Source organism: Bradyrhizobium oligotrophicum S58, from assembly GCF_000344805.1.
Classification (GTDB): Bacteria; Pseudomonadota; Alphaproteobacteria; order Rhizobiales; family Xanthobacteraceae; genus Bradyrhizobium; species Bradyrhizobium oligotrophicum.
Map to the genome: position 1 here is coordinate 2,003,102 of NC_020453.1, position 56,113 is coordinate 2,059,214.

A 56,113-nucleotide genomic window follows, 5' to 3' on the forward strand; every position below is an offset into this window, starting at 1 on the left:
CAGAGCAGCCGCCTCAAGCAGGAAGTCGCACGCTTCCTGGATTCGGTGCGCGCGGCCTGAGTCGTAACCTTTTCAGTGCGTAGGGCGGATTATCTGATCCGCCCTACCCGAACACAGCCCGATTGCCTACCGTCCCAGGTCGTCTCGGCCGCGATCGTGTGGGCCCAAGGTCCCGCCAAGCCCCCAACTGTCATTCCCCGCGAAGGCGGGGAATCCAGTACGCCGGGGCCTCTCGGTTAAACAACGACCGTCCCGGAGTACTGGATCGTCCGCTTTCGCGGACGATGACAGCAGAGTGCGACGCTCCCTGCTCGCCCCAATCTCCGTCATTGCGAGCGCGGTGCCGTGTCCGACGATGGCGGATTGCGCTTACGCTAATCCGCCCTACGCGGGCACGACCATCGGCGGATCGCAGGAACGCTATTCTGCGTGCGATGCCGGCACTCAACTTGTCGCGCGATAGGCGTCCGGGATCACGAACACCTCGTCGGCGCGGCCGTAGCCGCCGTCGGGCACCTCCTCGATCAGCACCATCGCGTGAGGCCGCGCGGCCTCGCTGAAATAGTCGACGAACATCGCGGTCACGCGATGCACGATTTCTTCCTTCTGGGCCGTGGTCAGTGCGGCCTGCGGCACCTTGATGTTGGCGAACGGCATGGGAGCTCCTTGTGGGTGCGCCGGCTCTTGGCCGGCTGGTGGAAACAGCGCGGCGTCAGACGACGCCGCCATTGACGCGCAGGACCTGGCCGTTGACCCAGCCGGCCGCCGGGCTGGCGAGGAACGCGACCACGTCGGCAATCTCTTGCGGTTGTCCGAAGCGGCCGAACGGGTTCGCCGCGGCCATCGCGCGCAGCTGCTCGTCGCTCTTGCCGCCCAGGAACATCTCGGTCTCGGTCGGCCCTGGCGCCACCGCGTTGACGGTGATGCCGCGTGGCGCCAGCTCCTTGGCGAGTACATGCGTCATCGCTTCCACCGCGGCCTTGGTGGCGGCGTAGGCGCCGTAGCGCGGCTGATAGAGCCCGACCACGCTGGAGGAGAAATTGACGATGCGGCCGCCATGGCGGAGCCTGCGCGCAGCCTCGCGCAGGGTTCGAAATGGGCCTGCGACATTCACCTCGAACTGGCGTGCGACGTCAGCGTCGCTCAACTCCGCGAACGCGCCGAGTGCCATGGTCCCGGCATTGTTGACCAGGATGTCCACGCCGCCGAACGCCTGCTCGGCGGCATCGAACAGCACCATGGCGCTGGCGGGATCGGCGACGTCGGCCTGCACGGCGAGCGCGCGGCCGCCGGCCGCTTCGATCCGGTGCACCACTTGCGCTGCGGCCTGCTCGGCCCGTGCATAGTTGACGACGACCACGACGCCATCAGTGGCCAAGCGTTCGGCGATCGCCGCGCCGATCCCGCGCGAGCCTCCGGTGATGATCGCGATCGGTGACGGAGTGTTGGGCATGATCAGTCTCCCTCGTTTCAACGCGAGAGGACATAGCTGATCGCCCTGACCGTATAATCTGCCGTGACTTGACATCAGATGTCGGGCTGGGCGAACAATCTGGCATGGACCGGTTCGATGCCATGCGTCTGTTCGTCCGCGTCGTCGAGCGGCGGAGTTTTACGGCCGCGGCCGCCGATCTCGGCCTGCCGCGCTCGACCGCGAGCGAGGTGCTGAAGGAGCTCGAGGCGCGGCTCGGAATCCGCCTGATCGAGCGGACCACGCGCCACGTCACGCCGACCTTGGACGGTGAGGAGTACTACCGGCGTTGCGTCGGCATCCTCGCCGACATCGAGGAGGCGGAAACCGCGCTGCGTGATGCGAGCCCGCGCGGCCTGTTGCGGATCGACGCGCATCCGCTGCTGACGCGGACCTTCCTGCTGCCGCATCTGCCGGCGTTTCTCGCCGCTCATCCGCAGCTCGATCTGCGCATCGGCCAGGGCGATCGCCTGGTCGATCTCGTCCGTGAGGGCGTCGATTGCGTGATCCGCTCCGGCGCGCCCGAGGCCAGCGGCATGATCCAGCGCCGGCTCGGCAGCATCGAGGAGATCACCGTCGCCAGCCCGGCCTATCTGCGCGAGCACGGGACGCCGCGGCAGCCGGACGAACTCGACGGCCATCGCATGGTCGGCTTCATCTCGTCGCGCACCGGCGAGGTGCTGCCGCTCGAATTCAGCTGCGATGGCGTGCTGCGCCAAGTGGTGCTGCCGAGCCGGGTGATGGTCAACAATTCCGACACCATGGTCGATCTCGCCCGGCTCGGCCTCGGGCTGGTGCAGGCGCCGCGCTACCGCTTCGCCCCGGATCTCGCCGACGGCAGCCTGATCGAGGTGTTGTCCGACACCCCACCGTCACCCACGCCGCTGCACGCGCTCTATCCGCAGAACCGGCAGCTGACATTGCGCCTGCGGGTGTTCCTGGACTGGATCGCGGGCATTCTCGGCCGGGCGAAATTGTAGAGCGACGCCGCTCAGGTGCGCTTCGCATCCACTTCGTTAATGGCGACGTCATTCCGGGGCGATGCGCGAAGCGCGGCGAGCCCGGAATCCATAACCACGGGACGTCGTTGCCAGGAGGGAATAGTCGTGGCCTGCATCTCGTGCTTTCACAAACGGTCGTGGCTCTGGATTCCGGGCTCGCGCTGTCGCGCGCCCCGGAATGACGGCGGAGAGGGCTGCTAGCCTACGCAAAGCGCGCGCAGCGGCTGTTACTTGCTCTTCTCGATCTTCGTCACCGTGTAGCCCGAGGAGTCCTCGGCGGCTTCGAACTTCACCTTGTCGCCGACGTTGACGGTGCCGAGCAAAGCGGGGTCCTTGACCCGATAGACCATCGTCATCGGTTCGGTCATGCCGAGGCTCTTGGCCGGGCCGTGCTTCAACGTGACCTTGCCGGCGGCCGTGTCGATCTTCTTGACCTCGCCATCGATCGTGTCGGCGGCGAAGGCGGGGGCAACGAGCGCAACGGCGAGAGCGGCGGCGGTCGTGAGTTGAGCGAGTGTCTTCATGTATCGTTCCTTCTGCTTCAATCGACTCGATGCGTAGGGCGGATCAGCGAAGCGTGATCCGCCGTGTTTCTGTGGGGCCGTCGATGGCGGAATACGCTGGCGCCAATCCGCCCTACGACCGAACGACGAACTATGCGTCACTTGACGGTAACGTGGCCGGTCATGCCGTAGGCGCGGTGGTCGGGGATCAGGCAGGAATATTCGAACGTGCCCGGCCTGGTGAATCGCCACACCAGTTCGGCCGTCTTGTTCGGCGCGAGCCGCGCGCCATTCGGCTCGTCGTGCTCCATGTGCGGATGCTTCTTCATCACGGCGGCGTGCTTCAGATTTTCCTTGGTCGTGGCGAGCAGGAATTCGTGATCCTCCTTGCCGACGTTGCGCAGCACGAAGCGGATCTGCTCGCCGCGCTTGACCTCGATGCGCGCCGGGGTGAATTCCATCTCGTCCAGCAGCACCTCGATGGTGCGCGACGGCTGTTTGGCGTCGCCCGGCTCGCCGGCGGAATAGCCTTGCCCATGCTGCTCATGGCCAAGTGCCGGTGCGGTGACGATCACGGCGGCGGCCAGCGCCGCGCCGATCGCGATCAAAGTCTTCATCGGAGTCTCCATATCCTTGTCTGTCCGGTGCTCATGCCGTCGGGTGCGAGCTTGCCGCGCGCGCTGGGATTGCCGGCGACGACATCGCGCACGCGCACCGCTCCGACCGGCAGGTCGGCGGCCGCCTTGGGTTGCGACGCCATGAGGTGTCGTTCTGTCGATAAGCCGCGCGCTGGATGCGCGCGGTCCCGCGTCGTTCGCTCAGACCAGGACGATGGGGGGACGATCGAGCCGCGGCGGCGTGCGCCCGGGCAGGGTGGTTTCGCGCACGGCTTCGCTTGCGGTGGCGAGCGGCGAGGGCAGGGTCACCGCCGGCAACGTGGCGGCGAGGCCCACGGCGCACATCATGGCGCAGCAGGCGCCGGGCATCCTGCTGTGATCGTGGTGTGACGGAGCGGGGGCAGGTGCGTGCTGCGCCTGCATGCCGGCGTCCGCGGTCCGGTGATCATGATGATGCGCATGCGCCGCATGCATCTGCGCGTCGGCGGCCATCTCATGATGAGAGACCGCCACGGCGGCTCCGTCGAGACAGGGCGCTGGCCCACAACCGAATGCCATCGCCAGGCCGGGGCTGAGCACACAGATCAGGTAAGCGAGGACGACCAGCCGTCCCGCCACCATCAGCATCTTCCGTGTCAGTCCCAAGGCCATGCGCGCGTGAATCTCTCCGATGCGGACTCTAGCGCAGGAGGTGCTGCGCCGCAAAGAGGGGGGCTTGGCGACAATGAGAATGGCAGCCGGGCTTGCGCGGTGCCGACCTCGCGCCATCCGGATGATGAGCGTCCATAATACCTTTGTTGCACTGCTTCTGCATGGCCAATGCTGCAGCAATGTGGCTTGACCTGATGCGATGCGGCAACGAAGTTGCGGCCATCGTGCTCGCACCCAATACAAGATTCGAGGAAGCGCCTCACTTCACGCCGGATTCGCGCCAGGCCTGGGCGCGGCTGCTGCTTGCGCTCGTCATCGGTTCCATCGGCGGCGCCGGGATGTGGACGGTGGTCGTGGTGCTGCCGGTCGTGCAGGCCGAATTCGCCGCCAGCCGTGGCGCGGTCTCGCTGGCCTACACGCTGACGATGTTCGGCTTCGGCCTCGGCGGCGTCATCGTCGGCCGCATCACCGACCGGTTCGGCATCGTCACCGCGATGGCGCTGAGCATCGCCTGCACCGCCGCGGCCTATCTGCTTGCCGGCGCCTCGGTGACGCTGTGGCAGTTCCAGGCGGTGTATTTCCTGATCGGGCTCGGCTCCTCCGTGACCTTCGCGCCGCTGATGGCGGAGGCTTCGCACTGGTTCGCGCGCTATCGCGGGCTCGCCGTCACCATCGTCGCCTCGGGCAACTATGTTGCCGGCACGGTGTGGCCGCCGCTGGTGAACTGGGGCGTGCAGCAGATCGGCTGGCGCGCGACCCACGTCACGCTCGGCGTGTTCTGCGCGGTGACGATGAGCGCGCTGCTGCTGGTGCTGCGCGCCCATATGGACGGTGCCGGCGCGCAGGACCATGCGCATGCGGCGCCGCCACCGCTCGAATTGCCGATCTCCACCAATGCGCTGACCGTGCTGCTCAGTGTTGCCGCGATCGCCTGCTGCGTCGCGATGGCGATGCCGCAGGTGCATATCGTCGCCTATTGCGGCGATCTCGGCTATGGCGTCGCGGTCGGCGCGCAGATGCTGTCCCTGATGATGGCGCTCGGCATCGTCAGCCGCGTCGGTTCGGGGTTTCTCGCCGATCGGATCGGCGGCGTCAGGACCTTGCTGATCGGCTCGCTGGCCCAGGGCTTTGCGCTGCTGTTCTACCTGTTCTTCGACGGCCTGACCTCGCTGTATCTGATCTCGGGCATGTTCGGCCTGTTCCAGGGCGGCATCGTGCCGAGCTATGCCATCATCGTGCGCGAGGCGATGCCGGCGCGCGAGGCCGCCACCCGGGTCGGCATCATCATCTTCGCCTCGGTGTTCGGGATGTCGTTCGGCGGCTGGGTCTCGGGTGTGATCTTCGACGCCACGGGCTCCTACGCGGCCGCCTTTGCCAATGGCATTGCCTGGAATGCGCTCAACCTCGCCATCGTGGTGACGCTGCTGATCCTGGCGCGACGGCAACACCGGGTGACCGCCTGAGCGCAACTGTTGCGCGGCCGCTACACTGGCTGCGGATCGCTTCCACGCGATCCATTATATGCACCCTGTCATACAAAATCCCGGCCGCCGCCGCAAATCCATCGAATCCCATCAACCAACTATGAAGCCGATCGAGGCCGAACAGGGCCCATCGGGCCGTTAGGCTCGCATCGCGAGGGGAAATTGTCGCGAGGCCTCAGCCGAGGCCGCGGACGACCGTCGCTTGCCTGAAGCGCAAGGAGGGGTCGAGGTGAAAGCTCCGGACCGGTCGAGATCGCTGCGGCGGCATCGCGTTGTCGGAGGACATCGCCTGTGCGCGATTGCAGCACATTGTGTTGCCAGACTGCTCCTGACGGGCGTTGCCACGGCCCTGCTTGCCGCCACGGCCTCGGCGCAGTTGTTGTCGCCGCCACAGTCACAGCCACAGCGTCCGGCGGCGACCCGCTCGATCATCGTGCCGGTGGCGCCCGCGCCGGTCCGGGCGAACGCCGCGGCCGTGATCCCCGCGCCGCCGCGTCCGGCCGGACTGCCGGCGTCGTTGATGCCGGCCCCCGGTAGCGGGCCGGACGTTTGGCGGCTGCCGAACCCGAACGACGTCAACGAAGGCACCGTCACGATCATCACCGCGCCCGCCGGCGGCGCGACCTCGGTGTTCGGCTCCGACATGGCGCGCGTGCTGGACGACCAGTCGAACATCCGCGTGCTGCCCGTGCTCGGCAAGGGACCGGTGCGCAACGTCTCCGACATCCTGTTCCTGAAGACCATCGACATGGGCGCGGTCGCCGCCGACGTGCCCGAATTCTACCGCCTGCAATACGGCATCCCGGACATCACCTCGCAGCTGCGCTATATCGCGCGGCTCTATCACAACGAGATCCACGTCATCGCGCGATCCTCGATCCGCACGATCTCCGACCTCAACGGCAAGCGCATCATCGCTCCGACCGACGTCGGCCTCTATTCGGCGCGCGTGATCTTCAACCGGCTGAATCTGTCTGCCTCGTTCGACTACGCGACGGACGACGCCAAATCGATCCAGAAGCTGGTCGACGGCGAGGCCGACGCCTACATCGTCTCCACGGGCAAGATCTTCCAGCTCGCCCGCAACATCAGGAACGACAACCGCGCCCTGCATCTGGTGACGATCCCCTACGATCGTCGGCTGCAGGATCTCTATCTGCCGACGACGCTGTCATCGGAGGAATATCCGAACCTGCTCAATCCCGGCGAGACGATCGAGACGGTGGCGATCAGCATGCTGCTCGTCAGCTACAACTGGCCGGAGAATACCGAGCGCTATCGCAAGGTCGCGCGCTTCGTCGACGCGTTCTTCGCGAACTACGACGAGTTCATGAAGCCGCCGCGCCATCCGAAATGGCGGGAGTCGAGCATCGTCGCCGCCATTCCCGGCTGGAAGCGCTTCAGGGCCGCAGAGGACTGGCTGGTCGCGCGCAACATGGTGCCGCGGCCGCAGGTCGCCGACGTGCAGCAGACGCAGTTCGAGACCTTCGTCCGGCAGACCGGAGGTCAACTGTCCAACGATCCGGCCGAGCGCAGCGCGCTATTCCGCCAGTTCCTGCAATGGCGGCAGCAGCATGGTGGCCCGCCGACGCCGACACCGGCGCGCTGAGTTTGCCGGGCGAATTCCGTCCGGTACGTTCAAACCGACTGGCCCGCCTTCAGCAGCGAGCAGCCGGTGATCTTGAGGCTGCCGTCGGGCAGCGTCCGCAGCGTGTAGAGCGCCTCCCACGCTTCACCCTCGGCATCGACGATGTGCACGCGCTGCGCGATGGTGCCGTCCGCGGCCTGTGACGGACCGAACTCGAAGCTGCGGTGCCGGTAGATCGGCGGGTAGCCGCTCCTGACCATCGCCATGAAGACGTCCACCGTCGGAAACAGCGCCTGGATCTCGGGCGCCGCCTGGGCATAGGCGGTCGGGCCGTCGTCACGGGCCAGGGCCTGCTCCTGCGCCCGAATGACGCTTTGCGCGGCGCTGCCGTCGTCGGACGCGCGAGCCGGATTGGTCAGCAGCGACATCAGCACGACGAGCGGCATCAGGATGCGCATCTTGCTCCTCCATCGGCGGATCGTGGACCTTATCATGCGCTGCGCCGCGCGCGTGACAAGTCCTGCGTCGCGCGGCAATGTCGCGGGCTGACGGCGATCTTCCGTCCGGACTGTGTCGCAGCCTCACAGCCTCGCGACACCGGAGCCATGCAGCGGGCGCGGTGCCGGCCGCGGTGCTGCCAGGTTGATCTGGTCGGACCCGGCGCGAATCATGCATGCAAGGCCGCGAACGAACAGGGGCAGTATGACGGATTTTTCCAAAACCCGGGCGCTCTTCACGATACCTGAAGGGGTCATCTATCTCGATGGCAACTCGCTCGGTGCGCTGCCGTCGGCGGTCCCTGCGCGCGTCGCCCACATGATCGAGGCGGAGTGGGGCGGTGAGCTCATTCGCGGCTGGAATAGCGCCGGCTGGATGGTGCAGCCGCGCCGCGTCGGCGATCGCATCGCCCGGCTGATCGGGGCTGCGCCCGGCACGGTGGTGATGGGCGACACGCTCTCGATCAAGGTGTATCAGGCGCTCGCCGCGGCGTTGTCGCTCAATCCAGGACGTCGCGTGATCCTGTCGGACAGCGGCAACTTCCCCTCCGACCTCTACATGGCGCAGGGCCTGGTGCGCATGCTCGGCGACCGCGCTACGCTGGAGGTGGTCGAGCCCGAGCAGGTCGAGGCTGCCATCGACGACAGCGTCGCCGTGCTGATGCTGACCGAGGTGGACTATCGCACCGGCCGCATGCACGACATGAAGGCGTTGACGCAGAAGGCGCACAGCGCCGGCGCGCTCGTGGTGTGGGACCTCGCGCATTCCGCGGGCGCCGTGCCGGTCGATCTCGCCGGCGCGGATGCCGATTTCGCGGTCGGCTGCACCTACAAATATCTCAATGGCGGACCCGGCGCGCCGGCATTCATCTATGTCGCGCCCCGCTATGCCGATATCGCGCCGCCGGCGCTGTCGGGCTGGATGGGGCACGAGGCGCCGTTTGCCTTCGATCTCGATTATCGGCCCGGCGGCGGCATCGAGCGTATGCGCATCGGCACGCCGCCGATCATCGCGCTCGCAGCGCTCGATGCCGCGCTCGACGCCTGGGAGGGCGTGTCGATGCAGGACGTGCGCAAGGCCTCGATTGCTCTGTCGGAATTGTTTATCGCCGAGGTCGAGAAGCGCTGTCGCTCGCTGATGCTGGCTTCGCCGCGTGATCCCCAGCGGCGCGGCAGCCAGGTGTCGTTCCGTCATGCGGATGGCTATGCGATCATGCGCGCGCTGATCGCGCGCGGCGTCATCGGCGACTTCCGTGCGCCCGACGCGCTGCGCTTCGGCTTCACGCCGCTGTACATCGGCGATGCCGAGGTGCGCGGCGCGGTCGACATCCTCGCCGATGTGCTCGACAACAGGCTGTGGGACAGGCCCGACTATCGCCAGAAGGAGCTCGTGACGTGAGCAACGCTCCCTACGATCCCGCCACCGAAGGCGCGCGGATGAACTTCAAGGAACGGATGTCCTATGGCGACTATCTGATGCTGGACCGCCTGCTCGATGCGCAGGCGCCGCTGTCATCGGCGCATGACGAGCTCTTGTTCATCATCCAGCACCAGACCTCCGAATTGTGGATGAAGCTCGCGATCCACGAGATCAAGGCCGCGATGGCGGCGATCGCCAGAGACGACGTGCAGCCGGCGTTCAAGATGCTGGCGCGGGTGTCTCGTATCTTCGAGCAGCTCAACGGCGCCTGGGACGTGCTGCGCACGATGACCCCCAGCGAGTACACGCTGTTTCGCGACAAGCTCGGCGAGTCCTCCGGCTTCCAGTCGTTCCAGTACCGCTCGATCGAATTCCTGCTCGGCAACCGCAACGTCGCGATGTTGCGCCCGCATGCGCATCATCCGGAGCTGACCGCCGAGTTGGAAGCGATCCTGGTCAAGCCGAGCCTCTACGACGAAGCGCTGCGGCTGCTGGCGCGGCGCGGCTTCTTCATCGGTGCGGACGGGCAGCGGACGGACTGGCGCGGCACGCGAGCTGAGAGCGCGGAAGTGGTGGCGGCCTGGACCAGCGTCTATCGCGATCCGCAGCGGCATTGGGAGCTGTATGAGCTCGCCGAGAAGCTGGTCGATTTCGAGGATTATTTCCGCCGCTGGCGCTTCAACCACGTCACCACGGTGGAGCGCATCATCGGCTTCAAGACCGGCACCGGCGGCACGTCAGGCGTCAACTATCTGCGCAAGATGCTGGAGATCGTGCTGTTCCCCGAACTCTGGAAGCTGCGCACCGGGCTGTGAGCCCGCGCGCGGATCATTCGATCAGGAGATCTTCATGCTGTACGCCGTCAAGGACTGGGACAACGCCTACGCCAACGGCCCGAACATCGCCGGGGGCGAGCGTTGGCCCGGCCTGTGGGTCGCGCCGGCGGAAGCCTACCGCAAAAAGCTCACGGGGCAGGGCCGTGCCAAGCTCGACATCGCCTATGGTGCGCATGAGCGCCAGCGCCTCGATCTGTTTCTGCCGGAGGGCGCGCCGAAGGGACTCGTCGTGTTCGTGCATGGTGGCTACTGGATGCGACTCGACAAGAGCTTCTGGTCGCATCTCGCGCAAGGACCGATCGCACGCGGCCATGCCGTGGCGATGCCGTCGTATCGGCTGTGTCCCGAGGTCGGCCTGGCCGATATCAGCGCTGATGTCGCCCAGGCGATCGCACGTGCAATGGACGAGGTCGGCGGCCCGGTGGCGCTGACCGGCCATTCCGCCGGCGGTCATCTCGTCAGCCGCATGATCTGCCGCGGCGCGCCGCTGTCACCTGAGCGGCAGGCGCGCATCACGAGCGTGGTCTCGATCTCCGGCTTGCACGATCTGCGCCCGCTGCAGCGTACCGCGATGAACGACACGCTGCATATCGACGACGCCACGGCTGCGCGCGAAGGCCCGGCGCTGCTGGTGCCGGTCGATGGCATCAAGGTCACTGCCTGGGTGGGCGGCGCCGAGCGCAACGAATTTCGGCGCCAGGCGCAGCTGCTCGCCAACATCTGGAGCGGTCTCGGTGCATCCACGGCCTATGTAGAGGCGCCGGACCGGCACCATTTCGATGTGATCGATGAGCTGGCGGATGCGGACAGTGAGTTGGTGAAGGCGCTGATTGGCTAGCGCCAACAGATAGTGCGCGAAGATCTCGCAGCTTGCTCAGTGCACCTCGCCCCGCTTGCGGGGAGAGGTCGGATTGCATCGACAGATGCAATCCGGGTGAGGGGGTACAGGTCTCACCACATACACTTCTCGTGCGGCTGCCCCTCACCCCGACCCTCTCCCCGTAAGAACGGGGCGAGGGAGCGTACTGTGCCCGCAGCGAAGGCTCGTATCTCTCTCTGCCCTCTGAGATGTACGCCCAGGGCTGCAACTTTGGGTCGGTTCGATCATCACGCCCGCCGATCGCTAGAGCACCTCGCCGAGCAGCCGTCGCGCCGCCTTCAATCCCGGCTCGTCGCGCTTGTAGAAGGTCCAGCCCTTGGCCCGCTTGGCCTTGACGAGGCCGGCCGCCGTCAGCACGCGCATGTGCTCGCTCAGCGTCGGCGCGGAGACGCCAAGCTTGTCGGCAATGAACAGTCCGCAGACGCCGTCCTTGACGAGGTCGCCATCGGTCTGCGGCGGGAAATGGCGTGTCGGATCGCGCAGCCACTCCAGGATCTGGAGCCGCTTGTCATTGGCCAGTGCACGGAATACGCGGTCGGGAGCCATTTTGGTACTTTGCCAATTGACTAATTTATGTCAAGACATGTCGATCGTAGCGAGGTGCGGCATGTCAGAGATATCAACAGCGGTGACCCGGCAGCGGATCGCGGCCACCTACGAGCTCATCGAACCCCACGTCCGGCACACGCCGCTGATCACGGTCGAGGGCGGCGAATTCAGCCTGCCGTGCTCGCCGCTGCGGCTGAAGCTCGAATTCATGCAGCATGGCGGCTCGTTCAAGGCGCGCGGGGCATTTGCCAATCTCCTGACCCGCGATGTGCCCGACGCCGGCGTGGTCGCGGCGTCCGGCGGCAACCACGGTGTTGCGGTGGCGCTGGCGGCGCAGCGTCTTGGCCTGAGAGCGGCGATCTTCGTGCCGAGCATCGCCTCGCCGTCGAAGATCGACCTCATCAAGCGCTTTGGCGCGGAGATTCACGTCGGAGGGGATCGCTATGCCGATGCGCTGGCGGCGAGCGAGCGGCATGTCGCGGACAGCGGCGCCATGCCGATTCATGCGTTCGATCAGCCCGAGACCATGCTGGGGCAGGGCTCGGTGGGGCTGGAGATCGAGCGCGACGCCGATGATATCGACACGCTGCTGGTGGCGGTCGGCGGCGGCGGGCTGATCGGCGGCATTGCCGCGTGGTATGAGGGACGTGTCAAGGTCGTGGCGGTGGAGTCGGATGGCGCGCCGACGCTGCGCGATGCGCTGGCGGCCGGGCGTCCCGTCGACGCGCCTGCGGGCGGCATCGCCGCCGACAGCCTCGCACCACGCCAGATCGGCGCGCGCGTGTTTCCGATCGTGCAGCGGTTTGCGGCACCGGAGGTTGTCATCGTCAGCGACGACGACATACGGGCGGCGCAGCACGCGTTGTGGGCGGCGTTGCGCGTTGTGACCGAGCCGGGCGGCGCCGCGGCCTTCGCTGCGCTGCTATCGGGCGCCTATCATCCCTCTCCCTCCGAGCGCGTTGCGGTTCTCATCTGCGGCGCCAACACCACGGCCGTGGATTTCGAGAGTTGATGGATAGGCGGGACGCGAAATTCTGAGCTTGCTTTTCGAGACGGGACCACAGCTCTAGCGGCTCGCTCGGTGCACCTCGCCCCGCTTGCGGGGAGAGGTCGGATCGCATCGTCAGATGCGATCCGGGTGAGGGGGGTACAGGTCTCACCACACACACTTCCCGTGCGTCTGCCCCTCACCCCGACCCTCTCAGCGCGAGCGAAGCTCGTCGCGGCCCCGTGAAGAACGGGGCGAGGGAGCGCGCCGCGGATGTGGAGAGAGCTCGAGTTCAACTGGCCTGTCTCAGTTCTCCGCCACCGCATCGCCCCAGGCGTGGAAGATCTCGGTTGCGCCGCTGTTCACAGCACCGTCGCGGATGACGATGCTCGGGCAGGCGAATTTCATCGGCATGGTTTGCACCGGGGCGGGCACGGTCTCGAATTTTGCCGTGAGCGCGTCCATCACTTCTTCTGGCAGGCGCGTATCGGCGCCGACCACGTTACCTTCGCTGGCGTCGATGCGTGGCTGGTGGATGGCCGTGTCGAGGTCCATGCCATAGTCCATCACGAACGACAGCATCTGCGCCACCGCCGGGAGAATGCGGCGGCCGCCGGAGGCGCCGAGTGCGAGGCGGCGGCCGTCGGCAGCCTGCGCCAGCACCGGCGTGTAGTTGGTGAGGCAGCGCTTGCCGGGCGCGAGCGAGTTGGTCGTGCCGGGCGTCGGGTCGAACCACATGATGCCGTTGTTCATCATAATGCCGCTCTGCGGCGCCTGGAATTTCGAGCCGAAGCCGGACAGCAGGGTCTGCGTGACCGCGGCCATGTTGCCGTCGCGGTCGACGACCGAATAGTGCGTGGTGCAGGCCGGCGCGAGATATTCGGCGCCGAGCGCGCGTTTTCCTGCAGCATCGCCCATGTCGTTGAGCCGCTCGCGATAGGCCGACTGAACTGCCTCGGCATAGGCGATGAAGGCGCTCGCATCAGGCGTCTTGCCCGATGCCGTCACGCTCGCCTGCATCAGCCGCAATGCGTGAGCCAGCGTTGGGCCGGCGGTCAGCTCCGGCGTCGCGAACACGGTGCCGCCGCGATAGGGAATGCGCAGGGGCTCGCGGACATGCGCCTCGAACGCGGTGAGATCCTCGACCGAGAGCGCACCACCGGCGGCCTGGATGTCGCGGGTCAGCGAGCGGGCGATGTCGCCCTGGTAGAAGTCGCGCGCCCCGGCCTGCGCGAGATGGGCCAAGGTCGCCTTCAGCTGCTCCTGCGGCAGCCGCGTCACGGCCTTGGCGCCCCATTGCGGATTCGGCGGCAGGCCGTCCTTCAGATAGGCCGCGGCGCTGCCGGGATAGCGACGCAGGTCGGCGGCGCAGCTCGAGATCATCACGGTGGTCCACCAGTCGACCAGCAGGCCTTCGGCGGCGAGCTTCACGCTTGGCGTGACGAGCTCCTGCCACGGCAGCCGCGCGTAGCGGCGATGCGCGGCCTCCAGGCCGGCGACGACGCCGGGCACCGCGATCGATCCGGGCCCGTGCAGATTGCGGTCGTCCTTGACGCGGGGCCACGGGAAGATGTCGGCTGCGACGCTGCCGTCGTTGGCCAGCGGATAGTCGGCGACATCGAGGCTGTCGGGCGCGCGCATGCCGTAGTCGATCACCTCGACGCGATTCTCCTTGGCGCGGTACAGCACCATGGCGCCGCCGCCGCCGAGGCCGCTCATCCACGGTTCGAGCACGCCGAGCGCAAAGCCGGTCGCGACCACGGCGTCGATGCAGTCGCCGCCGGAGGCCAGCACCTCGGCGCCCACTTCGGCCGCGCGCCGCGACTGTGCCGCGACGATGCCGCCCTTGCTGGTCACCGCCGGCTTGCGGATCTCTTGACGATTGGAAAACTGGTACGACATGGCATTCCCCGGAGTCACACTGGTGAGGTGAATTGACACCGGCTGTCGGCGCGACACAATCGGCAACGGCGTGGGGCTCCCCAGCCTGGACCGAATGACGGATGCCTGCGTTGAGAAGATGTTTACCAATGGGTACTATGGTCTTCGGCAGACCAGATCGATCTCGATCAGCGCGTCATAGGCCAGACCAGTGACGCCGACGCAAGTGCGGGCCGGCAGCCGGTCCGGCGGGAAGAATGAACGGTAGGTTTCATTCATTGCCGCATAATCCCGCTTGAACTCGGTCAAGTAAATCCGAGACATCACAATGTGTTCGAGGTCGAGATTGAGACCTTGGATGATGTACTTCAAGTTCTGCATCACCGCCTTCGTCTGATCGACGATGCCTTCGGGCAGCACGCCCGGTGCCGCCGGTGAGTCCGGCATCTGACCGGTGACGAACACGAAGCCGTCGCTCTCCACCGCGTGACTGAACGGCGCCACCGGCCTGGTCGCGCCGGAGATCATGTGGAACTGCATGGTGGGGGTCCTCTTGTGTGGGGCACGCTGGAAAACACGACAAAGGTCGTCATTGCGAGGAGCGAAGCGACGAAGCAATTCAGAGTCGTGTGCTCGGCTCTGGATTGCTTCGCTTCGCTCGCAATGACGGAGGTCTGAGAGACAGCGCAGTCAAATCAGCCCGCATCCGCGAACAGCCGTTTGCTCAGGATCGCGTGCACGCCCCAATTGCCGTCGACGACTTGCGTCACGCCGAAATCGACGGCGGCTGACATCAGCGCGATCGCCTCGTCCTCGCTCAGGCCTTTGATGTGCATCAGGAAGCGGCGCATCTTGCGGAACGCGTCCTTCATCGCGAGGTCGAGCGAGGAGGTCGCGTAGACCTCGCTCTGGCCCTGCGCGCCGAACTCGGCGAGATAGTTCGGATGGCTGAAGCCGGTCAGCACCCAGTCGGTGGCGGTCTCGATCAGGGGATAGGAGAGATCGGCAAAGGGTTTTCCCGCGAGCTGCGACTTCTTGTGAAGGATGACCTGGAACGTGCCGGTCATCGAGCATTCGATCGCGGTGCCGCCGAGTTCGCCGTCGCCTTGCGTCGCGTGGGGGTCGCCGACCGACAACAGCGCGCCAGGGACGGCGACGGGGAGATACACCGTCGCGTCCTTGCCGAGCCGCCAATTGTCGAGATTGCCGCCGAAATAGGACGGCGGAATCGAATCGACGAAATCGGCCTCGCGCGGTGCCACGGCGATGACGCCGAAATGCGGCCGCAAGGGAATCCGGATGTTGTCGAGCACACCGTGGCGGCGCTTGATGCTGTCGGGCGCCACCGGGACGCCGGGATAGTCGTAGGTCGCGTGCACGATTCCGGCGGGATCGGTCTGCGGCTCCCAGCGATAGGAATAGAGCGCGCGCGCATGCGGCTCGGGCTCGTCGGCGAAGATCTCGTAGATCGTCACCGCCTCGCGCGGCGCCGGAGAGGCGATCAGCTCGTTGTAGTGATAGCCCCACCACGCGGCGACGCTGGAGCCGAACACGCGGCCCTGGTGTCTGGGACTGCGGCTCGGCCGCGGCACGATGTCGACAATGCGCACCTCGAGCACGTCGCCGGGCTGCGCGTCCTTGATCGCCACAGGACCGGTGCAGATATGGACTCCAAAGCCTTCGCCGGCGCCGCGGCCGAACACGCTGGCATCCATCGGGCCTGCGCCACGGCGGTCGACGTTCTTCTTCGCTTTGGTCCAGCCGAACACGCTCTGTGCGCCAGCGTCGCCCGCGATCATCAACTCCGGATCATCGGAGGCATGCTGGGTCAGCGTCTCCACCGTGATGGTGTCGCCGGAGGCGATTTCGATCTGCGGCGGCAGCGAGCGGCTGAAATAGCCCCAATGCACGCGCTCGGCTGACACAGCGAGATGGTGATGATTGCGCTGCTGCGCGTCCTGATCGTTGGCCGGAGCGGGCAGAGCGCTATCGGTCTTGGCGACTGCCGAAGTCTGGCACGCGCGCTGCTGCGCCAGCGCATCCTGCGGCCAGCCGCGCTGCCCGCGCGGCGTCGCCGAGGTCACCGCCTGCTCGGCCTTCTGCTGCCGGAACTCGCGCGGCGACAGGCCGAAGCGGGCGCGGAAGCTGCGGCTGAAATGCGCGGAGTCGGCGAAGCCATAGCGATACGCGATCTCCGAGATCGAATGATTGGCTTCGGCCGGATTGGAAAGGTCGGTCCAGGCCCGCTGCAGCCGGCGTTCCCTCACATAGTGGCTGAAATTATCGCCGGCGCTCTCGAACAGCTTTTGCAGATAACGTTCGGAAATGCCCTCGCCCTGGGCGACGCTGGCCGGCGTCAGATCGGCGTCCTCGAGTCTTCGCTCGATGCTCTGGCAGATCCGGTGCAGGATGGCGGCCTGGGTGGCGCTGCTGCCGGTATCGGACACAGGCGCGGCCTGCTGATGGGCGAGCGTCAGCAGCAGGTCGACGAGGCTCTGCGCCACCGTGCTCCATTCGGCATCGCTCAGCGTCTCCAGTGCGCGCGCTGTGGATTCGATGGTGCGGCACACCACGTCGGCAAGGCCGCTAGGCGCGACCACCTGAGGCTTGGCGAATTTGAGCTTGCCGCTGATGCGGCCATGCAGGGCTTCGATCGTGACGGACAGCACGATCGCGCGCAGATCGCGCTGGAAGGCGAGGCTCCAGTCGCCGGTGCGCGGCAGCAGTATCAAATGCCCTGATGGCACGATGCGATGGCTGTCGCCGCTGCGGAGCACGGCGCCGTCCTCGATTGCAAGCAAGGCAATCGGCAGGTCCTCGCCGGCCTGCGGCATCGCAGCGATGATTTGCGACCCCGCCGACAGCCGCGACAGCGCGATGCCCGGCGCATGGCGATGCGAGGCGGTGGCGTGGCCGTCATGGAAGGATGTTTTCGCAGCCGGCTGCAGCCCGACCGCATTCAGCACGTCGCGCCACGCGTCAGGGCGCTCGCCCCTCGCATAGGATTCGCTTGTGAACGGACGGAAACTCATGGCACGCCCCGGGTCCGGGAATTCGAAGCAACCCCCGTGCCAGATGAGTTTGACTGTTTGTCGCTTGTGCATTGGCGTATCGGCGCGGGTCAGTCGTCTGCTCCCAAGGTCATTGTCATCAGCGCCATCGCCCCACGAACAGTCTGTTCTCCTCCCCCTTGTGGGGAGGGGCTAGGGGAGGGGGCCCACAACGGCGGTCTCGCTCGGGGCACCCCCCACCCCAGCCCTTCCCCACAAGGGGGGAGGGAGCGCACCGTCCGCGAGGCGAGAGCTCGCGTTACGCTTCGAAATCAATCACACCGGAACACGTTCTTCCGGATCGTGCCGTGCACGCCCCAATTGGCGTCGACCACCTGGGTGACGCCGAAATCAGCACCGACCGACAGCAGCGAGATCGCCTCGTCCTCGCTGAGATGATGCACCGTCATCAGGAACCGGCGCAGCTTGCGGAAGGCGTCGCGCATGGCGCGGTCGAGGCTGGAGTGGTTGGCGATCTCGGTCTGCGCATTGGTGCCGAGCTCGGCGAGGTAGTTCGGATAGGTGAAGCCGTAGACCGACCATGCCTGCTCGGTTTCCAGCAGCGGGTGGGTGAGGCCTTCGAGCGGCGTACCGCCGAGATCGTTCTTCTTGTGGAGGATGAACTCGAAGTCGCCGGTGAGTGACGTCTCGATCGCGGTGCCGCCGAGCTCGCTATCGCCTTGCGCGGCATGGGGATCGCCGACCGAGAAATAGGCGCCGGGCACGGCGACCGGATAATACATCCGCGCGCCCTTGCCGATGCGCCAATCGTCGATGTTGCCGCCGGTATAGCTCGGCGGAATCGAGGAGACGTAGTCGGCCTCGGACGGCGCCAGCCCCATGGTGCCGAAATGAAGCCGTGCCGGCACCTTCACATTGGGCAATATGTTCTCGCGCTTCTTGATCGTGGTGTGATCGACCGGCACGCCGGGATAGTCGATGGTCGGATGCACGATGCCGTCGGGGTCGGTCTGCGGCGTCCAGACGTAGTTGTAGACCGCCTTGGCGAACGGCTCGCCGGAGGTGTCCAGCTCGAAGATGGTGATGACCTCGCGCGGCTTCGGCTCCTCGATCAGATCATGATAGTGGAAGCCCCAATTGGCGGCTGCGTTGGAGCCGAAGCATTTGCCGGCATGGCAGCCGCACTGGCTCGGCCGCGGCTTGATGTCGAGGATGCGCACCTCCAGCACGTCGCCGGGCTCGGCGCCCTCGATCGCGACCGGCCCTGTCAGCAGATGCACGCCGATGCCTTCGCCGGAGCCGCGGATGAACGGCCCTTCGGTCGGGCCCGCGCCGCGCCGCGCGACGGCTTTGTGCTCCCTGGTCCATTTGAACACGCTCTCGGCGCCGGGATCGTCCTTGATCATGCGCTCGTAATCGTCATTGGCGTGATGCGTCAGCGTCTCGATCGTGGCGCGGTCGCCGGAGCGCAAGGTGAGCGCGGGTGTCACCACCTTGGAGAAATAGCCCCAATGGATGGTCTTCGGGGACACCGGCAGCAGATGGTGTTTCATGCGAGGGCCTCATCGTTCGGACGCGAGATCGTTGACGTTGATGTGAAGGATGAACTCATGCCACTGCGTCCTTCGGCCGCTCGGCATCCATCACCGAGAGGAAGCGCGCGGTCAGCGGATGGCGCGGGCTCGACAGCACCTCGTGCGCCGGTCCCTCTTCGAGGATGACGCCGCCATTGAGGAAGGCGACGCGGTCGGCGACCTCGTCGGCGAAGCGGACCTGATGCGTCGAGATGATCATGGTCAGGCCGTCGTCGATGGCGAGGCGCCGGATCACCTCCAGCACCTCGTTGACCAGCTCCGGATCGAGCGCCGACGTCGGCTCGTCCAGCAGCAGCACGCTCGGGTTCGGCGCCAGCGCGCGGGCGATCGCAACACGCTGCTGCTGGCCGCCGGAAAGATGGCGCGGAAGCGCATCGGCGCGGTGCGACAGGCCGACACGGTCCAGCAGCTCAGTGGCGCGGCGCTCCGCCTCGAAGCGGCCGAGGCCGTGCACCCAGCGCAGCGGGCCGGCGATGTTCTCCTTCGCGCTCAGATGGCCGAACAGGTTGAACTGCTGGAACACCATGCCGACGCCGACATTGGCGCGCTCATTGGCGATCGCGCGCGGCGTCAGCTTGCGCTCCTTCTCGTCGAAGCCGAGCTTGCGGCCGCCGACGCGGATCTCGCCGGAATCCCAGTTCTCCAGATGATTGATGCAGCGGAGCAAGGTGCTCTTGCCGGAGCCGGACGGGCCGAGCAGCGCGATCACCTCGCCGATGCGCACGGTGAGATCCAGGCCGTCGAGCACCCTGTTGCCGTCATAGGCCTTGCGCAGGTCCTTGACCTCGACCGCGATATTGTTGCGGGCGATGGTGGCGGCGCGCCGGGCGCGGTCTTCGAGCGACAACGCGAGTGGCGGCGTCTCCTTCAACTCCGTGGGTTCGGGCGGGGTGGCTTCGATGGCGGATGAGGTTCTGCCCGCAAGCTCCAGCTTCGTTGCGACATCGACGCGGCGCCAAGGGAGATAATCAGCAAGCCTGCGCTGCTTCGTCGTGCGGTCGAGATCGAGCAGCCATTCCAGCGCGAGCTGGATGACGCTGATTGCGCCGGTCAGCACCAGATAGATCAGGCCGGAGGCGAAGAAGATCGAGAAGAAGTCGAAGGTCGAGGAGGCCAGCTGCGTCGAGCGCAAGGTCAGCTCCTGCACGGCGATGACCGAGGCCAGCGAGGAGTTCTTCAGCGCGCTCACCGCCTCGTTGCCGAAGGCGGGGATCATGGTCCGGATCGCCTGCGGCGCGATGATCCGGCGCATCAGCACCCCCGGCGTCATGCCGAGCGCCTGGCCGGCCAGCAACTGGCCGCGCTCGACGCCGAGCACGCCCGAGCGCAGCATCTCGGCGATGAACGGCGCCTCGTTGCAGGCCAGCGCGAGGCCCGCGGCCAGCACCGCCGGCAGCTTGATGCCGATGTGCGGCAGCGCGTCGTAGGCGAACACCATCTGCAGGATCAGTGGCGTGCCGCGGAAGATCACGGTGTAGCCGCGCGCGATCGCCGCCAGCAGCCAGAACCGGCTGAGCTGCATCGCTGCGAGGACCAGGCCAAGAACGAGGCCGCCCACCAGGCCGAGCGCGGTGACCTGCAGGGTCAGCTCGATGCCCTGCAGCAGATACGGCATGCTCAGATAATGCAGGAAGAGGGACATGTGGTCGACCCGGGAGGTGCGGAGCCTGGGCAAAGGCGTGGAGCGCCGTGCCCACCGCGGTGGTGCGGAAGAAAGACGGTGGGCACGCTGCGCTTTGCCCACCCTACGAGTTTGGTCCGGTGGTTGGGGCGCACACGCGTTGCCGAGCAATTGCTGCGCTCCCTCCCCCCTTGTGGGGGAGGGCTGGGGAGGGGGGTACCAAGGAAAGACTGCCGCTGTGGACCCCCACCCCCGACCCCTCCCCGCAAGGGGGAGGGGAGCGCACCGTCGCTGCGGCAGCAGCTTCGCTTTCGAAACCGCGCGCCTATTAGTCCGCCGTCAGGATGTCCGGCTCCTTGAAGTTCGCCGGATCGAGCTGCCACTTCTTCAAGAGCTCCTGATGGATGCCTTCCTTCTGCACCTCGATCAGCGCGGCCATCACGGCATCGCGGAACTTGGGCTTGTCCTTCGGCACGGCGATGCCGACCGAATAGGGGATCGTCACGGCGATCGCCTTCTCCAGCTTGTCCGGATAGGCCTTGACCGCCTGGTCGACCGTGTTGACGTCGTTGACATAGGTGTCGGCGCGGCCGGCGAGGATGGCCTGGATGCAGTTCGCGTTGTTGTCGTAGAGCTGCAGGGTCGGCTCGGGCTTGCCCGCTTCCTTGCACTTCGGGCCGAGATCCTGGATCAGCGGCACCTCGACATAGCCGGTGTTCTCGGCCGCGGCCGCGCCGCACATCGAGACGTTGATGCCGGTGATGCCCTTCGGATTGCCCTTGGCGACCAGCACGCCGTCGAACACCTTGGAATAGGTGATGAAGTCCGCGGCCTTGGCGCGCTCCTTGGTGGCGTAGATATCGGAGATCACGATGTCGGCCTGGCCGCTCGCCAGCGTGGTCAGCAGTGCTGCGAACGTCACCGGCTTGTAGGTCAGCTTGAAGCCGAGGCAGTCGCCGATGGCCTCGCCGAGATCGATGTCGAAGCCGACATATTTGCTCGGATCCTTCGGGTCGATCGCTTCATAGCCCGGCGTGTGCGGATTGATGGCGTTGACGAGCGTCTTGTCCTTCCAGTCCGGATATTTCTCCTTCAATGCCGCGCAGCCCGCGGGCGTCGCCGCGTGCGCATCGATGGGAGCGAGAAGTCCTGCCGCGATGACGGCGCCGAGCGCGGCAAGCCACGCGCGCCGCGCCCCAGTGAATAGCCTCGTCTGCATGTTGCCAGCTCCTTCGAACAATGATGTCGCGCTGGTCCGGCGGTGCATGGGTGCCGTCGCCCCGGTCCAAGCTCGAAGGCAGCTTAGGGTCGCGCCCGCGCGGATGACTTGTCCGTGGGCGCACAAAATATTGGATCGTGCCGGTGCAAGATTTGAGCAGGCATTGCCCAAAACCGCGCCGCTGCGTCGGAACGCCGCGTCCACCGGCGGCTTATGCATGTCGGTCCCGAAAATTCCGAATTCGGAATTTGTCACATCGTCAATGACCGGCGCGCTCGGTGCTAACCCTAAGATGGAAACGTCGACACGCCACGCGTTGGGATCGCGACGCGTCACAGCGCTCGGCCCATGCGTATGTGCATTGCGATAACTCACGTCGCGGGCTTGGCGGCGGCGGAGCTGCCGACTACGATGCCGGCGCTCGGACCACTGATAGCAGTGGTGATCTGTTTGTTGAGGTGTCTGCAATGCTGTTCCGTTTTACGGGACAACCGTCACTCGGCCAATTCGCAGTGCGGACACTGATCGTCGTCGCCTACGCCATCATCTTCGCACCCGTCGTCATGATCGTGGTGACGAGCTTCTTCGCCCAGGAGATCGTAAGCTTCCCGCCGCCGGCGTTGTCGCTGAAATGGTACGCAAACGCCCTGAGCAAACCCGAATTCCTGCGCGGCCTCGTGACGAGCTTCCAGGTCGCGCTGCTCGCGACCGCGATCGGCGTGCCGCTGGGCACCGCGGCCGCGCTCGCCATCGTGCGCGGCGAGTTCCGCGGCCGCCAGGTGCTGAGCTCGTTCCTGCTCGCGCCATTGGCGGTGCCCGGCGTCGTCGCCGGCTCCGGCCTCTACATGTTCTATGTGCTGGCCGAGGACCTGCTCGACCGCGACATCAAGGCGACGACGGAAGGCCTCGTCGCCGCGCACACGCTGCTCGCGATACCCTGGACGGTGCGTCTCGTGGTCGCCAGCCTGCAGGGGCTCGACCGCGCCGCCGAGGAGGCCGCCGCCAATCTCGGCGCGAGCCCGCTGACGGTGTTCCGCCGCATCACCTTGCCGATGATGCGCTCGGGGATCGTCGCAGCGGCGATGTTCTCCTTCATCCAGAGTTTCGAGAATCTCGATCTGTCGATGCTGCTGGTCGGGCCCGGACGGATCACGCTGCCGGTGGCGATGCTGAACTATCTCGAATTCCGCATCGATCCGACGCTCGCGGCCGTCGCCACCGTGCAGATCGTGCTGGTCGGCATCCTGATGGTGGTGACCGACCGCTTCGTCAAATTGTCGCGGGTGGTGTGATGGCGCAGCTCACCCTGGAGAAGCTGACCAAGCGCTTCGGCTCATCCATCGGCGTGGAAGGGCTTGATCTCGCCGTGAACGAGGGCGAACTGGTCGCGCTCCTCGGGCCCTCGGGCTGCGGCAAGACCACGACCTTGCGCATGGTCGCCGGCTTCCTGCCGCCGACGAGCGGCCGCGTGCTGTTCGATCGCGAGGACGTCACCCAGCTGCCGGCCTACAAGCGCGCCACCGGCATGGTGTTCCAGTCCTACGCGCTGTTTCCGCACATGAGCGCGGCGGAGAATGTCGGCTTCGGCCTGGAGATGCGCGGCCTCAATGCGGCCGCGCGCAAGACCAAGGTCGAGGACGCGCTCAAGCTGGTGCGGCTGTCGCATCTCGCCGACCGGCTGCCGCGGCAATTGTCCGGCGGACAGCAGCAGCGCGTCGCGCTGGCCCGCGCGTTGGTGATCAATCCGCGCATCTTCCTGCTCGACGAGCCCTTGTCGAATCTCGATGCCAAGCTGCGCGCCGAGGTGCGGCTCGAGATCCGCGCGCTGCAGCAGCGGCTCGGTCTGACGACGCTGATGGTGACGCATGACCGCGAGGAGGCGCTGACCATGGCCGACCGCCTGGTGGTGATGGAGGGCGGCCGCGTGCGCCAGATCGGCTCGCCGCAGCAGCTGTATGACTCGCCAATGGATGCGTTCGTCGCCGACTTCGTCGGCCGCTGCAACATCCTGACGGGCCGGCGCGAGAATGAGGGTGCGTTTCGCACCAGCGGCGGCCTGCTGTTGCCGGTCGATGTCGCCAGCGGCGAGCGCGATGACGCCGACGCTTTCGCGCTGCGCCCTGAGCGGATCGTGCTCGAGACCGGCGCAGCCGGTGATGTCCAGGGCCGCGTCCAGGCGATCACCTATATGGGCGCGCAGACCGAATATGTCGTGGCGATCGGCGACGAGACGCTGGTTGCCATCAGATCGACGCCGGATGCCGGCGAGCCGCTGGCGCTGCTCAAGCCCGACGATCCCGTGTCGCTGCAATGGGACCGCAAGGTTCCGCGCCTCGTTCCACAAACATCGTCCTGATCACCCCAAGCGAAAGGTTGTCCCATGATTTCGCGACGTCATTTTCTCTCCGCCACCGCTGGTGCCGCCGCGCTGGCCTCCGGTGCTCCCACCGCTCGCGCCGAGGGCGGACAGGTCGTGGTCGGCACCTGGGGCGGCGACTACGGCCAGCTGCTCGCCGATATCATCGACAAGCCGATCATGACGCCCAAGGGATTTGAGATCGTGCAGGACGTTGCCAACGCCGATCCGCGCAAAACCAAGCTGCTCGCCGAGCGACAGAGCCGGCGGGGCTCGATGGACGTGTCGTGCCTGTCCGACAACGACGCCTACATCGTGTCGCAGTCCGACGTGTTCGAGAAGGTCGATCCGGCCCAGGTCAAGCGGCTCGACAAGGTGTTCCCGGAGCTCAAGAGCGATATTGCGATCCCGCACATCTATTCGGCGCAGGTGATCCTCTACAACACCAACCTAGTGAAGGCACCGCCTCAATCCTTCGCCGATTTGTGGGATCCGAAGTGGCGCGGCCGTATCGGCCTTGCCGACATCCTTTACCCCAACAACACGCTGGCGGCCGCGCTGGCCGGTGGTGGCGGTGTCGGCAATCTCGATCCGGCCGAGAAGAAGCTGATGGAATGGCGCTCGCTGGACGTGAAGATCTATCCGTCGAACGAGGCGCTGGCGGCGGCGCTGAAGTCGGAAGAGGTCTGGATCACCACGATGTGGCTCGCCCGCGGCTTCATGTGGAAGAAGTCCGGCATTCCGCTCGCGCATGTGGTGCCGAAGGAAGGCACGCCGGCGATCGTGTTTCAGGCGTCGGTGCCGAAGAACGCCAAGAACAAGGCCGGCGGCTTCGCCTATCTCGACGCGATGCTGGACGCCAAGGCGCAAGGCGGCTTCGCCGACAAGATGGGCTATGTGCCGACGGTGACGGACGCCGTGCTGCCGGAGGACCTCGCCAAGCAGGTCAGCCTGACCGAGGCCGAGCGTGCGCGGCTGTTGAAGCCCGACTACGCCTACGCCGCGGGACGTTCGCAGCGCACGCTCGATTTCTGGAACAAGGAATTCAAGGCGTAAGGATCGATCGCGATGGCGCTGCTGGTCGTCCCTGCCTGTCTGCTGGTCCTGGCTTTGCTGATCGGGCCGATGATCCTGATGTTCCGGATCTCGCTCAACCGGTTCAGCCCGACCCAACTGATGGTGCAGGCGCTGTCGCCGGACAACTACATCAAGGCCGCGACCGATCCGTACTACCAGCAGATCATCGTGGCGACGCTGGGCATCGCGCTGCTGTGCACCCTGCTGACCCTGATCCTGGCGTTTCCGGCGGCGTACTGGCTCGGCCGCATGGAGAGCCGCTGGAAGAGCCTGGTCGTGATCGCGACCTTGTTCCCGCTGCTGGTCGGCAATGTCGTGCGCTCGGCCGGCTGGATGGCGCTGTTCGCGCGTGACGGCTTCGTCAACACGAGTCTGCTCAAGCTTGGCCTGGTCTCCGCGCCGCTCGAGATCATGTACACCACCAAGGCGGTCATCATCGGCATCATCGCCGTGGTACTGCCCTACATGATCCTGACGCTATCAGCTGTCATCGAGAGCATTCCGCGCGACCTGGAATATGCCGCCGCCAATCTCGGTGCCTCCGGCGCGCGGGTGTTCTGGCGGGTGATTCTGCCGCTGTCCGGTCCGGGCGTCGCCGCCGGCTCGATCCTGGTGTTCGTTTTGTGCATGAACACCTATGCAACGGCGGTGCTTCTCGGCGGCCCGCGATTCAAGATGATGGCGCCTGCCGTCTACGACCAGTTCGTGCGCGGCAACAACTGGCCGATGGGCGCCGCGCTCGCCTTCATGCTGCTGGCGGTGACCATGGCCTTCACGGTGTTCGGCAGCATCGCCTTCGCGCGGCGGTATAGGACGGAGTAGGGCATGGACGGTGGACGTCGTCATTGCGAGGAGCGCAGCGACGAAGCAATCCAGACTTACTTCCTGACTCTGGATGGCTTCGCTGCGCTCGCAATGACGAGGCCTTGAATTCGTAAGGTGGGCAAAGGCGCAAAGCGCCGTGCCCACCATATCGCAAGGGACAGACGGATGGTGGGCACGCTGCGCTTTGCCCACCCTACGACTCGGGAATGAGGAACGCGGTTATGACCGACCAAGCCACGACACTGCCGGGCGACGAGCTCGCCGTCATCAGGAACAAGGGCGAGGCGCCGATCGTGCCCAAAGCGACGTCGCGCGATCGCGGCATCGGGCCGTTCAAGCGGCTGGCGCTGCGCAGCGCCATTGTGATCGACGGCACCGGCGCGCCGCCCATCGGACCGGTCGACATCATCGTCGAGAACGGCCGCATCGTCAGCATCAAGAAGGTCGTCGGCTACGGTTACGGCGACAAGGCCGGCGAGCCGGCCGACCATGAGATCGACTGCCGCGGCAAATGGGTGACACCCGGCTTCGTCGACTGCCACGCCCATGCGGGCGTCGCCTATCACTCCGCCAACGGCTGGGTGCCGCCGGTCGACTACGTTTACAAGCTCTGGCTGGCGCATGGCGTCACCACGGTGCGCGAGATGGGCTCGATGAACGGCCTGTCCTGGATGCTCGACCAGAAGCAGCGCGCTGCAGACAACAGCATCGCCGCGCCGCGGCTGCTCGCCTACGCCTACTTCCCGGCCGTCAACGACATGGTCAAGACCATCTACACGCCGGAGCAGGGGCGGACGTGGCTGCGCCAAGTCAAGGAGCGCGGCGCCGACGGCATCAAGTTCTTCGGGGCGCCGCCTGCGATCATGGAAGCTGCGCTCGACGAGTGCAAGACAATCGGCCTGCGCACCGGCTGCCATCACGCCCAGATGGCGGTGTCGCGCATGAACGCGCTGACCACGGCGAAGTGGGGACTGACCAGCGCGGAGCATTATTACGGTCTGCCGGAGGCGCTGTTCGAGGACCGCGTGGTCCAGAACTTCCCGCTCGACTACAACTACACCGACGAATATTTCCGCTTCTCGGTCTCGGGCCAGATGTTCAAGCAGGGCGCCGAGCCCGGCTCCGCCAAATGGAACGAGGTGCTGGAGCAGTTCCTGGAGATCGGCTTCACCTTCGTGCCGACCTTCACGATCTACGACGCCAACCGCGACCTGATGCGGGCGCGTCAGGCCTATTGGCACAAGGAGTACACCTGGAAGTCGATGTGGGACTACTTCACGCCGCAGCGCGGCGGTCACGGCTCGTACTGGTATCGCTGGTCGACCCAGAACGAGATCGAGTGGAAGGAGAACTACCGGCTCTGGATGGCCTTCATCAACGAGTACAAGAACCGCGGCGGCCGGGTCTGCACCGGCTCGGATTCCGGCTTCATCTACCAGATCTTCGGCTTCGGCTATGTCCGTGAGCTCGAGCTGTTGCAGGAGGCCGGCTTCCATCCGCTGGAGGTGATCCGCTCGGCGACATCGCAGGGCGCGGCCCTGTGCGGCTTGCAGGACGAGATCGGCACCATTGACGTCGGCATGCGCGCCGACATGCTGGTGCACAACCATAATCCGCTGACCGATTTCAAGCTGCTCTACGGCACCGGCGCGATGCGCTTCAATGACGCGACCAATGCGGTCGAGTGGCATCGCGGCCTGAAATTCACGATCAAGGATGGCATCATCTACGACACCGAGGAGCTGCTCGCCGACGTCCGTGATCTGGTCAAGGCGAGCTGGGAGAGCGACGTGCCGGAGAAATACGCCAGCAAGGACGCTGCGGCGCCATGAGCGCCGTGATAATCGACTTCTTCGTCCTCACCGGCTTCCTCGGCTCGGGCAAGACGTCGCTGCTGCGTGATGTCCTGGGCGCGGAGACGGCATCCGACACGGCTGTGATCGTCAACGAGGCCGGCGAGGTCGGGCTCGACGGCGTGCTGCTGCGCGAGAGCGGCGACGATTTGCCGATGGCGATGCTGTCGAACGGCTGCGTCTGCTGCCAGGTCGGCAGCGATCTCGCTTTCACCATCGACCGCCTGATCATGACGCCGCGGCCCGCCGGCCTGCCGCCGCTGCGCCGGATCATCCTGGAGACCTCGGGCCTGTCGATGCCCGGCCCGGTGCTGCGCCAGCTCGCAACGCTCGCCGAGCACCGCATGCGCGTCGCAGTGATCGCGACCTATGATCTCACGCGCGGTCTTGCCGTCGCTGAATTCGAGGAGGCGGCGGCGCAGTGGGCGGCCGCGCATCGCATCGTCGCCACCAAGGCTGATCTTGTGCCCGACACTCTCATCGAGGCGCCGGTCTCGATCGCACAGCTCAATCCGGTGGCGGAGGCGATCGCGACTGTAGACCGAACGGCGGCGGTATCAGCGGCCTTCGCGCCGCTGGCTGCGTCTTTGCCATCGCGCGAGGTCGCGCTTGAGCGGAGAGCGGCGCATCCAAGGCTGGCGCTCTGTCTGGTCCGCCCACGAGGCGAGATCGCCTATGCCGATCTCGCCGGCTGGCTCGACAATGTCGCGGGTGCGCTCGGTGAGCGACTGCTGCGCATCAAGGGACTGGTCAGGGTTCACGAGGCGCCACGCCCGCTGCTGGTCGAAAGCGTCGGCACCATGTTCTCGCCGCCGCGCCAGCTGACGGCCGAGAAGCCGCCAGCACCGTTCCTCGTCGTGATCGCGCGCGACATCGATCGTGCCGAGCTCGAGCAGGTCGCGCCGACGGGCCTGTTCACGTTCTCCTGGCGAGCGTCCGAGAGCGGCGTAGCGCCGCGCGGCATCCGCGCCGAATGGGTGACGTGAACGGGGCGAGTGCGATGCGCGATGAACATCCGGAGTCTCACGCGTCGTGTCGGAGAACCCGGATGTCGTTCCGGCCTTCGCCCTGCGTGCGCAGGCCTGCACTCATCCGGGCTACGCAGTGATAACTGCTGCGCTATGCGGCGCGAGCGGGCGGCAACGGCGCCGCCGTAGCCCGGACGAGCGACAGCGTGCGCCCGGAGGGCACAGGCGATAGCGACATCCGGGGGCACACGCGGCAGTTCGTAGGACCCCAGATGTCGCATCCGCCGTCGCCCCCCAGCTGGGCCTCCGCTCATCAGGTCAACTTCCCCCGATCGTGCTCAAGCTCCGCGAGGGATAACGCAGCGCGACGTCGAACGGGTTGAGCTTGCCGGCCAATGCCTGTGCTTCGCCCTGCAGAATCTTCACCACGTGCGGAAGGCGGTCGGCATTGAGCCGCTCCGCCAGGGTGCCGACGCTGAGCGCCGCGACGGCGCGGCCCTTTGCGTCCAGCACCGGCACGCCGAGGCCGGCCATGCCGGGAATGAGCCCGGTGCTGGTGTTGACCCAGCCCTGCGCGCGCGCCTGCGCCAGCGCGCTGCGCAGCGACGCCTCGTCAAGGAAGCCGCGATCGAGCAGGCGCGGGATGTTGAAGCGGATCACCGCCTCCTGCTCGTCCTCGGGCAAATGAGCGAGGATGGCGAGGCTGCCCTGGCCGAGCCCGAGCGGCACTTTGCCGCCGATATCGCCGGTGAAGGAGCGGATCGGAAACGGACCCTCGACACGATCGAGGCAGACCGCGTCGAAGCCGTTGCGCACCAGCAGGAAGATCGTGTCGCTCAGCGTCGCGGACAATCGCAGCAGCGCCGGACGCGCGGCCTCGCGCAGGCCGCTGGCCTGGCCGGCGCGTGCGGCGAGCACATAGAAGTCGAGAGCGAGGCGATAGCGCTTGCCGGCGACCTGCTCGGCAAAACCTTCGGCAGCGAGATCCTGCAGTATGCGGTGGGCCGTCGGCTGGCCACATCCGGCCGCCTCGGCGATGTCCTTCAGCCGCAGCCCGGCCGGGTCGCCCTCGGCCAGAATGCGGAGCAGCCTGAGGGCGCGGCGGAGACTTGAAGCGGAGTCCTGTTCAGGCAACGTCATCTTCAGGCAACGTCATCATCTTCTTGAATGTTGGAGGTCGTCGGATGGCCTAAATTCTATATAGCTGAATTTTTCTGATTTAAATTCAGGATATCTGAATTCATCGTTGACCTGTCATATCGCGGCCCCGCATGAAAAGGTCCCAGGGCGGCAATCCCTGCTGATGACGCAGGACGTCTCCCGCGCGAGGACGCATGGGTTTCCTGACGCTGGAAGGTCTAACCAGGCTCTACGGGGATGTCGCTGCGGTCAGCGACGTCCATCTCAGCGTCGCCAAAGGTGAGTTCATTTCGCTGCTCGGTCCCTCCGGCTGCGGCAAGACCACGACCCTGCAGATGATCGCCGGCCTCGTCCAGCCGACGTCCGGGCGCATCACGCTCGACGGCCGCGACATCACCCAGGAGAAGCCGGACCGCGGCGGGCTCGGCATCGTGTTCCAGAGCTACGCGCTGTTTCCGCATATGACCGTGGCGCAAAACGTGTCGTTCGGGCTCGAAATGCGCAAGGTGATCAGGGCGGAGCGCGAGACGCGCGTTAAGCAAGCGCTCGCACTCGTGCAGCTCTCGGCGCTCGCCGACCGCTATCCGCGCCAGCTCTCCGGCGGCCAGCGGCAGCGCGTCGCAGTGGCACGCGCGCTCGTGATCGATCCGCCGGTGCTGCTGCTCGACGAGCCCTTGTCCAATCTCGATGCCAAGCTGCGCGAGGAAATGCAGTTCGAGCTGCGCGGCATCCAGCAGCGCGTCGGCACCACCACGATCATGGTGACGCACGACCAGAGCGAGGCGCTGTCGATGAGCGACCGCGTCGTGGTCATGGAGAAGGGGCGTATCATGCAGGTCGATGCGCCCTACCGGCTGTATGAAAATCCCGCCACGCCGTTCATCTCCTCCTTCGTCGGCAAGATGAACCGTCTGCCCGGCGTCTGGCGCCACGGCGGCGTCGAGATCAGCGGCCGCGTGCTGCCTTGTGAGGGCGCTGATCTCGCCGATGGCGCTGCTGCCGTGCTGGCGATCAGGCCGGAGAAGATCAGCCTCAGGCCGCGGGGCGCAGGTGTTCTCGACGGCCAGATCAAGGCTCGCTTCTTTCTCGGCGGCTCCTGGTACTTCACGGTCGAGACGCCGGCCGGGCTGATCGGCGTGTCCCTGCCCAATGCAGGCGAGGAGCCGGCGCGCGAGGCCGATCAGGTCGGCCTCGATTGGAGTAGTGCAAGTGCGCGTGCGTCGAAGCCGGACGGAGCGCATCCCACATGAGCGGCGCGCGCCCCAGCACGACGCCATGGCTGCTGGCGGCGCCCGGCGCGCTGCTGTTCATCGCGCTGGTCGTCGTTCCGCTCGCGCTCACCCTGATACTGTCGTTCCACGTCTATGATGCGGCGACCGGCGTCAAGGATGCCTATACGCTCGCGCATTACGCAGCGATCCTCTCCGACAGCTACTTCCTCAACATCTTCTGGCGCACCTTGCGTCTCGCGGCGCTGACGACCTTGATCTGTGCCGCGATCGGCGCGCCCGAGGCCTACATCCTGGCGCGCATGCGCGAGCCCTGGCGCTCCATCTTCCTGCTCGCGATCATCGGCCCGCTGCTGGTGTCGGTGGTGGTGCGCGCCTTCGGCTGGAGCATGCTGCTCGGCCTCACGGGACTGGTGAACGAGGCGTTCCGCACGCTCGGCTTGGGCACGATGAAGATCCTCTACACCGAGACCGCCATCGTCATCGCGCTGGTCCATGTGATGCTGCCGTTCATGGTCATTCCGGTCTGGACCTCGCTGCAGAAGCTCGATCCGATGGTGGAAGCCGCGGCATGGACGCTCGGCGCCTCGCGCTTCACGGCGCTTCGCCGCGTGGTCATGCCGCAGGTCACGATGGGCCTGCTGTCGGGCAGCCTGGTCGTGTTCGGACTGTCCGCATCCGCCTTCGCGATCCCCGCGCTGCTCGGCGGCCGCCGGCTGAAGATGGCGGCGACGCTGGTCTATGACGAATACATGCACGAGCTGAACTGGCCGCTAGGTGCGGCCATCGCGATCCTCGTGCTGGTCATCAATCTCGTCTTCATGCTGGCCTATCAGCGCGTCGTCGAGGCGCGCGCCAAGCGGACATTGGGGTGAGCGGCATGCGCCACAATGGTCCGATCGCGCTGATGTTCCACGCCCTGGTGGTCGGCTTCGTGCTGGCGCCGCTGGTCGTGATCTGCCTCGTCGCGTTCACGCCGGCCAACACGCTCACTCTGCCGACCGCGCAATTCTCGTTGCGCTGGTTCACCGCGGTGTTCGCGCATCCGGATTTCGTCGCCTCCTTTGTCAACAGCCTGTGGGTGGCGGCCATCGCCGCGACCATCGCGGTCGTGCTCGCGGTCGCCGCCGGCCTTGCGCTCGACCGCTACGATTTCCGCGGCCGCGCGGCGCTGAACGCGCTGTTCCTGTCGCCCTTGATGATCCCGCATCTCGTGCTCGGCGTCGCCTTGCTCAGGCTGTTCGCACTGCTCGGCGCCACCGGCAGCTTCCTCTGGCTGACCGCGGGCCACATCGTCGTGGTCACGCCCTATGTGTTGCGCCTGGTGCTGGCGGCGTTGTCTGGCCTCGATCGCAGCGCCGAGCAGGCTGCGGTGACGCTCGGTGCGTCCAGCTGGATCGTGTTCCGTCGCATCACCGTGCCGATGATCCTGCCCGGCATCAGCGGCGGCTGGCTGCTCGCCTTCATCAACTCCTTCGACGAGCTCACGATGTCGATCTTCATCACCTCGCCCGCCACCGTCACCCTGCCGGTGCGCATGTACATGTATGCGACCGAGTCGATCGATCCGATGATGGCCGCGGTGTCGGCGCTGATGATCGCGGTGACGGCGGTCGCGATGCTGCTGCTCGACCGCATCTTTGGTCTCGACAAGATCCTGATCGGGCAGGGGTGAGGGACGAGGACATGCCGCTGCTTCACCGTCTCGTCCGCAAGGAGAGTCCCGCGATCTCGTTCCTGATCGACGGCGAGCCGTGCGAGGGCCGCGCCGGCGACACCGTGCTGACGGCCGTGCTCTGCCAGGTCGAGCGGCTGCGCGACAGTGAATTCTCCGGCGCGCCGCGCGCCGGCTTCTGCCAGATGGGCGCCTGCCAGGATTGCTGGGTGCAGCTCGCCGGCGGCGACCGGCTGCGCGCCTGCACGACGCCTCTCGTCGAGGGCATGCATATCATCACGCGACCAGGGCGCGGCCATGGCTGAGCGCGCGCCTCCGCTGATCCTGGGCGCCGGCCCGGCCGGCATCCGCGCCGCGATGACATTGGTCGCGGCTGGCCTGCGGCCGATCGTGGTCGATGAGAGCCATGCCGGCGGCGGCCAGATCTATCGCCAGCCGCTGATTGCCGACGGCCGCGGCGCCAAGGCGCGCTACGACTCCGAAGCGGCGAAGGCCATGCGGCTGCATCGCGACTTCGCAGCACTCGGCACCGACATCGACTATCGGCCAAATACGCTGTTGTGGAATTTGCGCGATGGCGCGGCCGATATCATCAGCGACGGCGTCAGCCGGACGTATCAGCTATGACGGGCTGGTTCTCGCGACCGGCGCCACCGATCGTGTGCTGCCGATTCCCGGCTGGACCCTGCCGGGCGTGTTTACGCTCGGTGGCGCGCAGATTGCGCTGAAGGCGCAAGGCTGCGCGATCGGCAAGCGCGTGGTGTTCGCAGGCTCCGGCCCGCTGCTCTATCTCGTCGCGTGGCAATACATGAAGGCCGGCGTCGAGGTCGCGGCCGTGCTCGATGCCGCACCGCTTGCAGCGAAGCTCAATCTGCTGCGCGCGCTGCCGCTCGCGCCCGGCATCGTGCTGCGTGGCGTGCGGATGGCGGCCGAGTTGACGCTGCGCGGCACGCGCGTCGTGTTCGGCGCCGACCGCCTCTCAATCGAGGGGGAGGGCAGGGTCGCGCGTATCGTCTATCGCGACGGTGGTCGCGAACACGCGATCGCCTGCGACGGCGTCGGCTATGGCCTCAACCTGCGCTCGGAGACTCAAGCGGCCGATCTCGCCGGCTGCGCCTTCCGCTTCGATCCGCGCGACCGCGCGCATCTGCCGGTGCGCGATGCCAGTGGCCGCAGCAGCGTCGCGGGCGTCTATCTCGCGGGCGACGGCGCCCGCATCGCGGGAGCCGATGCCGCGGAGGCCGCAGGCGAACGCGCCGCGCTGGCATTGTTGCAGGATCGCGGTCTATCGCACGACAGCAGCCGGGCCGCCGTGCTCGAGCGCGCGCTCGTAAAGATCGACCGCCTGCGCGACGTGCTCGAAGCCGCCTTTCCCTATCCATCGCAATGGGCGCCTGAGATCGCCGACGACACGCTGTTGTGCCGTTGCGAGGAGATCACGACCGGCGAGGCGCTGCGCGCGATCCGCGACTTCACGTTGACCGAGATCAACCGGCTGAAGGCGGTGACGCGTATCGGCATGGGCCGCTGTCAGGGCCGCATGTGCGGTGCTGCCGCCGCAGAACTGCTGGCCGCGCAGACGCGCCGTGACATCGACGCGGTTGGCCGGCTGCGTGCGCAGGCACCGATCAAGCCGATCCCTTTGGCTGCAGGCCTGTCGATCGACGCGAGGCAGCATGACCCGGCGCATTGACTGCGATGTCGCGATCATCGGCGGCGGCCTGGTGGGCAGTTCGGCGGCGCTGGCGTTGCGCGGCATGGGTCTCTCGGTCACGCTGCTCGACAAGGGCTTTTGCGGCGCGCAGGCAAGCGGTGTGAACTACGGCGGCGTGCGCCGGCAGGGGCGCCCGCCCGAGCAACTGCCGCTGTCACAGCGCGCGCATGCGATCTGGCCGCAGCTCGCTCGGCTGATCGGCATCGACGGCGAGTTTCTGCGCTCGGGCCATCTCAAACTCGCCCGCAGCGCCGCTGACATGGCGAGCCTGGAGCGCTATGCCGCGGAGGTCGCCCCGTTCGCGCTCGATCTCGAATTGATCGGGCACAATCAGCTGCGCGAGCGCTTCGGCATCGCAGGCGGCGTGATCGGCGGCTCGTTCTGTCCTGGTGATGGTCATGCCAATCCGCGGCTGGTCGCGACTGCGTTCGCCGGGGCGGCGCGTCGCGCCGGCGCCGAGGTGCTGGAGAATACGAAGGTCACGGGCGTCACCAGGACATTCGAGGGCTTTGCGCTGGAGGCCGGCGATGTCGCCGTGAAGGCGCGCACCGTCATCAACAGCGCCGGGGCCTGGGCGGACAATTTTGCCCGCGCGTTCGGCGAGCCGGTGCCGCTGGAGCGCACCTATCCGTCGATGGTCGTGACCGAGCCGCTCGATCCGTTTCTCGGCGTCAACGTCGGTATCGAGGGGGGAGGCATCTATGCGCGGCAGGTGACGCGTGGCAATGTCGTTGTGGGCGGCGAGCGCGCCGCGCCGCTCGATGACCCCGACTATTCGCGCCCGCGCAGCGACGGTGTCCTCGCGATCATGCAGCGTGCCAGCGAGTTGTTCGGGCCACTGCGCCACGCGCAGGCGATCCGGTTCTGGAGCGGCACCGAGGCGACGATGCCCGACCGCAATCCGGTGATCGGGCCGAGCGCAACGACGCCGGGCCTCATCCATGCCTTCGGCTTCTCCGGCGCTGGCTTCCAGATCGCACCGGGGGTCGGCGAGGTCCTGGCCGAGCTCGTGCGCGACGGCCGGACCTCCACCCCCATCGACGCATTCGCGATCACCCGTTTTCCACCCGCATCGCAGCCGGACGATGCTCTCAGCAGCAGATGACAGGATCGAAGGAGACATCGTTATGATCGACGTCCGCGCCGCGCTCGGCTCAGCCCTCTTGTTCGTGCTCGGCACCGCCTCCGTGCACGCCGAGACCAGGACGCTCTATGTCGGCATGAACGGCGGCAATTTCGAGCGCACCTATACCCAGGCGGTATTTCCGGATTTCGAGAAGGCCAACGACGTCAAGATCGTCGTCGTGCCCGGCACGTCGTCGGAGATTCTCGCCAAGGCGCTCGCCGCCAAGGACAAGCCGCAGATGCACGTCATGTTTCTCGACGATGGCGTGATGATCCGCGCCGCTGGACTCGGCCTATGCGAGAAGCTGAAGCCGAGCGAGGGGCTCGCGCAGCTCGAGCCGTTCGCGCGGCTCAAGGACGACATCGCCGCCGGCATCGACATCGGCATGACCGGGCTCGCCTACAACAAGAAGCTGTTCGACGAGAAGGGGTGGCCCGCGCCGACCTCGTGGCTCGATCTCGCCGATCCCAAATACAAGGACAAGGTTGTGTTCCAGTCGGCCTCGGTCTCGACCTTCGGCCTGCACGCCTTCCTGATGTTCAATCGTATCAATGGTGGCAGCGAAGCCAATGTCGAGCCGGGCTTCAAGGCATTCTCCGACACGATCGGCAAGAACGTTCTCGAATACATTCCGAACTCAGCGAAGATCTCGGAGATGGTGCAGACCGGGGAGGCCGCGATCTTCCCGCTGACGCCGACGGCGGTGTCGAACTTGAAGGAGAAGGGCATCCCGGCGGAGTATGCGCAGCCCAGGGAAGGCTCCGTCGTGCTGATGGTCGCCGAGTGCGTGATTGCGAACAATCCGGACGCCGAGCTGGCGCAGAAGCTGGCGGCTTATCTGCTCTCGCCGGAGGCGCAGGCGAAGGCACTGGCGGCTGGCAACATCGTGCCGTCCAATACGACGGCTAAGGCCACCACGCCCGCCGCCGAGCAGAAGCTCGCCACCTTCCACACTTATATGAAGAGCGCGATCACGCTCGACTGGGACGTGATCAACGCCAAGCGGCCGGAATGGAATACGCGCTGGAACAGGATGATCGAGCGGTGAGGGGGCCTAGCTCCAGTGTCATTGCGAGCGCGGCGAAGCAATCCAGGGTGGCGCAAGAACTCTGGATTGCTTCGTCGCTTTGCTCCTCGCAATGACGCCAGGCGTAGTCGCCAGCAGTTATCCCGCGGGATAGCTCATCGCATAGGACTCCGTCAGCGCCTCGTCGAGTAGGCGTCCGGCGCTGAAGCCGGACAGCGTCGCTGGACGTGCGAGGCCAGGCATTAGCCGCCCGCACGGCTCCGCTGCGCCCAGCACGGAGCGCACGGGTATGCGCTCGGCATAAACAGGCAACGCGTAGTCTTCTTCGTCGTCGATGACGCCGGCAGCGCGGATCTTGGCCGAAGCCTTCTCGATCTCCATCGTGACGACAGCAGTCGCCTTGAGCTCCTGATCCGTCGTCGGTCGCAAGCCGGCGGTGCGGCCGGGAAACAAGCGGTCGACCATCATCACGAGCGCGCGTGCCTTCTCGGCCTGATCCTCGATCAGCCTGGCATGGCCGAACGCCATCACCGAGCGATAGTCGGCGGAGTGGTGGAAGGCGCTGCGCGCCAGCACCAGCGCGTCGAGATGGGCCACGGTGAGGCAGGCCGGCTGGCCTTCGGACAGATTGCGCAGCATGCGGCTGGCGCTCGAACCGTGCCAGTACAGCGTCGTGCCCTCGCGCCAATAGAGGGTCGGCGTGCAATAAGGCTGGCCGTCGATGACGTAGGAAACGTGGCACAGCGCGGCGGAGTCGAGCAGTGCATGCACCGTTGCATGATCGTAGTGGGCGCGCTGATGCCGCCGCTTGACGCGATTGGTATCGTCGACGGGGTAGCTCGCCACCTGTTGCTCGGACATCGTGAGTCTCCTGTTTGCGGTGACGTCATGCCATGGCAAAGTGGTTGCGAGGAGTTCCACTTCGATGACAAAACAGGCAACCACTTCGAGGCGCAGGCGCGACGATGTCCTGGCACTGCCGATCCGGCTCGACCGCACCCTGCGCAGCCAGCCGCAGCAGGTGCACGGCGCGCTGCGCGCCGGCATCATCGACGGGCTGCTCACGCCCGGTCTGCGGCTGCCATCGACGCGCGGACTCGCCGAGCAGCTCGGCGTTCGCCGGAACGCCATCGTGGCGGCCTACGAGCAGCTGTTGTCGGATGGGCTGGTCGAGGCGCGGCATGGCGCCGGCACCTATGTCGCCGCCGAGTTGCCGGCACAGCCGCCGGCTGCGCCGGCCAGCAATCTGGACATTCGAATCCCGCCGCGCCGACCCTTCGCGCTGGGCTGCACGCTGGTCGATCCGGTGCTTCTGAAGCGGCTCGCAGCGGCAAGCAGGCGCCGCATCGCGCAGGCCTCGCCCGATGAACTCGGCTACGGCGATCCGCGCGGCAGCCTGCATCTGCGGACGCAGGTCGCGCATTATCTCGCCGCCAATCGTGGCGTGCGCTGTGATCCCAGCTGTATCCTCATCGTGAGCGGCACCCAGCACGGATTGCGGCTGTGCATCGACGCGCTGCTGGTCCCGGGCGATGCCGTCTGGTTCGAGGATCCCGGCTATGTCGCCTCGCGCTACACTTTGCGCACCACCGGCGCCAGGCTGGTGCCGGTGCCGGTCGACGGCGAAGGCATCGTGGTCACGTCAGGTGAGAAGGCCGACGCGACGGCGAAGGCAGCCTATGTCACGCCATCGCACCAGTTTCCAACCGGCGTTGCGATGAGCATGGCGCGCCGCATCGCACTGTTGGACTGGGCGCGCAGGGCGGGCGCCTACATCTTCGAGGATGATTACGACAGCGAGTACCGTTTCGCCGGGCCGCCGCTCACGGCGCTGGCCGGCATCGGCGCCGAGCGCGTGATCTATCTCGGCACCTTCGGCAAGACGCTGTTTGCGGGACTGCGGCTCGGCTATGTCGTGGTGCCGCCGCCGCTCGTGGCGCGCGTCGTTGCCGCGCGCGCCGCGCAGGATCGCTTTCCGCCGGTCTTCATGCAGGACGCGCTCGCCGACCTCATGGCCGATGGCGTGATCGCGGCCCACATGCGACGGATGCGCCCGCGCTATCGGCAGGCGCGCGACGTCGTTGCGGAGGCGCTTGCCGCGCAAGCCAGGGGATGTCTCCACCTCGCGGCACCCGCGCAAGGACTGCATCTCCTGGCGACGTTGCCGCCAGGCGCGCCGAAAGGCGCGGCGAAGCTGATCCGCGAGCGCGCCGGGATCGAATGCCGGCTGTTGTCGGATGCGCGCATCGTGCAGCGCGGGCCCGACGGTTTCATCCTGGGGTATTCGGGCTTTGCGGCGAAGGATCTCGCGGATGCCGCCGGGCGGCTCGGACGCGCCGCGCAGGAGGTCCTGCGCGAGTTGCAGCCGTCGGGAATTCAGAAAGCATAGTCGATGAAGAGCTCGTGTGCCGGGGCGCTGAAGGCCTTGGGTAGCGCGCCGGCATCCGGATTCGCCGGCGCGTCGGCCCCGGCTGCGACCTGATCGCTCCGTGCAAGCTGATCGTTCATGCGCTGGCGCAGCGCGTCCAGAAGCGGCGCGCGCGGCACTTCGTTATAGGCGTGCTCCTGGGTCGAGCACATCCCGACGCATCCGATCCGCATGGCCTTCACGGCGTCCTTCGGCGTCGCATTCGCACTGCCATGATGACCGACCTTGTAGAAGTCGATCTTGCCCAGGATATCCTGCGCCTTGGCGGTGAGCTGGGTATGGCCGGGTGTGCCATAGGCACCGCCATAGAGGAAGTTCTCCCAATTGCCCCATTGGGCATCGCCCGCGAACAGGAGGTTCTTGCCGCCGAAGGAGAACAGGATGACGAGGCTCTGATTGTTGAGCGTCTTGTCGGCCGCCTCCGCCTGTGCAGCGAGCACGTCCGGCTGGGCGCCCTCGAGCATGCGCATCATCCGGTCGTAGCCATAGGGCTCGAAAGCCTTGTCGCCATAGTCGTCCCGCTTGCCGCGAAAGGCATTCGCGAACGGTTTCAACTTCTCCGGCTGATCGTCCCCCTCGGTCACGCCCGCGAGATATTGCTGGTTCTTGTTGGTCATCTGGCCGATCAGGGCGTCGTCGATCGGAGGACCGAGGATCTCTGCGGCAAAGCCGGCCGCTGCGAGACCGGGAGGCAGCGTCGGTACGTCGCCGGCCTTGTAGTAGTCATGTGCCGGCTGGCTGCCCTTGAAGCCGCCATGCAGCACGTTCAGCGCCTTCTGGTTCGCGGCAATGCCCGCGAGGCCAAGGCCGCCGGTGATGTTCTCGGCCATGCTCAGCAGCTGTTCCGCCTCGGGGTCCGGCTTTGCGGCCAGACGCGCCTGGAATTGCCGGCCGAGATGTCCGGCCATCGCCACCAGGCTGGCCTGAAACGCGACGGCCTTCTGATCCCCCGGATTTTCGAACCAGGGCATCCACACCCGCTCGACCTCGATCTGGGCGAAGATGTCGGCGCAGCTGCCAAAACCCGAAATGTGGTCGGCGTGCCGGTGCGTCATGATCACCAGTGCCAGCCGATTGCCGCAGTCCTTTGCCATCTGGGTGACGGCCGCGCGCATGCTGCCGAGGTCCTTGGCGTGGACGCCGCAATCGATCAGGATATGGCTGACGCCGGGCGCGGATGGCACGCTGAGCAGGAAGAAATCGCCGAAGCCGATGCGATACATGCGCACGCGCAGGCCGCTGGCCATCTTCGTCACAGCGGTGGTGGACAATGGCGCGGCCTGGGGCGGTTGTGAAAGCCCCTTGCTGATCGATCTGGCACCGCGAGCCGGCTTTCGTTTGCCGCGAGGGCTGGACGTTGCTGATGTCGAACGTCGGCTGGGCATGTCAGACTCCCGCGTGGAGCAGCGCGAAATCCAGCCGGAAACGCTTGTCCTCATCATGTCCGGCCGGAATGGTGGTGGTGGCTCGCCCGCTGCCGACATAGAAGTTGCGCACGCGCTCCTCGCGCTCCCGGTGATAGAGCTTGGGGATGACGAAGCGCACGCGCGGATCGGGACGTTTGTCGTGCTCGGGCGGATCCTGGGCGATCAGCAGCGTGACGCCGTTGCGCAGCGGGAACGTGCCCGGAATGCCGTGCCCGAATGGCACGCGCATCGTCTGCACCAGCTCGACGACCATGCTGACATAGAGCTTGCCATCCTTGCCGATCGAGAACATCGGATGGAAGGATGGAGCGGCGATCGGGCCGGCCTTCGGATCGAAACCGAGCTTGTCGGCATGCGTCACGGCGAAGGCGCGCAGCACGTCGCCATTGTGATCCTTCTCATCCTTGGTGAGGCCGTTGGGATCACCGAAGATCAGACCGGGCACACGCAGGCTTCCCCGCATGACTTTCGGCCAGAACAGGGCGTCCTCGGAAAAGGCGGTCGCGTTCTCGGCGACGATGCCGCGCAGACGGAAGGCCTGCATGAAGGCATCGCGGACGTGGTCGGGGTCATCGGGCGTGTAGTCCAGATGCGCCGTCAGCAGGGCGCGCAGGAAATCGCCGAAGGTGATGTCGACGGGTGGACAATAGTCCAGCGCGCGGGCGCAGATGGCGAAGAACTCCTCCGCCGTCCGGCTTGCCTCCATCGCCAGCCGGTTCGCGAGCGGCACCGGCAGGTCGGCCTTGTCGAGACTTCCGCCGCTGGCGCGGTAGATCCGGAACAGGTCGAAGGTCCTGCGGCCGTAGACGGTGAAATACGCATCGAAGACGGCGGCGACCAGAATGGAGCCCCGCTCGTGAGGTTCGATCTTGGTGCCGATCTCCTTGGCGCCGTCGGGAGTCGCCGGCGTCATCAGGGCGCTGCGCAGGCTGGATGCGCGCCCGGCCGCCTCGCCGAACTGGGTGGCCAGCGCGATCAGCGGATTTTCGGTGTTGAGCTGCGACTGGATCGCGGGTGTGGCGCCATGTGCGAGCTCGGCATCGCCCTTGAGCTTGAACTCGAACAGCTTGCCGCCCGTCTTCTGCAGCGTATCGACCAGCACCTCCTTGTGAGAGAAATGCAGGAACAGCGCGGCGAGATCGGCGAAGGCCTCGTGGAAAGCCGCCACGTCGACATTGGTCGGCTCCATGAAGTGCTCACGGATGCCGTCGACGATCGCATGCGTGGTCTCGTGCACGATGATGTCGTGCGACAGGCAGGTGAAGACGGTCTGTCCCGGCAGGTTGCGGCCCGGATTGGTGCGGCTGGCCTTGAAGTAGCCGAACAGAATGCCGTGCGCGTCGGGGCTGTAGAATGCATTGGCCTCGCACATCGCATGCGGAAACAGATTGAGACGTCGCGAAGCTCCCTTGGGGGCCGCTGGATGACCGGTGCCGGACCGCGTCCGCCAGCGCACGCGCCGGCCGAGGGCATATTCGAAGCGCTGCAAGGTCTCGCTCGCCACGGCATAGACCATCTGCTGATGAAACCGCGGGTCCGCCGCCGACGGCGGCAGGCCATTCGTCATCAGCAGCTTCGGATCGTCGAGATTGACCGGCTTGTAGAAGGTGCGCTGGCTGCCGTCGTAGTCGATCACGGCAAAGCGCTCGCCGATCGGGCCTGGCTCCAGGCTCTCGTAGCGGACATGCGTGACCATCTGATTGCCGACGAAATTGCCGAGGCTCGGGTCGAACGCATAGACATTGAGCGGCCGTTCCGACGGGAACGGAATTTCCGTCGTCGAGAAGATGTCCTCCGACATGTCGTCATGCGTGGCAGGAGGCTCGCCGGTGGGCGTGACATCGTCGCATTTGAAGCGCGATGGATGCGGCATCCTCACCTCGACCTGTGCCGGCTCATGATGGTCTCGCATGATGAACCCTGGTCAGTAGGCTCCGGGAAACGGGAAGCCGGTCGGGGCGATGATCTGGATCCCGAGCTTCTGCTGCAGCGGTCCGTCGATGTGGGTTCGCAGTGCTGCGTCGCAGATGGCGTAGCCCCAGTTCATCAGCCGGTTCTGCACGTCGTGCGGCATCTTCTCCAGCCTGGTCGGGATCGCAGCCAGCGGCGCCGGGTTCCGGTGCAGGCAGTCGAGCGGATCCGCAGGAAGCTTGTAGTCGGCGAATCTGGTGCGAATGCCCCAATAGGTCCCGGTGTGATCGCCGCGATCATAGGCGTCGATCAGCTGGCGCTTACGCAGGCTCCGAACCTGGTTGTCGATGACGCCAAGAATGCGAACCGCGTGGCGGGCCCAGTCGTGATGCGGATCCTCCTCCGGACTTATCTGCTGGCCGGCATCGCTCACGAGCAGCGTCGAAAAGCGCTTCACGGTCTCGAGGCCGAGATTGTCATAGACGCCGCCATCGCTGAGCACGGCGCTGGTCGTGTAGGGCGGGTGGCTCAGATCGGCTCCTTCGACCGCACGCACCGCTTGGTGGATGGGCAAAGTGAGCGGCGACAGGATCGGCGGGAAGGCGGAGGACGCGGCGACGGCGGTCGCAAGTGTCACGTCGGGTGCATCGACCAGCCCGACCCGGTAGTCGCCCATGTACCGGCGCGAGAATCGCCACAGCACGGCGGATTGGATGTTGGTCGCGTTGATGACGAAGCGCGGCGCCTTGCCGTCGCTGTCATCCGGCAGATCCGCAAGCTTCTTGCCGTCGAACAGCACATCGTCATAGGCGGCTGCGACGCGGTCGCTGATCGTGCCGGGCAGGAAGATGCCACCGATCACCGCGCCGACATCGACGGAGGTGTCGGCCATTTTTCGCAAGCCATCGACGACGATGCTGAAGTTCTGCGCCTTTCCTGCTGCATCGAAGTTGAGGTCTTTCCAGCGCAGACCGAGATAGGCCGCGGTGATCGAACCGCCTGACACGCTCGAAATGCGCTTGAGCCGGCTCAGCAGACCGACCTCGTTGAGCCGCCAGAGCGCGCCGATGTGAAACACCATGGCGCGGTAGCCGCCGCCGGACAAGGACAGCGTCACGCCGTCTTCATGCTGAGAGGTTGCGGCATCAAGGTCGGTCGGCTCGATCGGCATGACAGTCCTCCCTTTTGCCGATGGGTCGCTGCGGACCGACACACGTTCAACGGGACTGCAAATATTTCTGCACCCGCTGCGCGGTGCAAGACGGCGCGCTGACGCAGAGGGCTCAGGCGGCGAGTTCGCCCGCCGATTACTGGTACGGGTCGTGGGCGGCGTTGGTCAGGGTCTGCCGCACCCGGCGGAGCGTGATCGGCGTGCCGTCGGACACGAACTGCAGCTCATAGGCGCGGCCGGAATCGTCCTTGGCGGAGCAGGTGACGCTGGTCACCTTGAGCATGGCGAAATTGCCGACCTGCCGGCAGACGCCGGATGAGCTCTGCGCCGCCGGCACCGGAATGCCGTCGACCTTCGGGCGGTGCTTCGAGTTGAGCAGCATGCGATCGATCGGCAGCTCGTAGACGTTCTGGATCGACCTGCGGCCGTTGACGCCGGAGAATGCGATGATGTGGCTCTCGTCGGCGGGATCGTCGAGCGCGACGGTGAAATGGGCACGGCCCTTCTCGCTGTGAAAGAACGCGACCGTCTTGCACGGGAACTCGCGGCCGTCGACCTTCACGGTGCGGCAGCTGCCGGACATCAGCGCATAGAGATCGATGTCGGGCCGCTCCTCCGGTGGGCTCGCCAGCGGCACCGGCTGCTGAGCCACGCAGGGCGTGCCCAGGGACAGACAGAGCGCGGCGGCGGCGAGGCGAGGAAAATGCAAGGGCATCCGCGGGGTGGGCCTGGAGGAATCATATCTGCGCAGCAGAGTAAGCGATGTGTCAGCTTTGCGGCAAAAAGAGGTCGGACGCTGGCCTGCCCAGCGTACCTCTGATCGCGGTCGCCTCCGGACGATGCGCCGTTGCGCGCCGATTGATACCGCAAAAGCAATAGAAAGTTCGGTGCGCACCTTCTATGGGAACGACATGGCCGGTCCCCGGCCCAACACAAGAGCCATACGGAGGAAACTGATGAATCTGTCGCGTCGCGGCATTCTGTCGGCCGCGCTGAGCGGAGCGGCCCTCGCGATCTCGGGCCAGGCAAGGGCGCAATCCTTCGCCTTCAAGCCGAACCAGCGATATCCCGATCCCGCGGTCGAGATCCTCGATCCCAGCTTCGCCAAGTACCGCCTCTACAGCTCGACCATCGAGCAGGTCGCGAGCGGCATGCGATGGGCGGAGGGGCCGGCCTATTTCCCGGATGAAGGCTACCTGCTGCTCAGCGACATTCCCAACAACCGCATCATGAAGCTCAGCGAGAAGGACGGCAGCTTCACCGTCTTCCGCAGCCCGGCGAACTACGCCAACGGCAATACGCGCGACCGTCAGGGCCGGCTTGTCAGTTGCGAGCATTCGGTGACGCGCCGGATCACCCGCACCGAGAAGAATGGCACGGTCACGGTGCTCGCCGACGGCTTCGAAGGCAAGCGGCTCAACGCGCCGAACGACGTCGTCGTGAAATCCGATGATACGATCTGGTTCACCGATCCGCTGTTCGGCATCAACGGCAATTGGGAAGGCTTCAAGGCCAAGTCGGAGCAGGCCAACACCAACGTGTTTAGGATCGGCACCGACGGCAAGCTCACCGCGGTCATCACCGACCTCGTCAATCCGAACGGGCTCGCGTTCTCGCCGGACGAGAAGAAGCTCTACGTCGTCGAGTGGAAGGGCACGCCGAACCGCAGCATCTGGAGCTACGACGTCAATGCCGACGGCACGGTCGGCAACAAGGTCAAGCTGATCGACGCGGCCGACCAGGGCTCGCTCGACGGCTTCCGCGTCGACCGTGACGGCAATCTGTGGTGCGGCTGGGGCTCCAACGGCGCATTGGCCTCCGAGCCGGTCGACGTCAACGGCCGCAAGGTGTTTCCGCTCAAGGCGCGGTCCGAGGATCTCGACGGCGTGATGGTGTTCAACCCGCAGGGCAAGCCGATCGGCTTCATCCGCCTGCCGGAACGCTGCGCCAATCTCACCTTCGGCGGACCGAAGAACAACCGGCTCTACATGGCGGCGTCGCATTCGCTCTACGCGCTCTATGTCGAGACGGAGGGCGCGGTGTAGCGCACCCGGCATCGGGATGTCGGCGTTCGTCATTGCGAGCGCAGCGACGCAATCCAGAGTCTTGATACAACGGGAACTGGATTGCTTCGTCGCTCTGACCTCTCGCAATGACGTTCATCCGGGCTATCATTTGCCCGCCTGCACCTTCTGCTTCCACAACGCCCAGGCGCGGTCCATGATCACCATGTTGACCGCGTCGGCCTTGGTGGCCTCCTCGGCGCTCAGGAAGGTGATCTCGCTGCCGAGTCCGATCGCCTGCGTCTGCAGCTTGGCATTCACGTCGGTGTAGTAGGCGCGGAACACGGCGACCTTGACCGCGGAGCCGACGGTGACGTCGCCATGGCCGCGCATCAGCACCACCGATTTGTCGCCGAGCGCTGATGCCAGCGACTTGCCGATCGCATTGTTGCTGACCAGCATGTTGGTCGTGCCGAAATCCTTGCCGATGTCCCAGACGGCTGCGCCGGCGCCGAGGAAGGCGGCGTTGTGATAGAGCGGCCGCAGGGTCGTGCGGCTGACGCTGAACGGCACGACGCCCGGCGAATGGGTGTGCACCACCGCCTTCACGTCCGGGCGCGCGCGGTAGATCTCGGCATGGATGAAGCGTTCGAGGAAGACAGTGCGGCCGCGGGCATCCACGGCTTCGCCATTCTCGTCGAACTCCATGATGTCGTCGGCCGTGACCTGCGCCGGCGCGACGGAGCGCGCCATCAGGAAGTGGCCGGGATTGGTGGGATGCCGCGCGCTGACATGGCCGAAGGCGTCGACGACGCCGAGATCGGCGAGGATGCGGCTGCCGGCGGCGATATCGTCGAGCAGTTCGCGCGGGACGCCGGGAATGGAGTCCTGGGCGCGGGAGGGAGCGGCGGAGAGGAGGACGGTTGCGAAAGCAATTGCGGCAAAACAACTGACCTTAGACATGTTGTCGTTCCCCTCCCTGGTCCCAGTTGATCTAGGTTTGCCGCTTCAACATACGCGTCATTGCGAGCGAAGCGAAGCAATCCAGTTCTGTCCGGTACGGGACTCTGGATTGCTTCGCTGCGCTCGCAATGACGGGGATGGGTCTGGGTGAAGCAATTGCCATGGCCGTGTGAGCAAAATCCTGCCGGGGCCTCAGGTCACCGGCGCAGGGTTGAACAAGGTCAGGTCGTTGTGGATGCCCCAGCGGTCGGACCATGGCTTGGTGCGGCCGGAGGCGACGTCGAGGATCAGCTTGAACAGCTCCCAGCCGGTCTCCTCGATGGTCATCTCGCCGGTGGCGATGCGCCCCGCATCGAAATCGATCAGGTCCTTCCAGCGCCGCGCCAACTCGCTGCGGGTGGCGACCTTGATGACGGGCGCCGCCGCAAGGCCGTACGGCGTGCCGCGGCCGGTCGTGAACACCTGGAGCGTCATGCCGGAGGCGAGCTGAAGCGTGCCGCAGATGAAGTCGGAGGCCGGTGTCGCCGCAAACAGCATGCCCTTCTGCTTGGCCTTCTCGCCCGGTGCCAGCACGCCATGGATCGGACCGGAGCCGGACTTCACGATCGAGCCCAGCGACTTCTCGACGATGTTGGCGAGGCCGCCCTTCTTGTTGCCGGGCGTGGTGTTGGCGCTGCGATCGGCGCCGCCGCGCGCGAGATAGGAATCGTACCAATCCATCTCGCGGATCAGCGCGCGGCCGACGTCCTCGTTGATGGCGCGGCGCGTCAACAATTGGATTGCATCGCGAACTTCGGTCACTTCGGAGAACATCACGGTCGCGCCGGCGCGCACCAGCAGATCGGCGGCGAAGCCGACCGCGGGATTGGCGGTGACGCCGGAGAACGCATCGCTGCCGCCGCATTGCAGGCCGATCACGAGATCGGACGCCGGGCAGGTCTCGCGCGTGCGCTTGTTGAGCTCGGCCAGGCGCCGTTCGGCCTGGGTCATGATGGCGTCGACGATGGCGCCGAAGCCGTCGAACGCCTCGTCCTGCATGCGCACGATGGAATCTTCCGCGCCTTCCGGCAGCAGCCGCTCCGGCGCCAGCTTCTCGCAGCCGAGGCCGACGACGAGGATCTCGCCGCCGAAATTCGGGTTCAGCGCGAGGTTCTGCAGGGTGCGGATCGGCACAACGGCATCGGGCGCCGTGATCGCGACGCCGCAGCCATAGGCGTGGGTGAGAGCGACGACGTCGTCCACGTTCGGGTACTTCGGCAGCAGCTCGGACTTGATGCGCTTGATGGCGTATTCGAGCGTGCCCTTGACGCATTGGACTGAGGTCGAGATGCCCAGCACGTTGCGGGTGCCGACCGAGCCGTCCCGGTTGCGATAGCCTTCGAACGTGTAGCCGTCGAGCGGCGGCAGCGGAGCAGGGACGGCGGTCGAGATCTCGAGCTTGTCGAGGGCAGGGGCCTCCGGCATGTCGATGCGGGCTTCGTCGACCCATTCCCCGGCTGATATCGGCGACTTGGCGGTGCCGATGATCTCACCGTAGCGGATGATCGGCGCGTCTTGCGCGATGTCGACCAGCGCCGTCTTGTGGCCCTGCGGCACGAAGCTCTTCAGCGTCAGGCCGTCAGCGAATTTGGTGCCGGCAGGCAGCCCGAAATCATTCACCACGATCGCGACGTTGTCGCGCGCGTTGAGCTTGATGATGCGGGGCTCCTGGTTCGCGACGACCTGCTGGTTCATGCTGGCTCCGTTTCGCTCCGTAGGGTGGGCAAAGCGAAGCGTGCCCACCGTCATTCCTCTTGCTCCGAACCGTCGGTGGGCACGGCGCTACGCGCCTTTGCCCACCCTACAGGTCTTCGTTTCCGTCATTGCGAGCGAAGCGAAGCAATCCAGGATCAAGAAGGAAGTCTGGATTGCTTCGTCGCTTCGCTCCTCGCAATGACGGCGCCCGTGACAGACGAGGGCTCACACCGGGAAGGTGTAGGCCGTCTTGACCGTGGTATAGAACTCTCTTGCGTAGGAGCCCTGCTCGCGGGCGCCGTAGCTCGAGCCTTTGCGGCCGCCGAACGGGACGTGGTAGTCGACGCCGGCGGTCGGCAAATTGACCATCACCATGCCCGCTTCGCTGTTGCGCTTGAAGTGCGAGGCGTATTTCAGGCTGCTGGTGCAGACGCCGGCCGCGAGGCCGAACTCGGTGTCGTTGGCGATCGCCAGCGCCTCGTCATAGGTCTTGGCGCGGATCACGCAGGCGACCGGGCCGAAGACCTCCTCGCGGGCGATGCGCATGGTGTTGCTGGCCTCGGTGAACAGCGCCGGCTGCATGTAGAAGCCGGGCGTCTCGCGGTTCAACAATTCACCGCCCCAGGTGAGCTTGGCGCCTTCATCCTGGGCGATCTTGAGATAGCGCTGATCCTGCTCGAGCTGGTTGCCGTCGACCACGGGGCCAATATGGGTGCCCTGCTTGACGGCGTCATCGACGACGAGGCCCTTGAGACGCTCGGTCATGGCGGCGACGAACTTGTCGTGGATGCCTTCGGTGACGATGAACCGCGACGATGCCGTGCAGCGCTGGCCGGTGGAGAAATAGGCGCCGTTGGTGGCGGCTTCGACCGCAACCTTGAGGTCGGCGTCATCGAGCACCACCAGCGGGTTCTTGCCGCCCATCTCGAGCTGGAACTTCTTCATCGGGTTCGACAGCACGCAGGCCTGCGCGATCTTGCGGCCCGTGCCGACCGATCCGGTGAAGGAGATCGCGGCGACGTCCGGATGGTCGATCAGGGTCTGGCCGACCACCGAGCCGGAGCCGACGACGAGATTGAACACACCGGCGGGAAGGCCAGAGCGCGCGATGATCTCGGACAGCGCGTGCGCCGAGCCCGGCACCAGCTCGGCCGGCTTGAACACGACCGTGTTGCCGTAGCAGAGCGCGGGCGCGATCTTCCAGGCGGGGATCGCGATCGGGAAATTCCAGGGCGTGATCATGCCGACGACGCCGACGGCCTCGCGGGTGATCTCGACGTCGAGGCCGGGCCTGACAGAGGCCCCCTTCTCGCCGGTCAGGCGCAGCGCCTCGCCGGCAAAGAACGCGAAGATCTGGCCGGCACGGGCGACCTCGCCGATGCCTTCCGGCAAGGTCTTGCCTTCCTCGCGCGCCAGCAGGCGGCCGAGCTCTTCCTTGCGCGACAGGATCTCCGCCGAGATCTTGTTCAGCGCATCGTAGCGCTCCTGCGGCGTCGAGCGCGACCAGGCCGGAAACGCGGCCTTGGCGGCGGCGATCGCCTTCTCGGTCTGCGCCTTGTCGGCCTTGGCATATTCGCCGACGACGTCGTTGGTGTTGGACGGGTTGATGTTGCGGGTCACCCCGCTGCCGTCGACCCACTCGCCGGCAATGAAATTCTTGAGGATCGCGTTCATGTTGTTCTCCAGACTTTGCGCGATTGCTCGGACAATCTAACCGATCGCCCCCGTCATCGCACGAGACAGGGGCGCTTGTCGTCGAAAGTCCAGCCGGGGATCAGATACTGCATTGCGACGGCGTCGTCGCGTGCGCCGAGCCCATGCGTCTTGTAAAGTGCATGAGCCTTTTCGATGGCGCCGCGGTCAACTTCGATGCCGAGCCCGGGTTGCTCCGGCACGGCGATCCTGCCGCCCTCGATCTGCAGCGGCGCCTTCGTCAGCGCCTGGCCGTCCTGCCAGATCCAGTGGGTGTCGATCGCGGTGACCTTGCCCGGGGCGGCGGCGGCGACATGGGTGAACATCGCCAGCGAAATGTCGAAATGGTTGTTGGAGTGTGAACCCCAGGTGAGGCCATTGTCCTTGCAGGTCTGGGCGACGCGCACCGAGCCCTGCATGGTCCAGAAATGGGGATCGGCCAAGGGGATGTCGACCGCGCCGAGCCGCAGCGCATGGCTGAGCTGCCGCCAGTCGGTGGCGATCATGTTGGTGGCGGTTGGCAGGCCCGTGGCGCGGCGGAACTCGGCCATGATCTCGCGGCCCGAGAAGCCGGCCTCGGCGCCGCAGGGGTCCTCGGCATAAGCGAGGATGCCGTGCATGTCCTTGCAGAGCCGGATCGCCTCATCCAGCGACCATGCGCCGTTCGGATCGAGCGTGACGCGCGCCTGCGGGAAGCGTTTGGCGATCGCGGTCACCGCCTCGATCTCGGCTTCGCCCGCGAGCACGCCGCCCTTCAGCTTGAAATCGGCAAAGCCGTAGGCATCGTGGGTGGCCTCGGCGAGCCGCACCACGGCCTCGGGCGTCATCGCTTCCTGATGGCGCAAGGTGTACCAGCCCTCACGCTCGCCCGCGCCGGTGGCGTAGGGTAGATCGGTCTTCTTGCGGTCGCCGACGAAGAAGAGATATCCGAGCGCCTCGACCGATGCGCGCTGCTGGCCTTCGCCGAGCAGCGCAGCGACAGGCAGGCCGAGATGCTGGCCGAGCAAATCGAGCAGCGCGGATTCGACGGCGGTCACGGCATGGATCATCACGCGCAGATCGAACGTCTGCTTGCCGCGACCGCCGGCGTCGCGGTCGGCGAAGGCGGTGCGCATCGTGGCCAGGATGGTGTTGCAGGCGCCGATGCTCTTGCCCACGATCAGGCTCTTCGCATCCTCCAGCGTCTGCCGGATCTTCTCGCCGCCCGGCACCTCGCCGACACCGGTGTGGCCGGCATTGTCGGTGAGGATGACGAGGTTGCGGGTGAAGAACGGCCCATGCGCGCCGCTGAGATTGAGCAGCATGCTGTCACGGCCGGCGACCGGAATGACCTCCATGCCGGTGACGACCGGCGCGCCGGAGATTCCTGTGCTGGTGGCTTCGTGACTCATGTGCTCCTCCTTTGGTCGCCTTGTTCTTGCTGCGCCCGTCCTCCTCATGGTGAGGAGCCCGCCACTTGGCGGGCGTCTCGAACCATGAGGCCAGGCTGTGGCCTCATCCTTCGAGACGCCTGCTACGCAGGCTCCTCAGGATGAGGGGCAAGGCGCAGCCCCGTCTTTACTCCGCGGCCTGGCTCACCGCCGCTGCCGGCAGCGCCTTCACCAACGCCGTCAGCTCGGCCATCTCCGCATCCGTCAGATCGGTCAGCGGCGGCCGCACCGGGCCGGAATCGCGGCCGATCACCTTCATGCCGGCCTTGATGATCGAGACCGCGTAGCCCTTCTTGCGGTTGCGTATCGCGATCAGCGGCAAAATGAAATCCTTCAATCCGGCATGGATCGCGGCGTGGTCGCGCTTGCGCACTGCGGCATAGAAGTTGGTCGCGAACTCCGGCACGAAGTTGAACACCGCCGAGGAATAGGTCGTCACGCCCATGTCGAGATAGGGCAGGGCGAAGGTCTCGGCGGTCGGCAGGCCGCCGATATAGGTCAGGCGGTCACCCATCCTGGTGTAGACCCGGGTCATCAGCTCGATGTCGCCGATGCCGTCCTTGTAGCCGACCAGGTTCGGGCAGCGCTCGCACAGCCGGGCCAGCGTGTCCGGCTGCAGGATCGCGTTGTCGCGGTTGTAGACGATGACGCCGATCTTGACCGCATTGCAGATCGCTTCGACATGAGCGGCGAGGCCTTCCTGCTCGGCATGCATCAGATAGGGCGGCAGCAGCAGCAGGCCGTCGGCGCCGGCCTTCTCGGCACCAACAGCGATCTCGCGCGCGATCGCCGTGCCATAGCCAGTGCCGGCGAGCACGGGCACGCGGCCCTTGGTCTCCTCGACCGCGATCCGCACGACCTCGGGCACTTCGGCCGCCGTCAACGAGAAGAACTCGCCGGTGCCGCCGGCGGCGAACAGGCCGGCGACGTCATAGCCGCACAGCCAGTCCATGTTGGCGCGATAGGTGGCCTCGTCGAAGGAATGGTCGGCCTTGAACGGCGTCACGGGGAAGGAGAGCAGGCCGCTGCCGATTTTCGCAGCCATTTCCTTGGGGGTCATCTTGCTCATCGCGCGGGTCCTCGCCAATGTCGTCACGAATGTCTTGGGATTGGACGCGGCAATTGCGCCAGCGCGTGTATCCCTCGAGGCGTTTCGTAGGACCAAGGTCGATGCCGGTCCAACCCAATCACGGTATTGATTGATGCTGGTTGAGTATCAATCCTCCCCCTGCTGCAGGGCAGCGAGACTGCCCGCGATCTCGACCAGCGCCGGCAGCAGCGGATTGTCGTGATCGCGCCGCCAGACCAGGAACAGCTCGGCCGGTGTCGGTGTGCGCAGCTTCAGCGGCCGCAGCCTGACGTCGGCGATCTTCAGGCTGGAGGCGGCTTCCGGCACGATGGCGAGGCCGAGGCCGGCGCGCACCATCGCGAGAATGGAGTGGATCTGGCTCAGATGCTGCACATAGCGCGGCAGCACCTCGGCGCGCATGAACTGCGACACCAGCAGGTCATGGAAATAGCGCGCCTCGATCTGCGAATACATGATGAAGGGCTGACCGTCGAAATCGCGGATCGACACGGCCTCGGCCGCGGCCAGCCGGTGGCGGCGGGGCAGCGCCGCGCACAGCGGCTCGGCGACGACGCGGCGGGTGGCGAATTCGGGCCGCGCGATCGGCGGCCGCAGCAGGCCGGCGTCGATCTGGCCGGAGGCCAGCGCCTCGATCTGGTCCCCCGTCACCATCTCGCTGAGCGACAGGTCGGCTTCGGGAAGCTGGGTGCGGCAGGCGGCGACGAGCTCGGGCAGGAAGCCGTAGGCGGCGGCCGCGGTGAAGCCGATCTTCAGCGAGCCGCTCTTGCCGGTCGCGATCCGGCGCGCGACCTGGGCGGCGTCCTCGGCCATCTTCAGGATGCGCCGCGCCTCCGGCAAAAAGCTGCGGCCTGCAGGCGTCAGCTTCACCGAGCGGCTGGTGCGCTCGAGCAGGGCCGCATCGATGATGTGCTCCAGCACCTGGATCTGCCGCGACAGCGGCGGCTGCGTCATGTTGAGCCTGACGGCGGCGCGGCCGAAATGCAGCTCCTCGGCCACGGTGACGAAGCAGCGCAGCTGGTTGAGGTCGAACATCGATGCCTCCTCGGCATGGATCGGGCGGGTGGTAGGGCTTGGTAGCATTGATCGGCGGAGGTGGGAATGTCGTGATGTAGGTCGGCAGGAGCGCGGCTGCGCTGTTGCCGCGAATGGTCGCGCCGTGCCCACATTCGATGCCGATGGTGGGCGCGGCGCCCACGGGGCTGCGCCGCGTGCACGCCTTCGTCTACCCTACGCAGCGCGTTGCGGAGCTGTCGTTCTTCATAGCTGGGTCGCATGGATGAGCAAGATCAAGCCAATCAACCAAGGCATGGTCGCGCGGTCTTGCGGCAGGTGATGCCGAGGTGTGTGGCTGGTTCGCCCAGAGCAGCCTGGGCTCATCGAGGCGCGGGAACGCGGAACTTTGCCCGGTGTTATCCTGATGATACGGCCGGTTCCGCGATCTCCCCGGCTTTGCTACGCTACCACTCAACGCGAGGGATCACCGTGGCGCTCAGGAAGCTCTCCACCTACCGCAAGAAGCGCGATTTCGACAAGACCGCGGAGCCGTCGGGTGACGCCAAGATCGCGCGCGCTGAACGGCCGCGCTTCGTCATCCAGAAGCACGACGCAACGCGGCTGCATTACGATCTGCGGCTGGAATTCGGCGGTGTGTTCAAGTCGTGGGCCGTGACCAAGGGGCCTTCGCTCGATCCGCACGACAAGCGGCTCGCGGTCGAGGTCGAGGATCATCCGCTCGACTACGGCGATTTCGAAGGCACGATACCGGAAGGCGAGTATGGCGGCGGGACCGTGATGCTGTGGGACCGCGGCTATTGGGAAAGCGAAAATCCCGAGCGCGGCTTCGAGAAGGGCGACCTCAAGTTCACCCTCGACGGCGACAAGCTGCGTGGCAGCTGGGTGCTGGTGCGGATGCGCCATGATCGCACCGGCGGCAAGCGCACCAATTGGCTGCTGATCAAGCACCGCGACGAGTTCGCCCGCGAGGGCGAGGCCAACGATATCCTGGATGCGGACAAGTCCGTCGCCTCGGGACGCACGATGGAGCAGATTGCGGCCGGCAAGGGCAAGGCGCCGAAGCCGTTCATGCTGGACAAGGCGCAGCGCATGAATGCCGATGCGGTCTGGCGCTCGAACCGCAGCGACAGCAAGCCGTCGTCGAAACATGTTTCAGCGAGCAAGCCCAAGATTAGCAAATCCAAGGCGAGCAAACCCAAGGCAAGCAAGAAGGCGACCGAGGCCGGGGAGGAGCCGAAGGCCGTGGCCCCGCGGACGGTGGCGTCGTTGCCGGACTTCGTGCCGCCCGAGCTCTGCACGTCCGTGGCGCAACCGCCGAGCGGCGAGGGCTGGGCGCACGAGATCAAGTTCGACGGCTATCGCGTGCAGATCAGGGTCGAGAACGGCGAGGTGACGTTGAAGACCCGCAAAGGCCTGGACTGGACCGCCAAGTTCGGCGCGATCGCCGAGGAAGCGGCCAAGCTGCCGGACGCGATCATCGATGGCGAGATCGTCGCGCTCGACAAGGACGGCAATCCGAATTTTTCTGCACTGCAGGCGGCGATATCGGCCGGTCAGACCGATGAGCTGATCTTCTTTGCGTTCGACCTGATGTTTGCGGAGGAGTTCGATCTGCGCCGCCAGCCGCTGCGCGAACGCAAGGCGCGGCTCGCGAAGCTGTTGAAGGCGAGCATCAAAGGCAAGGCGCCCCGCATCCGCTATGTCGAACACTTCGAGACGGATGGCGAGACCGTTCTCGATTCCGCTCGCAAGCTGTCACTGGAAGGCATCGTCTCGAAGAAGCTCGACTCGGCCTATCATTCGGGACGGACCGAGAGCTGGACCAAGGCCAAGACGCGGCCCGGGCACGAGGTCGTCATCGGCGGCTGGAAGACCACCAACGGCAAATTCCGCTCGCTGATGGTCGGCGTCAACAAGGACGATCATCTCGCTTATGTCGGCATCGTCGGCACCGGCTTCGGCCAGGACACGGTGAACGAGATCATGCCGGCGCTGAAGGCGGCGGCGTCGGACAAGAGTCCGTTCGGCGGCAAGAACGCGCCGCGTCGGGTGCGCGAGGTGCATTGGCTGAAGCCGGAGCTCGTCGCCGAGATCGAGTTTGCTGGCTTCACCGGTGACGGCAATGTCAGGCAAGCCTCGTTCAAGGGGCTGCGTCAGGACAAGCCGGCGCGCGAGGTCGTCGCCGAGGAGCCGGTGGTGACGACCAAGGTTGCCAAGCCGGTGGCGCGGGCCGCGGCCACGGTCGCGACCGGCGGCACGACCGTGCACAAGACGCCGTCGCGATCGAAGAGCGCGGCGACCGTGATGGGCATTGCGATCTCCAAGCCTGACAAGGCGCTGTGGCCGGACGCCGGTGACGGCGAGCCCGTCACCAAGCTCGATCTCGCCAACTATCTGGAAGCCGTCGGCGACTGGATGATCGGCCATCTCAAGGGGCGGCCGTGCTCG

Annotated in this window: 51 protein-coding genes (2 of these 51 cut by a window edge); 25 read left to right on the forward strand and 26 right to left on the reverse strand. The window is 66.1% G+C overall.

Annotated features, from left to right (window positions below):
- Window positions 1-60, forward strand: partial view of a methyl-accepting chemotaxis protein gene (locus tag S58_RS08550; protein ID WP_015664879.1) — the final stretch only. The gene continues 2,016 nt to the left of window position 1, outside the view; the window shows 60 of its 2,076 coding nt (coding positions 2,017-2,076); its start codon lies beyond the left edge, outside the window; it ends in the stop codon at window positions 58-60.
- A 384-nt stretch (window positions 61-444) separates the two neighbouring features.
- On the opposite strand, the gene S58_RS08555 is transcribed toward S58_RS08550, so the two are convergent.
- Window positions 445-657, reverse strand: a complete 213-nt coding sequence (locus S58_RS08555) for a tautomerase family protein (protein ID WP_015664880.1) — start codon at window positions 655-657, stop codon at window positions 445-447.
- Between the two features lie 55 nt (window positions 658-712).
- Entirely contained in the window at window positions 713-1,453 is a 741-nt protein-coding gene (locus tag S58_RS08560) for an SDR family oxidoreductase (protein WP_015664881.1), read from the reverse strand.
- Between the two features lie 104 nt (window positions 1,454-1,557).
- Between S58_RS08560 and S58_RS08565 the strand changes: the two genes are divergently transcribed.
- Complete coding sequence (locus S58_RS08565) at window positions 1,558-2,451, forward strand: LysR family transcriptional regulator (protein ID WP_015664882.1); 894 nt, start codon at window positions 1,558-1,560, stop codon at window positions 2,449-2,451.
- Window positions 2,452-2,699: 248 nt separating this feature from the next.
- Here S58_RS08565 and S58_RS08570 read toward each other — a convergent pair whose 3' ends face one another.
- The 4 genes from S58_RS08570 to S58_RS08580 all read right to left on the reverse strand — a co-directional run bounded on the left by S58_RS08570 (window position 2,700) and on the right by S58_RS08580 (window position 4,243).
- Window positions 2,700-2,996 carry a copper-binding protein gene (locus S58_RS08570; RefSeq protein WP_015664883.1) on the reverse strand — a complete coding sequence of 99 codons (297 nt, stop codon included), beginning with the start codon at window positions 2,994-2,996 and terminating at the stop codon, window positions 2,700-2,702.
- 137 nt (window positions 2,997-3,133) lie between these two features.
- Entirely contained in the window at window positions 3,134-3,592 is a 459-nt protein-coding gene (locus tag S58_RS08575; RefSeq protein ID WP_015664884.1) for a cupredoxin domain-containing protein, read from the reverse strand.
- Window positions 3,589-3,735, reverse strand: a complete 147-nt coding sequence (locus S58_RS38100) for a hypothetical protein (protein ID WP_015664885.1) — start codon at window positions 3,733-3,735, stop codon at window positions 3,589-3,591. The genes S58_RS08575 and S58_RS38100 overlap by 4 nt, the downstream gene beginning before the upstream one ends.
- Before the next feature lie 58 nt (window positions 3,736-3,793).
- On the reverse strand, window positions 3,794-4,243 hold the full coding sequence (locus S58_RS08580) for a hypothetical protein (RefSeq protein ID WP_015664886.1): 450 nt from the start codon (window positions 4,241-4,243) through the stop codon (window positions 3,794-3,796).
- Window positions 4,244-4,437: 194 nt separating this feature from the next.
- Between S58_RS08580 and S58_RS08585 the strand changes: the two genes are divergently transcribed.
- Window positions 4,438-5,706, forward strand: coding sequence for an MFS transporter (locus tag S58_RS08585; RefSeq protein ID WP_015664887.1), 1,269 nt, complete (start codon window positions 4,438-4,440; stop codon window positions 5,704-5,706).
- Between the two features lie 541 nt (window positions 5,707-6,247).
- Window positions 6,248-7,336: a TAXI family TRAP transporter solute-binding subunit gene (locus S58_RS08590; protein ID WP_042340650.1), complete on the forward strand. Its 1,089-nt coding sequence runs from the start codon at window positions 6,248-6,250 to the stop codon at window positions 7,334-7,336.
- A gap of 29 nt (window positions 7,337-7,365) precedes the next feature.
- Here the strand turns inward: S58_RS08590 and S58_RS08595 are convergent, their stop codons facing one another.
- On the reverse strand, window positions 7,366-7,773 hold the full coding sequence (locus S58_RS08595) for a DUF4864 domain-containing protein (RefSeq protein WP_015664889.1): 408 nt from the start codon (window positions 7,771-7,773) through the stop codon (window positions 7,366-7,368).
- A gap of 244 nt (window positions 7,774-8,017) precedes the next feature.
- Between S58_RS08595 and kynU the strand changes: the two genes are divergently transcribed.
- Genes kynU through S58_RS08610 form a run of 3 tightly spaced genes read left to right on the forward strand, consistent with a single transcriptional unit; the run spans window position 8,018 to window position 10,906 of the window.
- Window positions 8,018-9,211, forward strand: coding sequence for a kynureninase (kynU, locus tag S58_RS08600; RefSeq protein ID WP_015664890.1), 1,194 nt, complete (start codon window positions 8,018-8,020; stop codon window positions 9,209-9,211).
- On the forward strand, window positions 9,208-10,047 hold the full coding sequence (kynA, locus tag S58_RS08605) for a tryptophan 2,3-dioxygenase (protein ID WP_015664891.1): 840 nt from the start codon (window positions 9,208-9,210) through the stop codon (window positions 10,045-10,047). Before kynU ends, kynA begins: the two co-directional genes overlap by 4 nt.
- Window positions 10,048-10,081: 34 nt before the next feature.
- Window positions 10,082-10,906, forward strand: coding sequence for an alpha/beta hydrolase (locus tag S58_RS08610; RefSeq protein WP_042339019.1), 825 nt, complete (start codon window positions 10,082-10,084; stop codon window positions 10,904-10,906).
- Between the two features lie 285 nt (window positions 10,907-11,191).
- Here the strand turns inward: S58_RS08610 and S58_RS08615 are convergent, their stop codons facing one another.
- Window positions 11,192-11,494, reverse strand: coding sequence for an ArsR/SmtB family transcription factor (locus tag S58_RS08615; protein ID WP_015664894.1), 303 nt, complete (start codon window positions 11,492-11,494; stop codon window positions 11,192-11,194).
- A gap of 61 nt (window positions 11,495-11,555) precedes the next feature.
- On the opposite strand from S58_RS08615, the gene S58_RS08620 reads away from it, so the two are divergent.
- Window positions 11,556-12,509, forward strand: coding sequence for a threonine/serine dehydratase (locus tag S58_RS08620; protein ID WP_198409258.1), 954 nt, complete (start codon window positions 11,556-11,558; stop codon window positions 12,507-12,509).
- A gap of 282 nt (window positions 12,510-12,791) precedes the next feature.
- Here S58_RS08620 and S58_RS08625 read toward each other — a convergent pair whose 3' ends face one another.
- The 6 genes from S58_RS08625 to S58_RS08650 form a co-directional block, all read right to left on the reverse strand.
- Window positions 12,792-14,387, reverse strand: coding sequence for a gamma-glutamyltransferase family protein (locus S58_RS08625; RefSeq protein ID WP_015664896.1), 1,596 nt, complete (start codon window positions 14,385-14,387; stop codon window positions 12,792-12,794).
- Window positions 14,388-14,522: 135 nt separating this feature from the next.
- On the reverse strand, window positions 14,523-14,906 hold the full coding sequence (locus S58_RS08630) for a RidA family protein (RefSeq protein WP_015664897.1): 384 nt from the start codon (window positions 14,904-14,906) through the stop codon (window positions 14,523-14,525).
- A gap of 155 nt (window positions 14,907-15,061) precedes the next feature.
- Window positions 15,062-17,398 carry an acetamidase/formamidase family protein gene (locus tag S58_RS08635; RefSeq protein WP_042339026.1) on the reverse strand — a complete coding sequence of 779 codons (2,337 nt, stop codon included), beginning with the start codon at window positions 17,396-17,398 and terminating at the stop codon, window positions 15,062-15,064.
- Window positions 17,399-17,688: 290 nt separating this feature from the next.
- The gene (locus S58_RS08640) at window positions 17,689-18,930 is read right to left on the reverse strand and encodes an acetamidase/formamidase family protein (RefSeq protein ID WP_015664899.1); all 1,242 of its coding nucleotides are present in this window, start codon (window positions 18,928-18,930) and stop codon (window positions 17,689-17,691) included.
- Between the two features lie 55 nt (window positions 18,931-18,985).
- The gene (locus S58_RS08645; protein WP_015664900.1) at window positions 18,986-20,614 is read right to left on the reverse strand and encodes an amino acid ABC transporter permease/ATP-binding protein; all 1,629 of its coding nucleotides are present in this window, start codon (window positions 20,612-20,614) and stop codon (window positions 18,986-18,988) included.
- 307 nt (window positions 20,615-20,921) lie between these two features.
- A complete protein-coding gene (locus S58_RS08650) occupies window positions 20,922-21,812 on the reverse strand; it encodes an ABC transporter substrate-binding protein (RefSeq protein WP_015664902.1) in 891 nt (296 codons plus the stop codon).
- A 467-nt stretch (window positions 21,813-22,279) separates the two neighbouring features.
- Here S58_RS08650 and S58_RS08655 point away from each other — a divergent pair, with 467 nt between their 5' ends.
- The 6 genes from S58_RS08655 to S58_RS08680 all read left to right on the forward strand — a co-directional run bounded on the left by S58_RS08655 (window position 22,280) and on the right by S58_RS08680 (window position 28,909).
- Window positions 22,280-23,104: an ABC transporter permease gene (locus S58_RS08655; RefSeq protein WP_015664903.1), complete on the forward strand. Its 825-nt coding sequence runs from the start codon at window positions 22,280-22,282 to the stop codon at window positions 23,102-23,104.
- Window positions 23,104-24,168: an ABC transporter ATP-binding protein gene (locus S58_RS08660; RefSeq protein ID WP_015664904.1), complete on the forward strand. Its 1,065-nt coding sequence runs from the start codon at window positions 23,104-23,106 to the stop codon at window positions 24,166-24,168. The genes S58_RS08655 and S58_RS08660 overlap by 1 nt, the downstream gene beginning before the upstream one ends.
- A gap of 24 nt (window positions 24,169-24,192) precedes the next feature.
- Window positions 24,193-25,224 carry an extracellular solute-binding protein gene (locus S58_RS08665; protein ID WP_015664905.1) on the forward strand — a complete coding sequence of 344 codons (1,032 nt, stop codon included), beginning with the start codon at window positions 24,193-24,195 and terminating at the stop codon, window positions 25,222-25,224.
- 12 nt (window positions 25,225-25,236) lie between these two features.
- A complete protein-coding gene (locus S58_RS08670; RefSeq protein WP_015664906.1) occupies window positions 25,237-26,067 on the forward strand; it encodes an ABC transporter permease in 831 nt (276 codons plus the stop codon).
- Between the two features lie 224 nt (window positions 26,068-26,291).
- Window positions 26,292-27,902 carry an amidohydrolase family protein gene (locus S58_RS08675; RefSeq protein WP_015664907.1) on the forward strand — a complete coding sequence of 537 codons (1,611 nt, stop codon included), beginning with the start codon at window positions 26,292-26,294 and terminating at the stop codon, window positions 27,900-27,902.
- Window positions 27,899-28,909 carry a CobW family GTP-binding protein gene (locus S58_RS08680; protein ID WP_015664908.1) on the forward strand — a complete coding sequence of 337 codons (1,011 nt, stop codon included), beginning with the start codon at window positions 27,899-27,901 and terminating at the stop codon, window positions 28,907-28,909. The genes S58_RS08675 and S58_RS08680 overlap by 4 nt, the downstream gene beginning before the upstream one ends.
- A gap of 300 nt (window positions 28,910-29,209) precedes the next feature.
- On the opposite strand, the gene S58_RS08685 is transcribed toward S58_RS08680, so the two are convergent.
- Entirely contained in the window at window positions 29,210-30,031 is an 822-nt protein-coding gene (locus S58_RS08685; protein ID WP_015664909.1) for an IclR family transcriptional regulator, read from the reverse strand.
- A 194-nt stretch (window positions 30,032-30,225) separates the two neighbouring features.
- Here S58_RS08685 and S58_RS08690 point away from each other — a divergent pair, with 194 nt between their 5' ends.
- From S58_RS08690 to S58_RS08725, 8 genes are read left to right on the forward strand one after another with little or no spacing between them, the layout of a single operon-like run.
- On the forward strand, window positions 30,226-31,281 hold the full coding sequence (locus S58_RS08690; RefSeq protein ID WP_015664910.1) for an ABC transporter ATP-binding protein: 1,056 nt from the start codon (window positions 30,226-30,228) through the stop codon (window positions 31,279-31,281).
- Window positions 31,278-32,135, forward strand: coding sequence for an ABC transporter permease (locus tag S58_RS08695; protein ID WP_015664911.1), 858 nt, complete (start codon window positions 31,278-31,280; stop codon window positions 32,133-32,135). The genes S58_RS08690 and S58_RS08695 overlap by 4 nt, the downstream gene beginning before the upstream one ends.
- A 5-nt stretch (window positions 32,136-32,140) precedes the next feature.
- Window positions 32,141-32,935 (forward strand): ABC transporter permease, encoded by a 795-nt coding sequence (locus S58_RS08700; protein WP_042340652.1) that lies wholly within the window; start codon window positions 32,141-32,143, stop codon window positions 32,933-32,935.
- Window positions 32,936-32,946: 11 nt separating this feature from the next.
- Window positions 32,947-33,240, forward strand: coding sequence for a (2Fe-2S)-binding protein (locus S58_RS08705; RefSeq protein ID WP_015664913.1), 294 nt, complete (start codon window positions 32,947-32,949; stop codon window positions 33,238-33,240).
- The gene (locus S58_RS38945; RefSeq protein WP_015664914.1) at window positions 33,233-33,562 is read left to right on the forward strand and encodes an FAD-binding oxidoreductase/lyase; all 330 of its coding nucleotides are present in this window, start codon (window positions 33,233-33,235) and stop codon (window positions 33,560-33,562) included. Before S58_RS08705 ends, S58_RS38945 begins: the two co-directional genes overlap by 8 nt.
- Window positions 33,510-34,628, forward strand: coding sequence for an FAD/NAD(P)-dependent oxidoreductase (locus tag S58_RS08715; RefSeq protein WP_015664915.1), 1,119 nt, complete (start codon window positions 33,510-33,512; stop codon window positions 34,626-34,628). The genes S58_RS38945 and S58_RS08715 overlap by 53 nt, the downstream gene beginning before the upstream one ends.
- Window positions 34,612-35,754: an NAD(P)/FAD-dependent oxidoreductase gene (locus tag S58_RS08720; protein ID WP_015664916.1), complete on the forward strand. Its 1,143-nt coding sequence runs from the start codon at window positions 34,612-34,614 to the stop codon at window positions 35,752-35,754. Before S58_RS08715 ends, S58_RS08720 begins: the two co-directional genes overlap by 17 nt.
- 22 nt (window positions 35,755-35,776) lie before the next feature.
- On the forward strand, window positions 35,777-36,823 hold the full coding sequence (locus tag S58_RS08725) for an ABC transporter substrate-binding protein (RefSeq protein ID WP_015664917.1): 1,047 nt from the start codon (window positions 35,777-35,779) through the stop codon (window positions 36,821-36,823).
- Between the two features lie 117 nt (window positions 36,824-36,940).
- Here the strand turns inward: S58_RS08725 and S58_RS08730 are convergent, their stop codons facing one another.
- The gene (locus tag S58_RS08730) at window positions 36,941-37,663 is read right to left on the reverse strand and encodes a pyridoxamine 5'-phosphate oxidase family protein (protein WP_015664918.1); all 723 of its coding nucleotides are present in this window, start codon (window positions 37,661-37,663) and stop codon (window positions 36,941-36,943) included.
- Between the two features lie 64 nt (window positions 37,664-37,727).
- Between S58_RS08730 and pdxR the strand changes: the two genes are divergently transcribed.
- Entirely contained in the window at window positions 37,728-39,191 is a 1,464-nt protein-coding gene (gene pdxR / locus S58_RS08735; RefSeq protein WP_015664919.1) for a MocR-like pyridoxine biosynthesis transcription factor PdxR, read from the forward strand.
- Here the strand turns inward: pdxR and S58_RS08740 are convergent.
- From S58_RS08740 to S58_RS08755, 4 genes are all read right to left on the reverse strand, one after another.
- Window positions 39,179-40,477: a ComEC/Rec2 family competence protein gene (locus S58_RS08740; RefSeq protein ID WP_015664920.1), complete on the reverse strand. Its 1,299-nt coding sequence runs from the start codon at window positions 40,475-40,477 to the stop codon at window positions 39,179-39,181. The genes pdxR and S58_RS08740 overlap by 13 nt on opposite strands.
- 139 nt (window positions 40,478-40,616) lie before the next feature.
- Entirely contained in the window at window positions 40,617-42,530 is a 1,914-nt protein-coding gene (locus S58_RS08745; RefSeq protein ID WP_015664921.1) for a gluzincin family metallopeptidase, read from the reverse strand.
- A gap of 51 nt (window positions 42,531-42,581) precedes the next feature.
- Window positions 42,582-43,739, reverse strand: a complete 1,158-nt coding sequence (locus tag S58_RS08750) for a patatin-like phospholipase family protein (RefSeq protein ID WP_015664922.1) — start codon at window positions 43,737-43,739, stop codon at window positions 42,582-42,584.
- A gap of 136 nt (window positions 43,740-43,875) precedes the next feature.
- Window positions 43,876-44,454, reverse strand: coding sequence for a hypothetical protein (locus S58_RS08755; RefSeq protein WP_042339028.1), 579 nt, complete (start codon window positions 44,452-44,454; stop codon window positions 43,876-43,878).
- Between the two features lie 241 nt (window positions 44,455-44,695).
- Here S58_RS08755 and S58_RS08760 point away from each other — a divergent pair, with 241 nt between their 5' ends.
- Window positions 44,696-45,784, forward strand: coding sequence for an SMP-30/gluconolactonase/LRE family protein (locus S58_RS08760; protein ID WP_015664924.1), 1,089 nt, complete (start codon window positions 44,696-44,698; stop codon window positions 45,782-45,784).
- Window positions 45,785-45,910: 126 nt separating this feature from the next.
- Here the strand turns inward: S58_RS08760 and S58_RS08765 are convergent, their stop codons facing one another.
- The 6 genes from S58_RS08765 to S58_RS08790 all read right to left on the reverse strand — a co-directional run bounded on the left by S58_RS08765 (window position 45,911) and on the right by S58_RS08790 (window position 53,683).
- Complete coding sequence (locus S58_RS08765) at window positions 45,911-46,705, reverse strand: class II aldolase/adducin family protein (RefSeq protein WP_015664925.1); 795 nt, start codon at window positions 46,703-46,705, stop codon at window positions 45,911-45,913.
- Window positions 46,706-46,897: 192 nt separating this feature from the next.
- Window positions 46,898-48,439: a galactarate dehydratase gene (gene garD, locus S58_RS08770; protein ID WP_015664926.1), complete on the reverse strand. Its 1,542-nt coding sequence runs from the start codon at window positions 48,437-48,439 to the stop codon at window positions 46,898-46,900.
- A 225-nt stretch (window positions 48,440-48,664) separates the two neighbouring features.
- Complete coding sequence (locus S58_RS08775) at window positions 48,665-50,113, reverse strand: aldehyde dehydrogenase family protein (protein WP_015664927.1); 1,449 nt, start codon at window positions 50,111-50,113, stop codon at window positions 48,665-48,667.
- Between the two features lie 53 nt (window positions 50,114-50,166).
- Window positions 50,167-51,522, reverse strand: coding sequence for a glucarate dehydratase (gene gudD / locus S58_RS08780; RefSeq protein ID WP_015664928.1), 1,356 nt, complete (start codon window positions 51,520-51,522; stop codon window positions 50,167-50,169).
- 166 nt (window positions 51,523-51,688) lie between these two features.
- Window positions 51,689-52,630, reverse strand: a complete 942-nt coding sequence (kdgD, locus tag S58_RS08785; protein ID WP_015664929.1) for a 5-dehydro-4-deoxyglucarate dehydratase — start codon at window positions 52,628-52,630, stop codon at window positions 51,689-51,691.
- A 147-nt stretch (window positions 52,631-52,777) separates the two neighbouring features.
- Window positions 52,778-53,683 carry a LysR substrate-binding domain-containing protein gene (locus tag S58_RS08790; protein ID WP_015664930.1) on the reverse strand — a complete coding sequence of 302 codons (906 nt, stop codon included), beginning with the start codon at window positions 53,681-53,683 and terminating at the stop codon, window positions 52,778-52,780.
- A gap of 450 nt (window positions 53,684-54,133) precedes the next feature.
- Here S58_RS08790 and ligD point away from each other — a divergent pair, with 450 nt between their 5' ends.
- Window positions 54,134-56,113 carry the 5' portion of a DNA ligase D gene (ligD, locus tag S58_RS08795; RefSeq protein WP_015664931.1) on the forward strand. It continues 750 nt past the right edge of the window, so 1,980 of the gene's 2,730 nt are visible here — the first part of the coding sequence; its start codon is at window positions 54,134-54,136; the stop codon falls past the right edge of the window.

What these genes read in the sequence shown, in the direction of transcription:
- S58_RS08660 (WP_015664904.1), top strand. Translation starts at nt 23,104, where the DNA reads ATGGCGCAGCTCACCCTGGAGAAGCTGACCAAGCGCTTCGGCTCATCC.
- kdgD (WP_015664929.1), bottom strand. Translation starts at nt 52,630, where the DNA reads ATGAGCAAGATGACCCCCAAGGAAATGGCTGCGAAAATCGGCAGCGGC.
- gudD (WP_015664928.1), bottom strand. Translation starts at nt 51,522, where the DNA reads ATGAGTCACGAAGCCACCAGCACAGGAATCTCCGGCGCGCCGGTCGTC.
- S58_RS08730 (WP_015664918.1), bottom strand. Translation starts at nt 37,663, where the DNA reads ATGTCCGAGCAACAGGTGGCGAGCTACCCCGTCGACGATACCAATCGC.
- S58_RS08670 (WP_015664906.1), top strand. Translation starts at nt 25,237, where the DNA reads ATGGCGCTGCTGGTCGTCCCTGCCTGTCTGCTGGTCCTGGCTTTGCTG.
- S58_RS08625 (WP_015664896.1), bottom strand. Translation starts at nt 14,387, where the DNA reads ATGTCGTACCAGTTTTCCAATCGTCAAGAGATCCGCAAGCCGGCGGTG.
- S58_RS38945 (WP_015664914.1), top strand. Translation starts at nt 33,233, where the DNA reads ATGGCTGAGCGCGCGCCTCCGCTGATCCTGGGCGCCGGCCCGGCCGGC.
- S58_RS08745 (WP_015664921.1), bottom strand. Translation starts at nt 42,530, where the DNA reads ATGCCGCATCCATCGCGCTTCAAATGCGACGATGTCACGCCCACCGGC.
- S58_RS08790 (WP_015664930.1), bottom strand. Translation starts at nt 53,683, where the DNA reads ATGTTCGACCTCAACCAGCTGCGCTGCTTCGTCACCGTGGCCGAGGAG.
- S58_RS08645 (WP_015664900.1), bottom strand. Translation starts at nt 20,614, where the DNA reads ATGTCCCTCTTCCTGCATTATCTGAGCATGCCGTATCTGCTGCAGGGC.
- S58_RS08760 (WP_015664924.1), top strand. Translation starts at nt 44,696, where the DNA reads ATGAATCTGTCGCGTCGCGGCATTCTGTCGGCCGCGCTGAGCGGAGCG.
- S58_RS08765 (WP_015664925.1), bottom strand. Translation starts at nt 46,705, where the DNA reads ATGTCTAAGGTCAGTTGTTTTGCCGCAATTGCTTTCGCAACCGTCCTC.
- S58_RS08755 (WP_042339028.1), bottom strand. Translation starts at nt 44,454, where the DNA reads ATGCCCTTGCATTTTCCTCGCCTCGCCGCCGCCGCGCTCTGTCTGTCC.
- S58_RS08610 (WP_042339019.1), top strand. Translation starts at nt 10,082, where the DNA reads ATGCTGTACGCCGTCAAGGACTGGGACAACGCCTACGCCAACGGCCCG.
- S58_RS08775 (WP_015664927.1), bottom strand. Translation starts at nt 50,113, where the DNA reads ATGAACGCGATCCTCAAGAATTTCATTGCCGGCGAGTGGGTCGACGGC.
- S58_RS08555 (WP_015664880.1), bottom strand. Translation starts at nt 657, where the DNA reads ATGCCGTTCGCCAACATCAAGGTGCCGCAGGCCGCACTGACCACGGCC.
- S58_RS08715 (WP_015664915.1), top strand. Translation starts at nt 33,510, where the DNA reads ATGGCGCGGCCGATATCATCAGCGACGGCGTCAGCCGGACGTATCAGC.
- S58_RS08720 (WP_015664916.1), top strand. Translation starts at nt 34,612, where the DNA reads ATGACCCGGCGCATTGACTGCGATGTCGCGATCATCGGCGGCGGCCTG.
- S58_RS08695 (WP_015664911.1), top strand. Translation starts at nt 31,278, where the DNA reads ATGAGCGGCGCGCGCCCCAGCACGACGCCATGGCTGCTGGCGGCGCCC.
- S58_RS08725 (WP_015664917.1), top strand. Translation starts at nt 35,777, where the DNA reads ATGATCGACGTCCGCGCCGCGCTCGGCTCAGCCCTCTTGTTCGTGCTC.
- S58_RS08650 (WP_015664902.1), bottom strand. Translation starts at nt 21,812, where the DNA reads ATGCAGACGAGGCTATTCACTGGGGCGCGGCGCGCGTGGCTTGCCGCG.
- S58_RS08570 (WP_015664883.1), bottom strand. Translation starts at nt 2,996, where the DNA reads ATGAAGACACTCGCTCAACTCACGACCGCCGCCGCTCTCGCCGTTGCG.
- S58_RS08655 (WP_015664903.1), top strand. Translation starts at nt 22,280, where the DNA reads ATGCTGTTCCGTTTTACGGGACAACCGTCACTCGGCCAATTCGCAGTG.
- S58_RS38100 (WP_015664885.1), bottom strand. Translation starts at nt 3,735, where the DNA reads ATGGCGTCGCAACCCAAGGCGGCCGCCGACCTGCCGGTCGGAGCGGTG.
- S58_RS08580 (WP_015664886.1), bottom strand. Translation starts at nt 4,243, where the DNA reads ATGGCCTTGGGACTGACACGGAAGATGCTGATGGTGGCGGGACGGCTG.
- S58_RS08665 (WP_015664905.1), top strand. Translation starts at nt 24,193, where the DNA reads ATGATTTCGCGACGTCATTTTCTCTCCGCCACCGCTGGTGCCGCCGCG.
- S58_RS08690 (WP_015664910.1), top strand. Translation starts at nt 30,226, where the DNA reads ATGGGTTTCCTGACGCTGGAAGGTCTAACCAGGCTCTACGGGGATGTC.
- S58_RS08675 (WP_015664907.1), top strand. Translation starts at nt 26,292, where the DNA reads ATGACCGACCAAGCCACGACACTGCCGGGCGACGAGCTCGCCGTCATC.
- garD (WP_015664926.1), bottom strand. Translation starts at nt 48,439, where the DNA reads ATGAACCAGCAGGTCGTCGCGAACCAGGAGCCCCGCATCATCAAGCTC.
- S58_RS08575 (WP_015664884.1), bottom strand. Translation starts at nt 3,592, where the DNA reads ATGAAGACTTTGATCGCGATCGGCGCGGCGCTGGCCGCCGCCGTGATC.
- kynU (WP_015664890.1), top strand. Translation starts at nt 8,018, where the DNA reads ATGACGGATTTTTCCAAAACCCGGGCGCTCTTCACGATACCTGAAGGG.
- S58_RS08595 (WP_015664889.1), bottom strand. Translation starts at nt 7,773, where the DNA reads ATGCGCATCCTGATGCCGCTCGTCGTGCTGATGTCGCTGCTGACCAAT.
- pdxR (WP_015664919.1), top strand. Translation starts at nt 37,728, where the DNA reads ATGACAAAACAGGCAACCACTTCGAGGCGCAGGCGCGACGATGTCCTG.
- S58_RS08685 (WP_015664909.1), bottom strand. Translation starts at nt 30,031, where the DNA reads ATGACGTTGCCTGAACAGGACTCCGCTTCAAGTCTCCGCCGCGCCCTC.
- S58_RS08615 (WP_015664894.1), bottom strand. Translation starts at nt 11,494, where the DNA reads ATGGCTCCCGACCGCGTATTCCGTGCACTGGCCAATGACAAGCGGCTC.
- S58_RS08680 (WP_015664908.1), top strand. Translation starts at nt 27,899, where the DNA reads ATGAGCGCCGTGATAATCGACTTCTTCGTCCTCACCGGCTTCCTCGGC.
- S58_RS08565 (WP_015664882.1), top strand. Translation starts at nt 1,558, where the DNA reads ATGGACCGGTTCGATGCCATGCGTCTGTTCGTCCGCGTCGTCGAGCGG.
- S58_RS08700 (WP_042340652.1), top strand. Translation starts at nt 32,141, where the DNA reads ATGCGCCACAATGGTCCGATCGCGCTGATGTTCCACGCCCTGGTGGTC.
- S58_RS08585 (WP_015664887.1), top strand. Translation starts at nt 4,438, where the DNA reads ATGCGATGCGGCAACGAAGTTGCGGCCATCGTGCTCGCACCCAATACA.
- S58_RS08635 (WP_042339026.1), bottom strand. Translation starts at nt 17,398, where the DNA reads ATGAGTTTCCGTCCGTTCACAAGCGAATCCTATGCGAGGGGCGAGCGC.
- S58_RS08620 (WP_198409258.1), top strand. Translation starts at nt 11,556, where the DNA reads ATGTCAGAGATATCAACAGCGGTGACCCGGCAGCGGATCGCGGCCACC.
- S58_RS08630 (WP_015664897.1), bottom strand. Translation starts at nt 14,906, where the DNA reads ATGCAGTTCCACATGATCTCCGGCGCGACCAGGCCGGTGGCGCCGTTC.
- S58_RS08590 (WP_042340650.1), top strand. Translation starts at nt 6,248, where the DNA reads ATGCCGGCCCCCGGTAGCGGGCCGGACGTTTGGCGGCTGCCGAACCCG.
- S58_RS08750 (WP_015664922.1), bottom strand. Translation starts at nt 43,739, where the DNA reads ATGCCGATCGAGCCGACCGACCTTGATGCCGCAACCTCTCAGCATGAA.
- S58_RS08640 (WP_015664899.1), bottom strand. Translation starts at nt 18,930, where the DNA reads ATGAAACACCATCTGCTGCCGGTGTCCCCGAAGACCATCCATTGGGGC.
- S58_RS08740 (WP_015664920.1), bottom strand. Translation starts at nt 40,477, where the DNA reads ATGGCCAGCGGCCTGCGCGTGCGCATGTATCGCATCGGCTTCGGCGAT.
- S58_RS08560 (WP_015664881.1), bottom strand. Translation starts at nt 1,453, where the DNA reads ATGCCCAACACTCCGTCACCGATCGCGATCATCACCGGAGGCTCGCGC.
- S58_RS08705 (WP_015664913.1), top strand. Translation starts at nt 32,947, where the DNA reads ATGCCGCTGCTTCACCGTCTCGTCCGCAAGGAGAGTCCCGCGATCTCG.